The sequence below is a fragment of the Brevibacterium samyangense genome (genome assembly GCF_039529845.1).
Lineage (GTDB): Bacteria > Actinomycetota > Actinomycetes > Actinomycetales > Brevibacteriaceae > Brevibacterium > Brevibacterium samyangense.
In genome coordinates this window covers 94,597-152,267 of record NZ_BAAANO010000020.1, presented here as the reverse complement: position 1 = coordinate 152,267, position 57,671 = coordinate 94,597, and the positions used below count along the sequence as shown (strand labels likewise).

Sequence of the window (57,671 nt, the reverse complement as noted above, 5' to 3'; positions counted from 1 at the left end):
CAGTAGCAGGTGGTGGCAGCCGAGGTGATGGTGATGCCGCGTTCCTGCTCCTGCTCCATCCAGTCCATCGTCGAGGCGCCGTCGTGGGTCTCGCCGATCTTGTAGTTGACGCCGGTGTAGAACAGGATGCGTTCCGTCGTGGTGGTCTTGCCGGCATCGATGTGTGCCATGATGCCGATGTTCCGAACCTTCTTGAGGTCGGTAAGCACGTCGAGTGCCACGGTGTCTCTCTCTCGTCAGAATGACTCTTCGGATCGGGTGAGTGTGCCGAACCGGAGGATCCGGCACACCCACCCTATCGATCCGATTACCAGCGGTAGTGGGCGAAGGCCTTGTTGGACTCTGCCATCTTGTGGGTGTCCTCGCGGCGCTTCACTGCGGCACCGAGGCCGTTCGACGCATCGAGGATCTCGTTGAGGAGACGCTCGGTCATGGTCTTCTCACGACGCTGGCGGGCGAAGCCCACGAGCCACCGGAGAGCGAGGGTGTTCGCACGGTGCGGCTTGACGTCGACCGGGACCTGGTAGGTCGCACCGCCGACGCGGCGGGACCGGACCTCGAGCGAGGGACGGATGTTGTCGAGAGCCTTCTTGAGAAGGGCCACCGGATCCGAGTTCGTCTTCGTGCCGGCTGCCTCGAGGGCGCCGTAGACGATGCGCTCGGCGGTGGAACGCTTGCCGTCGAGCAGGATCTTGTTGATCAGCTGCGTGACGAGCGGGGAGTTGTAGACCGGGTCGATGACGACCGGGCGCTTGGGTGCAGGACCTTTACGTGGCATTACTTCTTCTCCTTCTTGGCACCGTACAGGCTGCGCGCCTGCTGACGGCCCTTGACTCCCTGGGTGTCGAGCGTGCCACGCACGATCTTGTAACGAACACCGGGGAGGTCCTTCACACGACCACCGCGCACGAGCACGATCGAGTGCTCCTGCAGGTTGTGGCCCTCGCCCGGGATGTAGGCGGAGACCTCGATCTGGGAGGACAGCTTCACACGGGCCACCTTGCGGAGGGCCGAGTTCGGCTTCTTCGGAGTGGTGGTGTACACACGGGTGCACACGCCACGACGCTGGGGGCTGCCCTTGAGGGCAGGGGTCGAGTTCTTCGCGACCTTCGGCTGCCGTCCCTTACGGACGAGCTGCTGGATAGTAGGCACTAAATATTCTCCATAGCTTCTCGCTGTATCTAATTCCGCAAGCCCCACTCGCGACGCCTACACGTCATTCACGGGTCCGTGCCTCACGGACATGTCCTCCTGCAATCGGGTGAAGCGACCTGCCCGATCCCAGTTATCACACGGCACTGCACACCCCGAGGTCGGGTGTGTCGCAATGCCGATGTTCCGGCAGTGCAGACACGATTCCGACGAGGGACGTGTCCTGCGTGTTGCCGTCATGCACACTCTCGGATCTCTCGCAGCACTCCCGCACGGTGGGGAGAACACGATCCGAAAACGCGCATACGGACATGCCTGATCAAAGATCAGTCGGGCTCAAGCGTAGACCGCCCGGTCCGCAATGGTCAAAACCCGACCCCACCTCCGGCCGCCGGTGCGGCGAGGGTCACACCGGCGCCGGATCCGCCCCGCGGATACACGGGTTCCCGCCGGCCGAGGCGCCGCTTCCGGCAGGCCGGTCGGGGCGCCTCGGGAGGCGCTTTCCGGAGACCGCCGAGGCGCCGGCTCCGATGCACGCCCACCCCCTGTGCATCCCTCCCGTCATCCGGACGCCACCGTCCCGACACGAAAAATTATCTTGATTGATTCAAGAAAATGGGTTTGGATGGAGCCATGTCCTCACAGACCACGGTCCGGTACACCCGCGACGATGCCGAACGCGCACTCCGTGCCGTGCATCTGCGGGTGACCCGTCCCCGGCTCACCGTGCTCTCGGTCGTCGCCCGGAATCCGCACGCGGATACCGCACGGATCATCGCCGGCGCCCGGGAGGATCTGCCGGAGGTCTCCCACCAGGCGGTCTACGACTCGCTGCGCGTCCTCACCGAGGCCGGACTGCTCCGCTGCATCCAGCCCTCCGGGACCGTGGCGCGGTACGAGGCCCGCGTGGGCGACAACCACCACCACCTCGTCTGTCGCGAGTGCAATCGCATCGTCGATGTCGACTGCGCGATCGGCGAGGCCAAGTGCCTGACCCCCTCCGACGGCCACGGTTTCGAGGTCGACGAGGCGGAGGTCATCTACTGGGGCCTGTGCCCCGACTGCTCCACCGCACACCCGCGTCCATGAAGAACCCATCACCCAATGGAAGGACCCTCCCATGACGGAGAATCCCTCGGCCGGCAAGTGCCCGGTCATGCACGACGGACCCGACACCGTCACCCCCGGTCGCGAGATCACCGACGGTGACACCCCGGGCTACCGCGTGCACCCCACCCAGGGTTCGCCGAACAGCGAATGGTGGCCCAAGAAGCTCAACCTCAAAATCCTCGCGAAGAACCCCGCCGTCGCGGATCCCATGGACGCGGATTTCGACTACGAGCAGGAGTTCCTCTCCCTCGACCTCGACGCCGTCAAGGCCGACATCGCGAACGTCCTCACCGACTCGCAGCCCTGGTGGCCGGCGGACTTCGACAACTACGGCCCGCTCATGATCCGCATGGCCTGGCACTCCGCCGGCACCTACCGCGTGTCCGACGGCCGTGGTGGTGCGCACGAGGGTCAGCAGCGCTTCGCCCCGCTCAACTCCTGGCCGGACAACGTGAGCCTCGACAAGGCCCGCCGCCTCCTGTGGCCGGTGAAGAAGAAGTACGGCAAGAAGATCTCCTGGGCCGACCTCATCATCCTCACCGGTAACGTCGCCCTCGAGCAGATGGGCTTCGAGACCTTCGGGTTCGCCGGCGGCCGCAAGGACGTCTGGGAGGCCGACAACGACGTGTACTGGGGCGCGGAGACCGAGTGGCTCGGCGACGACAAGCGCTTCACCGGCAACCGTGAGCTCGACGAGCGCCTCGGTGCGACCCACATGGGCCTCATCTACGTGAACCCCGAGGGCCCGGGCGGCGAACCCGACCCGGTCGCTGCCGCACACGACATCCGCACGACCTTCGCCCGCATGGCGATGAACGACGAGGAGACCGTCGCCCTCATCGCCGGTGGTCACACCTTCGGCAAGACCCACGGTGCCGCCCCCGACACGAACCTCGAGGGTGACCCGGAGACCGCCGGCCTCGAGCGCATGGGCCTGGGCTGGAAGAACAACCACGGCACCGGCCACGGTGACGACACCATCACCTCGGGCCTCGAGGTCACGTGGACCTACCACCCGACCCGCTGGGACAACGAGTTCTTCCACATCCTCTTCGCGTACGAGTGGGAGCTCATGAAGTCCGACGGCGGCGCCTGGCAGTGGCGCCCGAAGGACGGTGCGGGTGCGGACATGGTGCCGCTGGCCCACTCCGAGGGCTTCCGTGAGCCGCGCATGCTCACCACCGACCTCGCGCTCCGTATGGACCCCGAGTACGAGAAGATCTCGCGTCGTTTCAAGGACGACCAGAAGGCCTTCTCCGACGCGTTCGCACGTGCGTGGTTCAAGCTCACGCACCGCGACCTCGGTCCGAAGGACCTGTACCTCGGCAAGGAGGTCCCGTCCGAGGAGCTTCTGTGGCAGGATCCGGTCCCGGCCGGTACCCCGCTCACCGACGAGAAGGTCGCGGAGATCAAGGCCGCGGTCGCCGCGTCCGGTCTCACCGTCTCGCAGCTCGTGTCCACCGCCTGGGCCGGTGCCTCCTCGCACCGCACCTCCGACAAGCGCGGTGGCATCAACGGTGGTCGCCTCCGCCTCGAGCCTCAGCGGTCGTGGGAGGTCAACGAGCCCACGAAGATCGCCCCGGTCATCGCGAAGCTCGAGGAGATCGCCTCGCAGGCCGGTGCCACCTTCGCCGACGTCCTCGCGATCGCCGGCGCCGTGGGTGTCGAGCAGGGCGCGAAGGCTGCCGGATTCGACATCACCGTCCCGGTCTCGACCGGCCGCGGCGATGCCTCGCAGGAGCAGACCGACGTCGAGTCCTTCGGTTGGCTCGAGCCGCGCTTCGACGGCTTCCGCAACTACGTGAAGAAGTCGTTCGGCATCCCGGCCGAGTACCTCCTCGTCGACAAGGCGAACCTGCTCGGGCTCTCCGCTCCGGAGATGACCGTGCTCGTCGGTGGTCTGCGCGTCCTCGGTGCCAACTACGAGGACTCCGAGAAGGGCGTCTTCACCGAGACCCCGGGTGCGCTCACCAACGACTTCTTCGTCAACCTGCTCGACATGGGCGGCACCTGGAAGCCGCTCGACGGTGAGGGCTACGCCGCCACCGAGTACGAGTTCGTCGACGACGTCACCGGTGAGAAGAAGTGGACCGGCTCCCGCGTCGACCTCGTGTTCGGGGCGAACTCCGAGCTCCGCGCCCTCGCCGAGGTGTACGCCTCCGACGACGCGAAGGAGAAGTTCGTCACGGACTTCGTCGCCGCGTGGACGAAGGTCATCGAGGCCGACCGCTTCGACCTCCGCAACAAGTGAGGTGCGTGAGCTGAGCGCCCGAACCGGCGTTCGGCTCGACACGGAAGCGTCGTTCAGCGCTTGAGCGTCGTTCACTCGAACGTCGTTCAGCACGGAAGTGTCGTTCAGCACGGAAGCCTCCCGGAACCGGATCCTCTCGAGGGATCCCGGTTCCGGGAGGCTTCTGTCATTCATTGGCGCGGACGTGCGGTGAGCGGTCATTCAGCCGGTGATCGGCTGCTGTGTTTCCGTTCAGATCGCGATTCCCCGAGGTGGGCGCGTTGAGGTCACGATCGGCTGCGGTGTTTCCGCGAAATCGCGCAACCTATTGCGACTTCGGCCCCGCCGACCGAAGGGGCTCGAGGTCTCCGTAACGTCACGCCACCGCCGAGGCGCCACTCGCCTCGGCGCCGTCCGTAGCGGTGCCTTCCGTCACCGCTGAGTCGTCGGCTTCTCCGCCGCCGGGTGCCTGTGCACCGTCGGGAAGCTCTGTGCCGTCGGGCAGGGTACCGGTGCTCGCATCGCCCGAGGACGAGTCGTCCCCGGAGAACCCTCCGGACATACCACCTCCGGGCATACCACCTCCGGGCATCGAACCTCCCGGCATTCCGCCCCGGGAACCGTCGTCGTTCGATCCACCGGAGCCGGCGAACTGCGACTGGCTCGCCCCGTCACCGGTGTTCGCGAGTGCGGCACGTCCTGCGGCGCCGATCGCACCGCCGGCGAGACCGCCGATGACGAGGAGAGCTCCGCCTGCCGCGAGCGCGGGGACGAGCGGCACGGCCCGTCGCTTTTTCTTCGCGATCACCGACGGGGTGGCGGGCACCGGCGGAACCGCAGGCACCGGCGGCACGGTTTGCGCCGGAGGAACCACGGGCGCCGGCGGGACGGCAGACGTGGACGGGCCGTAACCCACCTCGCCGGCAGGTCCCCCGGCCGACGCCGCGGCAACTGCTGGATCCGGACCGCTCACCTGCGGGTTCACGCGCGTCGGCGCGTATTCGCCGGCCCCGTACCCGTCGTACCGGGGCTGCTCGTTGCGGGGAGAATCGTTCTGGCTCATCGTGGTGTCCTTCCTCCGGGGCGCTCCGGGACGCTCGCGAGGGCGGTCCCACACCTCGTCATGTTCCCGGTTTGCGCTCGTTCTTCTCGATGCCTCCACTGTCGGCAGCAGGACTGTCCCTGCACCGAACCTTGCCTTTGCCGCGCCTGTGAGCGTTCCTGGTTCGCCCCACCGTCCTGCGAAATCTTCGTGACACGCCGAACCGAGGGCGGACACGACGTGCTCGTCACCGCCGCACACGCGTACCCTGGAAGCACGCACAACGACGTGCGAACCGACCGACCGAGGACCGCCCATGACGAACCCGCAGATCCCGCAGCGTCCCCACGACACCGCACGTGCTCGCCGAGCCGCGATCACGGTCCTCGGTGTGTCCGCAGCGCTCGGAATCGCGGTCTGGGCAGGCCCCGTCGGACCGGCGCAGGCCGTGACGGGACTCGCCGTCGAGTCGTCGCATTCCCGGACCTTCCACTCTTCCTCGGTCCGAACGGATCCCACCGTGCATGTCCTCGCGCTCGGCAGTACCGATCCGTCCGGCACGTCCGGAGTGACATCGGACCCTTTCGACCCCGACCCGGTCCCGCAGTCCCCGGACGCCCCTGACGCCGAGGCGCCGCGCACCACCTCCCCCGCCTCACCTGCTCCGTCCGCACCGTCGGAGGACCCCGCCGGAACCCGCGACGCCTTTGTCGACGCGTCCTACTCGGACGGTGTCCTGCGCGTGACCGGGTCCGGGTTCGCACCCGGTGCGACGGTGTCCGTCACCGTCCGCGACGCCGCGGGCACGCGTGTCGCACGCGCCACCGCGCAGGCGAGCGAGGACGGGACATGGAACGCCTCGCCTGCGCTGTCGCGCGAGGCCGATGACGAGGCCGGTGCCGACGACGCGGACACGAGCCCTCTCACCGTCCGAGCGACCGCGGAGTCGGCCGACGGTACGGGGAGCGACACTGCCTCGACGACGGTGACCCTCGGCGGCACTGCGACCGGTGACGACGGTGGGACAGGTACGGACCGGGCCGACGCGGACGGCGAAGGGGTGGGCGCCGGTCCCTCGCGGATCGGTTCGACCGACGACGCCCCCGGTGACAACAGCGACTCGGCGAGCTCGGACACCGAGGGCCCTGGTGTCGGTACGCTCGCCGCGGCCTCGGGCGGCCCGGCGAACGATGACGGCTCGACGAACGATGCCGATGCCTCGGGCAACGACAACGCGGGCGCCGACGACAGCACGGGCGACACCCGTAACACGGACGGGGCCGATGCCGCCGGGGCCGCCGGAGGGGTGACGGACGCAGGCGGGGCAGGGGGCGCCTCGGGTGCGGACGGCGGAGGGAGTGCCGGCGGTCCGGTCGACAGCGCGGCCGGCGATGTCCCTGTCGATGACGGGCAGCGGGTGCCCGGGCCTTCGCTCCGGACGGGCGACGAGGCGATCGCCGGGGGTGTCACCTCGGTCCGCCTGCCGACGACGGGCGAGGACTTCGCCTCGATCGGCGCTGCGTTCGTGCTCCTCGCGGTCGGGGCCGTGACGGTCCTGCTCACCCGCCGCCGCTGACAGTCCAGCCGTCGCTGCCGGCCCCGTCGTCACTGATAGCCCGGGCTGCACTTCCGCGTCGGTGTCACCGGCTGGCGCTCTCGACGCACACCCACAGCAGCAACACTGCAACGCGATCTCCACCTGCAACTCTTTGTGCTGCATTCACGGGAGTCTGCGGCACAAAGAGTCGCACCGGGGGAAAACGTCGAGGCACGGCCGGACGGGCCAGCCGGCTCAGTTGCTCGTGGCGAGTGGCAGAGTGAGCGTGAATGTCGTGCCGTGGGAGCCGCGTTCCCCAGTTCCCGGGATCGTCGGGGACTCGACCGTGATCCGGCCGCCCATGTGTTCCATGAGTGCCCGCGCGATCGACAGGCCGAGGCCGGAACTACCGCCGGCTGTCTGCTCCTCGCTCGATCGTGAGCGCCCCTCCCCCGCCGTGACGAAGCGTTCGAAGACGGAGTCGCGGATCGATTCGGGGATGCCGGGGCCGTCGTCGGCGATCGTGAGAACTGCGAGGCCGGAGCCGGGTTCCGTCCCGCCGCTTGCCGCCGGCGCACTCGAATCCGCCGAAGCAACCGGCCCTGAGGAAGCACCCCGCCCTGCCGAGGCGCCGTCCCCCATCGACGTCTCCGATCCCGAAGACCCCGCCGGACCAGCGGACTCGGCGAGCTGCCCACGACCGGATCCGGCGACCGCCAGCCCACCGGATGCGTCCACCGGCGCACCGGCTCCTCCGGCAGCCCGCAGCGCCACATGCACATGCGTTCCCGCGAGCGTATGGACGCGGGCGTTCGTGAGGACGTTGCCGATCACCTGCCGCAGGCGCCCCTCGATCGCGAAGGCGGTGACGGGTTCCTCCGGCACGTCGAGGGTGAAACGGTGGTCGGGGCTCGTGACGTGGGCGTCCTCGACGAGTTCGACGGCGAGCGCCGAGACGTCGACGGGCCCGATCTCGCGCGGCTCCCGCCCTGCATCGAGGCGCGCGAGCAACAGCAGGTCGTCGACGAGCCCGCTCATCCGCACCGCCCCGGTCTCGATCCTCTCGAGCGAGGTCGCCACCTGTGCGGGCAGGCTCCCGCGCACCGATCGGGTGAGGTCGGCGTACCCGCGGATCGTCGTGAGCGGGGTGCGGAGTTCGTGGCTCGCATCCGCGACGAACCGACGCATCCGCTGTTCGGAGGCGTAACGGGCCTGCAGCGCAGTGTCCACATTGTCGAGCATGAGGTTCATCGCCGCCCCGACCTCGCCGACCTCCGAACCCGGCGTCGAGAGATCCGCGGGCAACCGGGTGTCGAGCACGGACTCGCCGGTGTCGAGGTCGAGTGCGGACACCTCGGTCGCGGTCCGGGCCACCTGCCGCAACGGCTTCAACTGCCGCGAGATGAGGGCACTCGCGACGAGCGCCGCCGCGAGCACACCGAGCGCGACGACCGCGACCGTCGTCCACCCCGTGCGGGCGAGCGCGCGGTCGATGTCGGTCTGCGGGATGCCGTAGACGATCGTGCGATCGGCCGCCGTTCCGCTCCCCGCGTTCGCCCCGCCGCCCCCACCGACGTCGGCACCGCCCCCACCAGCGGGAACGGTGACGGCGACGAGGCGGTACGCGCCGATCTCCGGCAGGTCCCGGGTGCTGGGGGCCGCGCCGAGCGGGGTGCCGAGGACCGCCTCGGTCGTGGTGGTGGGCAGGTCCTCCGGGACGCCCTGGGAGGCCCGGGCGATCATGCCGATCGCGGTGCGCCCGTCCGTGACGACCGCGATCGCGCCGTCGCCCTGGCCGGGCTGGAAGAGGAACCGCAGCCCCTCGTCCACCGCCGAGGCGCCACTCGCCTGCCCACCGGCGTCACCGGGTCCGGTGCTTCCGAATCCGTTCCCGCCGAGTCCGCCGGCCCCGACGCCCCCGTCGCCGGTCGTGCCCGCTTGTGGCACCCCGCTCGCGCGGCTCGCCATCGACAGGAGGTCCTGGTCGAGGCTGTGCATGAGGGCGGACCGGACCGCGACGACGGCACCGGTGCCGATCCCGGTGCCGATGACGACGAGGATGACGACCGTCATGACGATGAGGCGGGACCGGAGGGTGCGGAACGACCACCAGCGCGCGCCCGCCGGGCGGGCGGAACCGCGATGGTGCGCGGAGCCGGCCGCCTGCGCCGGGAGGTGGGGCGGTGTCGGTGAGCCGTGGGGCGTCTCGGGGGTGGGAGGGGTCGTCATCCGGCCACTGCCTCAGTCGTCCGCGCGGAGGACGTAGCCGGCGCCGCGTTTCGTGTGGAACAGCGGCGGCGAGTCCGGGAAGGGCGCGTCGATCTTCTTGCGCAGATAGGAAATGTAGAGCTCGACGATGTTGCCGTTGCCGCCGAAGTCGTAGTCCCACACGCGGTCGAGGATCTGTGCCTTCGAGAGGACGACCCGCGGATTGCGCATGAAGAGGAGGAGCACCTCGAACTCGCGGGCGGTGAGGTCGATCGGGATGCCGGCGCGACTCACGTCGTGGCTCTGCTCGTCGAGGACGAGGTCACCGACCCGCAGGACCGACCCCGAACCCGAGGCCGGAACCCCCGACCGGCGCAGGCGGGCGGCGACCCGGGCGACGACCTCGTCGAGGTTGAAGGGTTTCGTCACGTAGTCGTCCCCGCCGAGGCGCAGGCCGGTGAGCCGGTCGTCGACGGCGTCGCGGGCGGAGAGGAACACGACGGGGGTGTCGTTGTTCTCCGCGCGGAGCTTCTCGATCACCTCGAACCCGGTGATGTCCGGGAGCATGACGTCGAGGACGATCGCATCGAAGTGTTCGGTGCGGGCCAGCCGGACCGCGTCCCGCCCGGTGCCGGTGGACACGGCCTGCCACCCCTGGAGCGTGCACGCCATCGTGAGGAGTTCGGCGAGGTTCGCCTCGTCGTCGACCACGAGGACGCACATGGGTGAGCCGTCGGGGTGCGTGAGTGACTGGTCCATGGGTTCATTATCCAGGGCGAGTGCGGTCATGAGAGGTCCTCTGCAGACGCGGCCGTGCCGGTGAGGTCGTAGACGGTGGTGCCGTCGACGTCGATCGCGGTGAAGGTCGACTCGACCCACGCGGTGATCTCCGAGGCGGTCGAGGACTCCTGACCCATGCCGGCACCTCCCATGCCTCCACCGGGGCCGCCGCCGGACCCGATGAAGTAGTGGATCTGGCCGGAGGCGACGTACTGCTGGAACTCCGCGAGGGTCGGCGAGGGATCCGTCCCGTTGAAGCCACCGATCGCCATGACGGGTTCCTCCGTCGAGAGCTGGTAGCCGGCGGCGTTGTTCGCGCCGATCGCCGCGGCGACCCAGGTGAAGTCCTCGGCATCCGCGAGGAGGAGGTCCTGCATCTCCTCGCTCGCCTCCGAGGAGCCGAGCAGACCGCCCATGCCGCCGCCACCGCCGGGGCGGGAGGCAGTCGCGGAATCGGAGCCGTCCGTGGAGCCGTCGCCCGAGGCGCCACCGGGGACCGTGCCGTCGGGTGCCGCGGGCACACCATCGGTGCCGTCACCCAACGTCGTGCCGCCGGGACCGGCAGTGCCCCCGAGCATGCCGCCCGGGCCGCCGCCCGTGCCTCCGCCGGGCATGCCGCCGCCGGGACCGCCCTGGCTGCTGCCGGCGATCGTGACGATCGATCCCTGGGTCGACTGTGCGATCGTGCGTACGGTGAGCTGCGCCGGGATCGCGAGCGCCGTGAAACCGAGGAGCGCGAGAAGCACGCTCGCAGTGCCGATGCGGAGTCCTCGGGCACCGGATGCACCGGTTCCGGTATCGCCGACCGGCTTGTGGTCAGCGGTCTCCGTCTCAGTCTCCGGGGTGTTCGTCGCGTCCTCACGCGGACCGAACGCGGAGACGACGACCACGAGCGACGCAAGGACACCCGCGACGAGCACCGTGATCCGCAGCCACGTCGGCACACCACTCGTGTCACCGACGAGCACGTACTGCCACGCGCCGGTGAGGGCGGGCACGACCGCGAGGACGACACGCACCCACAGTTCCCGGCGGTGCCACAGGACGACGAACGGTACGACCACGAGGAACGCAAGCGCCGGGGTGAGAGCGACCGTGTAGTACTCGTGGACGATCCCCGACATGAACGACAGCGTCAGCCACGTGACGAGCAGCCACCCGCCCCAGAGCACGAGTGCAGCCGGCAGCGAGGTGCCCGGAACGACTGGGGTACCGGGAGCGGCGGAGGCGCCCGTGGCCGAGGTGCCGCGGGTGACCGAGGTGGCCGGGGTGCCGGCGGCAACGGGCACGCCGGAGATGCAGGGCGCCTCGGCGTTGGTGTGCGGGAGCCGAGCCGCTGCACCGGCGACGATCCCACGTGCGGTGCGGACGCGGCGCACCGCGTCGACGACGAGCACCGCGGTGACGAGGCCGAGGAGGGCGAGCGCGGTCGGCAGGAGCCAGCCGGCCTGGGTGCCGAAACTGCCGGTGAAGAGGCGGGTGATGCCGGTCTCGCCCCAGCCTCCGCCACCGTTGCCCCCGCCACCGCCGACGGATCCCGTCTCGTTGCCGGTGAGACGGCCGAGGCCGTTGTATCCGAAGGTGAGCTCGAGGAAGGAATCCGTCTGCGAACCACCGATGTACGGCCGTATCGAGGCCGGCACGAGTTCGACGAGTGCGATCCACCAGCCCGCGCTCACGAGGAGTGCGCCGACGGGGACGAGCGCGAGCAGGATCCGGCGCAGCCAGGACACCGGAGCCGTTGCAGTACCGCGCGAGAACAGGAGCCACGCGAGCAGGAGGCCGGGAGTGATGAGGAGGACCTGGAACTGCTTCGTGAGGAACCCGAGGCCGAGCGCGACGCCTGCGAGGACGAGCCACAGCACGGTGGTACGAACCGGACGAGTGGTGCGTGTCGAGGTGACGCGGCCCGGCGCCTCTGCGGTGTCCGCTTCGGAAGCACCGCCCCGCCGGTTGATCGCGGTGAGCGCGTGCTGGGTGGAGACGACCGCGAGCGCCATGAGGGCAACGAGCAGTGCATCGGGATTGTTGAACCGGAACATAAGGGCCGCGACCGGGCTGAGCGCGAACACGAGCCCGACGGCGAGCGCAGTTCCCTTCTCCACGGTCTCCGAGATACGCGGCGACAGGTCCCGCAGCGCGAGGCGCGTCGAGTGCACGAGGAGCAGCACGGTGACGCCGGCGAGGAGCACCTGCGGCAGAAGCATCGCGAACGAGGAGAAGCCGAACACCCGGGTACTGAGGGCCATGAGCCACAGAGACGCCGGCGGCTTGTCGACCGTGATCGCATTCGCTGCATCGAACGAACCGTAGAGGAACGCCTCCCAGTTCTCGGTACCGGCCTGGACGGCCGCGGCGTAGAAACTGTTCGCCCAGCCGTTCGCCGTGAGATTCACGAGGTAGGCGCCGATCGTCCCGAGGACGAGCAGGCACAGCAGGAGCGGGTGGACCCAGCGGCGGGAGTGCCCGGATCGGCCGTCCTGGGGAGGGCGGTGCCGGGGTGGGATCTGCCGGGTGGCGCGAGGCGCCTCGGCGGCCCCGGTCGGTGAGGCCGGTGGAACCGGCGATGAAGTGCGAACGCTCGTGGTGGGGGCGGTGGTGTCAGACATGGCGGTGCTTCCTGAGAGTCGAGTCGGCGAAGACCCATGTGCGGTGGAGGGCGAAGCGGAGGACCGTCGCGAGGACGTTGGCCGCAGTGACGGCGGAGAGGACCTCGAGCGGGGCCCAGGTGCCGGTGAGTCCGGCGGTGAGCGTGATCGCACTCGAGGTGAGAAGCCAGCAGAGCCCGAACACTGCGAGCCCCTTGAGGTGGTGGCGGACGATGCCCTCGGGATTGCGGATGCCGAACGAGTAGCGGCGGTTGAGCGCGGTGTTCACGAGAGTGCTGAGCAGCAACGCGAGAACATTGGCGATCTGCGTGGGCACGAGGGCCGTGAGAAGGAGGAACAGCAGCGAGTAGGCGAGCGTGCACAGGATGCCGACGTCGACGAAGTGGAGGATCTGAGTGCCGGTGTTGGGGCGGGCGGGGCTGCGGCCGACCCGGCGGGCGATCTCCGCGAGTGGGTAGTCCCCGCGGGCGAGGGTGCGACGCATGCGGAGCATGCCACGCAGGTCGTCGAGTGCGGTGGAGGTGACGTCGACGCTCGAATCGGGATCGTCGGTCCAGTCGGCCGCGAACTCGTGGACGCGCAGACCCGACCAGCGGGCGAGCGTGAGGAGTTCGGTGTCGAAGAACCACCCGGTGTCGGTGATGTGCGGGAGGAGCGCTTCGGCGGCCCGCCGGTTGACGACCTTGAAGCCGCACTGCGCGTCCGAGTAGTCGACGTCCATCGTCGCGCGCAGGAGGCGGTTGTAGCAGCGAGAGATGATCTCGCGCTTGACGCCGCGCTCCACCCGGGAGTCGGTGAGGAGGCGGCTCGCGATCGCGATATCGGCAACCGGGAGGGTGTCGGTGGGCAGGTTGCCGGTGGGGCGGTTGTCGGGTTCGGGTTCGTTCGGGGCGCTCGGCGAGGTGGGTGCGCCTCCGTGTGCCGGCGCAGCTGCGCTTTCGCCGGCGGGGCGCCTCGGGGCGACAGCGGAGACCATGGGGTCGAGGAGGTGGATGTCGGTCGCGAGGTCGACGTCGGTGTAGGCGAGGACATCGGCGTACGAGCGCGACCAGATGTGTCGGAGTGCGCGGCCGCGCCCCTTGTGCTCCAGGCGGACGTACCGGACCCGCGGATACTCGTGCGCGAGGCCCGAGCCGATGAGCGGTGTCGCATCCGTCGAGGCGTTGTCGGCGACGACGATCGTCACGTCGTGCGGTGAGCCGGCGGTGAACGCGAGGAGTTTCTCGACCGAGTCGCGCAGCTGCTGTTCCTCGTTGTACACGGGCACGAGGAGGTCGACGGTGGTGCGGGCGCGAACGGGGGTGGTGGGGGCGGGTGCGGTGAGCGCGCCGGGTGCCGGGTGGGTGTCCGTCGAGTCGGCCGGAGCCGAATCGGTGTATATCGGGCCGGTGTACGACGGTTCGGTGTATCCAGGGTGCGTGTACGACGGGTCCGAGTACGTCCGATCCGGGGCTGTCGGCGTGGCGGTGGGCGGCGTGTTCTCCTTCATGCCGTCCACGATCCGCTCAGCGGCTATGGAGCTTTCCGGGCATGGCTGTGCGGTCGCTGTGGGAAGCGAGTGGGCTGCGCCACGGCTGCGTCGGCGGTCCCGGGCGTTCGGACAGGAGTGTGCGGAAACCGCGTCGCCCGAGGCACACGAAATTCCTGGAACCGCACCTCCCGGGAGCTGTGGATCCAGGAACTCTGTGTGTCTGGCGTCGGGCCGGCTCCGGTCGCGGCTCGGGTCACCCGAGGTGCACGGCGGCGAGTGCGAGCGCGGCGATGAACGCCCAGGACACGAGGGCGACGAGAAGCGCGCGCCACCCCGTCCGCACGAGCTCGCCGAGGCGCACCGCGGCTCCCAACCCGAACAGCGCCACCGCGAGGAGTACGGTCCGGAGGAGGTCGGCTGCGGTGAGGAACGCCTCGGGCAGGGGGACGAGGGTGCGGAGGAGCACTGCGAGAAGGAACCCGGCGACGAACCACGGGAGGATCGGCGGGAGTGCGGGTCGGGCCGAGCTGGCCGGTGTCGCGGGACCGATCGCGATGGTGTCTCCGGAGGCGCCGTCGGTGGGCGCCGACGCCTCGGCCGCTCCGGGGGCGTGCTGCCGCTGCCGCTCCTGCCGCCGCACGAGCCACGCGCCGACCCCGACCATCGGCGCGAGCATGAGCACGCGGGTGAGCTTGACGACGACGGCGAGAGCGAGCGCCCCACTCCCTGCGATCTGCGCGGTCGCGACGACCTGGCCGACGTCGTGGACGCTCGCTCCCACCCAGTGACCGAACTGAAGATCGGTGAGCCCGAGCGGGTGCCACAGCACCGGGAGCACGACGATCGCAAGCGTGCCGCACAGGGTGACGAGGGCGATCGGGGTGGCGGCCTCCTTCTCGTCCGAGCGCGTCACCCGGCTCATCGCCCCGATCGCCGAGGCACCGCAGATCGAGAACCCCGCGGCCACGAGGAGCGGCTGCTGACCGGGCAGACGCATCGCACGCCCGAAGAGATACGTGAGCGCGAACGTGCACACGAGCACGGCGATCACCCCGAGTCCGGTCACCCACCCGAGCCCTGCGACGTCGACGAGGCTGAGCTCGAGGCCGAGCAACACGATCCCGAGGCGCATGCACGTCCGCGAGGCCACCTGCAGTCCCGCGGCGAGGACCGAGTGGGGTGCCGAGTCGGGGCGCGAGAACCCAGGCAGATTCGCGAAGAGGATCCCGAGCGCCACGGCCACCGTGAGGAGCGGCAGTGCAGGGAACACGACGTGCACAACCCATGCGAGGAGCGCCGCACCGGAGGCGAGTGCAAGACCGGGACCGGCGGAGCGCGCGGCAGCGACCGCGGGCGCCACGCGCGGACGACGAAGAACGAAGGAACTCACCTGCTCCACTCTGAGCACACGACCGCGTCCCCGGTAGAACCCGAAACCTTGTCGAGCCACAAGCAATGCTTGTAGCCTGTCTCCCATGCTCGGACCGCACGTCCCCTCCCTCGCCGACCTCGACATGCTCGTGGCGATCGGCGAACTCGGGAGCCTCGGCCGGGTGGCGCAGCGCCTCGGCGTCTCCCAGCAGGCGGTGTCGCTCCGTGTGCGGGCGATGGAACGCCAGGTGGGAGCACCTCTCGTCGAACGCAGCGCTCGCGGTTCCCGGCTCACGCAGACCGGGCGGATCGTCGCCGGATGGGCCGCCGAGGTGCTCGCTGCCGCTGCCCGCCTCGACGCCGGGATCGCGTCCCTCCGCTCGGAGACCGCCCGGCACCTCGACGTCGCCGCGAGCCTCACGATCGCCGAGTACCTCCTCCCCCGCTGGCTCATCGCCCTCCGCGAGTCCCAGGAGGCGCCCGGCCGGGTGACGACGGACGTCGGCCTCTCCGCGGTGAACAGCGAGGCGGTCCTCGCGCTCGTCCGGGCCGGCACCGTGCCGCTCGGGTTCATCGAGACCCCCGAGGTGCCCACCGACCTCCGCACCCTCGCCATCGGCCACGACACCCTCCGGGTCGCCGTCGCGCCGGCGCATCCCTGGGCGCGCCTCGGCCGGCCGGTCACCGCCGCCGAACTCGCGGCGACGCCGCTCATCACCCGCGAGGAGGGGTCCGGAACCCGCCGGGCCCTCGAGTTCTTCCTCGCCGAGGCGTCCCGCACCTCCGGCCGGCCCCTCACCCTGGCACCGCCGCGCCTCGAGCTCTCGAGCACGGCCTCGGTCCGCACCGCGATCGTCACGGGTGTGGCGCCCGGGGTGCTCAGTTCGCTCGCGCTCGCCGACGACCTCGCGCTGGGCCGGCTCGTCACGGTCGAGGTCACCGGGATCGACCTCACCCGGACGCTCCACGCGGTGTGGAGGACGGGCGACACTCCCCCGCCCGGCCCCGCCCGGGACCTCGTGGCGATCGCGGCGAAGGGGTAGGGGCGGGTTCCGCGCGTCACTCCTCCGGTGCTTCGCCAACGGATTCGAGGAAAGGGATTCAAGGAGGGAAACCGATTCGCTTTCCCTTCCACGGGACGGCAATCGAATCGATCGACCTGGGCGAATCCCTTGGCGATTCGGCTTCAGCAGCCGTCAGAGGCGCTCAGCCGGGCTGCAGTTCCGCGGCGAGGTAGGGGGCCGTGACGCTGGTGCTCCCGTCCGCGGCGCCACCCGTGCCGGCGCTCTGATTCCAGGCCGCGGATGCCGCGACCTCCTCCGGAGTCCCGGTCACCACGACCGTGCCTCCCTCGGCGCCCGCTCCGGGTCCGAGGTCGATGACGTGGTCGGCCGCTGCGACCACCCGCATGTCGTGCTCGGCGAGGAGCACCGTATTTCCCCCGTCCACGAGGTGCTGGAGGTGCGCCACGAGCCGATCCGTGTCCGCCGGATGGAGCCCTGACGACGGTTCGTCGAGCAGGTAGAGGGTGTCCCCCTTGCGCGGCCGGTGGAGTTCGGACGCGAGCTTGACCCGCTGCGCCTCGCCGCCGGAGAGTTCCGGTGCCGGCTGCCCCATTGCGACGTATCCGAGACCGACGTCGACGAGGGCCCGGAGGTGCCGCGCGGCCTCCTCGTCGGGCGCTTCGGTCGTGAAGAAGTCGAGCGCTGCGGTCACGGACATCGCGAGGACGTCCGCGATCGACCGGCCCTCGAGCGTGACCTCGAGGGTCTCCGGTGCGTACCGCGTGCCGTGGCAGTCGCTGCACGGCGCGTGGACGGTCGGGAGGAAGAGGAGTTCGACCTCCATCTCGCCCTCGCCCTTGCACGTCGGGCAGCGCCCGGCCGGCTTGTTGAAGCTGAACCGGCCCGCGCCGTAACGCCGCTTCCGCGCCTCCGGGGTCGCGGCGAAGAGCGTGCGGATCCGGTCGAACACGCCGGTGTACGTCGCGACGTTCGACCGAGGCGTCCGCCCGATCGGCTTCTGGTCGATCCGCACGACGCGCCGCACCCGTTCCCGCGGCGCCACCGCACTCCCGCGCGTCGGTGCGACGGCCGGGGCGAGCAACGAGGGAGCGCCGTCCTGCCCGGTGGTCTCGGGGTCGGCAGGTCCGTCCGCGTCGGCATTCCCGCCGGCCCCAGCCGAGGCGCCCTCCGCCGGCGCATCAGCCGTCGCGGTTCCGAGTCCCCGGCGCAGCAGCTCCGGGATCGCCTCGTTCACGAGTGTCGACTTCCCGGATCCGGACACACCGGTGACGGCAGTGAACGTCCCGAGCGGCACATCGAGGTCGATACCTCGCAGGTTGTGCCGGGCGACGCCGCGGAGTTCGAGGATGCCCTCGCCCGTGCGCCGGTCGGCGGCGGTGCGGTGGAGTGCAGGCGCCTGGGAGGTAGATGCCGCCGCTGCCCCGGTGGACGTGGTGCCGGATGGGAGGTGCGCCTCGGCGGTGTCCGGGAAGAGATACCGGCGGGTGGAGGACTCCGTGACCGCGGCGAGGCCCGCGGGTTCGCCCGAGTAGAGCACCGTGCCACCGTGGGTGCCGGCGGCCGGGCCGATGTCGACGATCCAGTCGGCCCGGCGCACGATGTCGAGGGCGTGTTCGACGACGAAGACGCTGTTGCCGGTGTCGCGGAGGGTGTGGAGGATCCGCAGGAGCGCCTCCATATCGGCCGGGTGGAGGCCGGCGGACGGCTCGTCGAGGACGAAGACGACACCGAAGAGCTGCGAGAGCACCTGGGTGGCGAGGCGCATGCGTTGGAGTTCGCCGGTCGAGAGGGTCGGTACCGTGCGATCGAGCGAAAGGTGGCCGAGGCCGAGGTCGACGAGCGGGCGCAGACGATCGAGCATCTCGTGGACGAGGCTGCGGGTGGCCTTCACCTTCTCGGGTGGGAGGACGGATCGGCCGGAGCCGGCCCGCCGCGAAGGCGCGCTACTGCCGGTCGGCGCCGGCGCCTCGGCGGTGGATCCCATTTCCTCGACGGAGGCGAGGTGCTCGGTGAGGAGGCCGACGAGGGCATCGAGCGGCAGGGCGGAGAACTCGGTGATGTCGAGGCCCGCGACGGTGACGGCGAGGGCGGCCGGTTTGAGGCGGCGGCCACCGCACGCAGGGCAGTCGACGCTCGTCATGAAACTCGCGGCGCGCTCGCGGTTCTTCGCGCTCTGCGAGTTCGCGAAGGTGTCGAGGACGTACTTCCTCGCGCCGACGAAGGTGGCCATGTACGAGGGCTTCTCCCCCGCTGCGAGCGCGCGGCGGGCCTCCTCCGGCGGGCGTTTCGCGTAGACGGGGACCTGCGGGGTCTCACCGGAGTGAAGGATCCAGTCGCGGTGCTCGGCAGGGAGGTCGCGCCACGGGACGTCGATGTCGTAACCGAGGCTCACGAGGCTGTCGCGCATCTGGGTGCGGTGCCAGGCCCCCGGCCACGAGGCGATCGCACCCTCGCGGATGGTGAGCGAGTCGTCGGGGACCATGCGCTCGTCGGGCACCTCGTACACGCGGCCGAGGCCGTGGCACGTAGGGCACGCGCCGTGGACGGTGTTCGTCGAGAAGTCCTCGGCGAGGAGGAGTTCGGCACCCTCGGGGTAGGTGCCGACGCGGGAGTAGAACATGCGGACGACGTTCGAGAGGGTCGTCGCACTGCCGACGGTCGAGCGTGCCGATCCCCCGGTGCGCTGCTGTTGGAGGGCGACGGCGGGCGGGAGGCCCTCGATCGAGTCGACCTCGGGCACGCCCACCTGGTCGATGAGGCGGCGGGCATAGGGCGCGACGGACTCGAAATAGCGGCGCTGGGACTCCGCGTAGAGGGTGCCGAAGGCCAGCGAGCTCTTGCCGGAGCCGGAGACGCCGGTGAACGCGACGAGCGCACCACGCGGGATGTCGACGTCGACGTCCCGGAGGTTGTTCTCCCGCGCGCCCCGGACGCGGACGGAGCCGTGGGCGGGACCTGTACCGAGGCTCCGGACGGCGCCGTGGGCGGGGCTGGGTCGGCCGGCTTCGTGCTGCACCGAAGGTCCTCCTGCGGGTCGTGGATGTCTCGAGGCGTGCACTCCCGACCATATCGGTCCTGCGTTACAGCCGCTCGGGTCGTTCCGCGGGTCAGTGTCACGACCGCTCCGTCCGGGGCGTGGATCAACTGTGCGATCTGGCACGAAATCCCCGCGTTCTTTCGTGCCAGATCGCACAGCTGATCCGCTGATCGCGCCAGATCGCTCAGCTGATCGGTGCGACTCGTGCCGGCGCCGGTTCCGAGTCACCGCTCGATCGCTCTGCATGCCATTCCGCGTCGTTCTCGGAGGTGACGGTCAAGATCGTCGAGCCACCGGGGCATCTGCGTTCCTTTCGTGACCGTGAGAACGAGCCAGCCTGCTGCACTGAGGGCAGCGTACGCCGCGCGTCATAGGCACGCTGCTCCTGGTCCCAGTGTCCCGAGCCGTCGTACTCGATCGCGATCATCGCGTCCTCGTCACTGAGATCGGGGTGGATGGGGTCGGGGTGGCCGGGAAGGTGTACAGGCGCGGCGACTCGTGGTTCCGGCAATCCGCTTGCGACGATCCGCAGCCGGAGGTGGGATTCCTGCGGCGAGGCCACCCGTTCTCTCACGCGCGGGATCGCAGACCGGAGGGTGCTCTTCCCCTTGTACGCTCCCGCCGCCTCGAGTACCGCGGCGAGTTCGGTTGTGCTCATGAGCGGAGGATGGCGGAATGGCCCGACGATGCTCTCCATGAGGACGATCGCCATGTGCGTGGTGAGCCGTGGTGCGAGGTGCGGCGCACCCGCCGGGGGCCCGAGGGCCCGTCGGCGGGCAGGTCGTGCGAACGGGGTGTCATCGTGGGGCCACCCCGTACGTGAGGTGCTCACCGTCGGCGGAGACGCCGAGGCGCACCGAGTACTCGGCGTTCGCGAGGGAGTAGGCGGCACCGGGTTCGGCCTCACCGGTCTCCTCGTCGATGCCGGTCCGTCCGATCACCTGGAAACCCGCCTCCTCGAGGGAGGCGAGCGCGGCGTCGAGGTCGGAAGCGGGCGCCCCCGTCTCGAAGGCCCAGCCGTCCCCGAGGTCGGACTCGGACACGACCTCGGTGCTCTGCAACGGCACCTCCTCGGGGAAATCGGAGGGCACCCGCGGTCCACCGCAGGCGCTCAGGAGGAGTGCCATGCCAATGAACAGGAACCCGATGAGGAGGGCCATGAGACCGCGGATGCCGGCGAACGGTGAGTCGGCGGCGGTGCCGAGGGGCGCCTCGGCGGTGGTGCGCAGCTGCGCGGCGTGGACCGTCGTGCGGTTGCGGGGGACGTAGGTCTCGACCTGTCGGTTCTGCCGGCCGGAACGGATGGTCGAAAGGGTGTCGGTGCTCACGGGGAGCGCTCCTTCGCGCTGTCTCTCGGCACTCGCCGCTTCCGCCACAGCACGTGCCCACGGCCCTCGCGCGGACCGCCGCATTCAAGTTCCTCCGCGATATCCCCGACCGTGATCGCGTACCGCCCTGTGTGGTCGCCGCCGGTCGCATGGTGGACGGATCGCCGGATCCGAATCGTCGGGGTGGGGAAGGCGGTGCGGACGGGAGCGGCCCGGGGGATTCACGGAGGCGAGCGCGCCGCCTAGAGTGGGGAACATGAGTGATTCGACAGGTACCAGCGGAACTTCGGGGGAGTCCCCGGAACCGCACGAGGGAGCAGCGCGCGAGGAAGCGTCGCACGAGGCGGCGCCCGCACGGCGACGGCTGCGCGCCTCGGACGCGGACCGCGACGCCGTCCTCGAGGTGATCGCACAGGCCCACGCGAACGGACGCCTCGATCCCGAGGAGGTCGACGAACGCCAGTCCCAGGCGCTCGGCACGAAGATCCTCGAGGATCTCCCCGAGGTCATCGACGACCTCCCCGAGGGGCAGGACCTCGTCCGGCGCATCCGCGCGATCACCGACCCCGAGGCGCCCGCCGGCTCCCGCGGTGCGTCCGGTCCCGGCGGTGCGCCCGGTGCCGGGAACGGCTGGGGCTCGCCGCGACCGGGCGGAGTGATCGAACGGCTGCCCGGTGGTGGTTCCGGTGCGGGTGGTCATGGCACCGGGCACGAGATCGCGCACATGTTCTCCGGCGACGGGAACACCTCGATGGCGATCCTCTCCGGCAAGGACTACGCGCTCGAACCGGGCACCTCGCAGGCGAGTACCGTCGCGATCCTCGGCGGGGACAACGTCGACCTCACCGAGGTCATGGGGCCCGGCGTCGAGATGACGATGAATGTCGTCACGCTCCTCGGCGGCGACAACCTCTACGTGCCGCCGGGAGTTCGCATCGTGGACAAGTCGATGAACATCCTCGGCGGGCACGGGGTGAAGAAGGACGCACGCGGGGACGGATCGAACGGCACCCTCGTCCTCACCGGGCTCAACGTCCTCGGTGGCAGCGAGGTCAAGCTCCACAAGAAGTACAAGCAGAAGTGACCGGGGACGGCGGCGGGAACCGGCCCGACGGCGCCGGGCCGCTCGTCCCGCGGATGCGGGCCTCGGACGCCGATCGGAACGAGGTCCTCGATGTCCTCGCCGAGGCGCACGCCCACGGCCGACTCGCGCCCGACGAGGTCGACGAACGGCAGGGCACCGTCCTCGCGGCCCGCTATCTGGACGAGCTCCCCGCCGTCCTCGTCGACCTACCCGAGGGGCGTGAAGTCGTCGCAGCTCTCTACGCGGAGCTCGCGGGATTCGGCGAGGCGGGAGGCGGGATACAGCGGTACGACGACGGGAGCGGCGCGTCCGGGAGCGGGGGTGGTGCCGGGAGGGGCGTGGCGCCTCGGCGGTCCACTCCCCCGGCCGTGAGGCCGTCGGCACCCGTGCCCGCGGTTCCCGGGACCGGGGAACCCGAGTTCGCGCTCGTCGTGTTCTCCGGGAAGCACGTCGTGCCCGAGGCAGGCACGCCGGGCGAGCGGAGCATCGCGCTCATGGGCGGAACGGAGACGGACCTGCGCGACGTCATGGGCCCGGGCGTCGAGTTCACCGCCGACCTCTACGCGATGTGGGGCGGGCACGAGATCCGGGTACCGCGCGGGGTGAGGATCGTCGACCGGACGTTCAACGTCATGGGCGGCGTGAGCATGGACGAGGGAGTGCGCGGCGACGGGTCGATGGGAACGCTCGTGCTGCACGGATTCCACCTCATGGGCGGGACGACCGTGACGCTCGTGGGCGGGGACGACGACGGCCTCGACCGGTGAGGGTGTGCCGGGACGGTCGAGGCGCCTCGGGACCGGGCCGATGACGACGCGGTGGCTGCTCGACCTGGGTGAGTGCGCTCACACCGCATAAGGTGGGATCGTCAGTGGTCGATCCCCTCGATTCCGGCTTCCAGGAGCAGCGCATGAACATCGGTATCCTCACCTCCGGCGGTGACGCCCCCGGCCTCAACGCCGTCATCCGCGGCGCCGTCCGCAAGGGCATCCGCGAGCACGGCTTCATCTTCACCGGCATCCGCGACGGCTGGCGGGGCCTCCTCGAGGACGACATGTACCCGCTCAACGAGGTCGACGTGCGCGGCCTCTCCGGGCGTGGCGGTACGATCCTCGGCACCTCCCGGACGCACCCGTACTCCGACGGCGGGCCCGAGCAGATGAAGAAGGTCATGGCCGAACGCGGACTCGATGCGATCATCGCGATCGGTGGCGAGGGGACGCTGTCCGGTGCGGCGCGCCTCGCGAACGACGAGGGAATGCCCGTCGTCGGCGTGCCGAAGACCATCGACAACGACCTCGACAACACCGACTACACCTTCGGATTCGACACCGCGGCCGCGATCGCGACCGAATCCATCGACCGCATCCGCACGACCGCCGACTCCCACCACCGGTGCATGGTCATCGAGGTCATGGGGCGCAACGTCGGGTGGATCGCGCTCCACGCCGGCATGGCCGCCGGTGCACACGCGGTCCTCCTGCCCGAATTCCCCGTGAGCTACGACCAGATCACCGCCTGGGTGACCTCCGCGTGGGACCGCGGCCGCGCTCCGATCGTCGTCGTCGCCGAGGGATTCGTCCCCGCCGGGCTCGACGAGGCGGTCTCGGACAAAGGGCTCGACAAGCACGGGCGAGTGCGCCTCGGCGGGATCGGTGAGCACCTCGCGCCGATCATCGACGAACGCACCGGCATCGAGACCCGCAGCGTCGTCCTCGGCCATCTCCAGCGCGGCGGCGAACCCACCGCGTACGACCGCGTGCTCGCGACGCGACTGGGCATGGCGTCGATCGACATCATCGCGCAGCAGAAGTGGGGTTGGATGGCCGCGCTCTCCGGTACTTCCATCACCCACGTCGAGATGTCCGACGCCGTCGACCGCCTCAATACCGTCCCGCAGGAGCGCTGGGAGGAGATCCAGATCCTGCTGGGGTGAGGGCGGCGCCGGTTCCGTGAGGCCGTGCCGGGGCGGTGCGGGCGCGAGTGCTGGAGACGGTGCTGCTGTCGCGATTCCCACGGTTCTGCTGAGGGCAACCGATTCCGTTTCCGATCCGCGGAACGGCAACCGTTTCGGTTTGCCTCAGCGAATCCGTTGGCACATGCGATCACCCCCGGCCGGCCAGCGCATCACAGCTCGATCTCGGCCTGGAACGCCGGGAAATCCCCGGACTACAGTGAAGACGTATCAGCACTCACTGATGCGAAGCGTCTCACGAGGAGTGATCCACATGAAGGCCGTCGTCTTCGAGAAGTTCCAGACGTTCCCCTCGCTCACCGACATCGAGAAGCCCACCCCCGGCCCCGGCGAGGTCCTGCTCAAGGTCGCCGGCTCCGGTGCCTGCCACTCCGACGTCGCTCTCTACAAGGAATTCGCGGAGGGCGACCCGGGTGCCTCCGCTCCCCCGTTCGTCCTCGGCCACGAGATCTCCGGTTGGATCGAGGAGGTCGGCCCGAGCGTCGACGGTTTCACGAAGGGCGACGCGTACCTCGTGTACGGCCCGATCGGCTGTGGCCACTGCAAGGCGTGCTCACGCGGGCAGGACACCTACTGCGAGAACCAGGCCTCGATGCCGTACCTGGCCAGTGGGATCGGCAAGAACGGCGGCATGGCCGAGTACGTCGTCGTCCCCGCCCGCAACCTCGTGCCCCTCGGTGACGCCGACCCGATCGAGGCCGCACCGCTCTCCGACGCAGGCCTCACCCCGTACCACGCGATCAAGCTGTCCCTGCCGAACCTCGCCGGTGGCGGGAAGTACGCGCTCGTCATCGGACTGGGCGGGCTCGGGCTCGTCGCCGTGCAGATCCTCAAGGCGCTCACCGGCGCGACGATCATCGCGACCGACATGAAGGAAGATGCGATGAAGGCCGCCGAGGAGCTCGGCGCCGTCACCGTTCCCGGTGGCGCCGACCAGGTCGAGCGCATCCGCGAGATCGCCGGCGGCCGCGGAGCAGACGCCGTCTTCGACTTCGTCGGCGCGACCCCCACCATCTCGACCGCGCACGCGTCGGTCGCCGTGCAGGGCCGGATCACGATCGTCGGGATCGCCGGTGGCACGCTCGAGGGCTGGAACTTCTTCACCAACCCCTACGAGGCGACCATCACGAACACCTACTGGGGCACCATCGAGGACCTCCACGAGGTCGCCGCGATGTACCGCGCCGGGCAGATCAAGCCGCAGATCGAGAAGTACACGCTCGACAACGCACTCGAGGCCTACGAGAAGCTCGAGGCCGGGAAGATCAACGGCCGCGCCGTCATCGTCCCCCACGCGGAGATCTGAGCCGGGGCTTTCGCCCGCCGCCACGAGGCAAGGGTTTTCGCCACAACGACACTTTGTGCTGCAGTACCGCCCGCCTGCGTCACATACTGTCGCACGTGGCGATCGCCTTGCACGGAGGCAGTGCTCGGGCTCTCTCTCGCCGAGGCGCCACGGAGTCGCGAACTCCGTGGCGCCTCGGCGTGTGTATGGGGCCGCAGCCGGGTGCGGGTGGAGCCGCGGCGAGTTCCCGCCGAAATGGCGAGTTGCCAGCACCGTCGCGTAACAGTGAATGGAACTCGGGACGGTGATGGGAATCCGGGAGGCTCAACGGATCCACCCCTGAACCCCGAAAACGTCCGGGACTTCTGGGTACAGAACCACCGTTGCCGACAAGCGACAGCATGAAAAAGGTGTGGCCCCCGTTCCGAGTGGAACGGGGGCCACACCTCATTCAGGAGTCACCACCGGACGATGGTCACAACCTCAGCTGAACGCTGTCACGACCTCAGCTGAAGGCTGTCACGACCTCAGCTGAAGGCTCCGAAGTCGTAGTCCTCGAGCGGGATCGTCGTGCCCTCACCGGAGAACGCGAGGTTGAAGTCCGAGTAGGAGTTGTTGAACATCTCCGCCTTGGCCTCCTCCGTCGGCTCCACGATCTGGTCGCGGAACTTGTGCATTCCGGTACCGGCCGGGATGAGCTTACCGAGGATGACGTTCTCCTTGAGACCGAGCAGCGGGTCGGACTTGCCTTCCATCGCCGCTTCGGTGAGCACTCGGGTGGTCTCCTGGAAGGAGGCCGCCGAGAGCCAGGACTCGGTCGCGAGCGACGCCTTGGTGATACCCATGAGCTCGTCACGAGCGGAGGCCGGCTGGCCACCCTCGGCGACGACGGCCTGGTTGGCCTCACGGTAGCGACCGCGGTCCACGAGCTCGCCCGGGAGCAGCGTCGTATCGCCCGGCTCGATCACGGTGACGCGACGGAGCATCTGGCGCACGATGACCTCGATGTGCTTGTCGTGGATGCCCACACCCTGGGAGCGGTACACCTTCTGGACCTCGTCCACGAGGAAGCGCTCGGCCTCACGGCGACCGCGGATGCGGAGCACCTGCTTCGGGTCGATCGCACCCTCGACGAGGCGGTCGCCGGCCTTGACCGACTGGCCCTCCTCGACGAGCAGCTTGGCGCGCGAGCTGACTGCGTGCTCGACCTCTTCGCCGCCGTCGTCCGGGATGACGATGACGTACTTGGTCTTGCGCGAGTCGTCGATCTTCACGCGGCCGCTGGCCTCGGCGATCGGACCGAAGCCCTTCGGGGTACGAGCCTCGAAGAGCTCGGTGACACGGGGCAGACCCTGGGTGATGTCGCCACCACCGCCGGCCGCCACACCACCGGTGTGGAAGGTACGCATGGTGAGCTGCGTACCGGGCTCACCGATCGACTGTGCGGCGACGGTACCGATGGCCTCACCGATGTCGACGAGCTTGCCGGTCGCCATCGAGTTGCCGTAGTGCTCCGCGGAGATCTGGACGTCCGAGTCCGCGGTGAGCACCGAGTGCACCTTGAGGGTCGTGACACCGGCCGCGACGAGAGTGTCGATGACGTTGCGGTCGACCTCGGTCTTCGCCGGGACGAGGACGTTGCCCTCGGAATCGAGGACATCCTGCACCGTGAGGCGACCGTAGACGCTCGTCTCCACGAACTCGTGCGGCACGAGCTCGCCGGAGGCGTTCTCCTGCGCGACCGGCAGGGTGATGCCGGCCTTGGAGTCGGTTCCCTCCGCCCGCACGATGACGTCCTGGGAGACGTCGACGAGACGACGGGTGAGGTAACCGGAGTCCGCGGTACGCAGAGCGGTGTCGGCAAGACCCTTACGCGCACCGTGCGAGGCGATGAAGTACTCGAGGACGGAGAGGCCCTCGCGGTAGTTCGACTTGATCGGACGCGGGATGATCTCACCCTTCGGGTTCGTCACGAGACCGCGCATACCGGCCAGCTGACGGACCTGCGTCCAGTTACCCGACGCACCGGACTCGACGAGGCGGAGCACCGAGTTGCCCTCGGGGAAGTTCTCCTGCATCGCGGTCGCGACCTTGTCGGTGGTCTCCGACCAGATCTTCACGAGCTCAGAGCGGCGCTCCTCGTCGGTGAGCATACCGAAGTCGAACTGCTCCTGGACCTTGGCCGAAGCGGCCTCGGCCTCGTCGAGAAGGCCCTCCTTCGCCGCCGGCGAGACGACGTCGGTCATGGCGACGGAGAGACCCGAACGGGTCGCCCAGTAGAAGCCCATGGACTTGAAGTTGTCGAGCGTGGCGGCCGTGACGACCGTCGGGAAGTGACCCGCGAGGCGGTTCACGATGTTCGACAGGTTCTTCTTGTCGACCGTGCGGTTGATGAACGGGTAGTCCTCCGGCAGCGACTCGTTGAAGAGTGCACGGCCGAGGGTGGTCTCCACGATCGCGGTGCGCGGTTCGGTGGAACCGTCCTCGAAGGTGATGTCCCCACCGGGAACGACGTTGTCGATCCGGATGGTGACCTTCGCACCGAGGTCGATCTCGCCACGGTCGAACGCCATCTGCGCCTCGGCGACCGAGGAGAAGGCACGGCCGATGCCGGGCACGTCGGTGCGCTCAGAGGTGAGGTGGTAGATACCGATGATCATGTCCTGCGAGGGCATGGTCACGGGCTTGCCGTCCGAGGGCTTGAGGATGTTGTTCGCCGAGAGCATGAGGACACGGGCCTCGGCCTGTGCCTCCACCGACAGCGGGAGGTGGACGGCCATCTGGTCACCGTCGAAGTCCGCGTTGAAGGCGGAGCAGACGAGCGGGTGGATCTGGATGGCCTTGCCCTCGATGAGCTGCGGCTCGAACGCCTGGATGCCCAGACGGTGCAGGGTGGGTGCACGGTTGAGCAGCACCGGGTGCTCGGTGATGACCTCTTCGAGAACGTCCCACACCTGGCCGTGCTGACGCTCGACCATGCGCTTGGCGGACTTGATGTTCTGCGCGTGGTTAAGGTCCACGAGGCGCTTCATGACGAAGGGCTTGAAGAGCTCGAGAGCCATCGTCTTCGGCAGACCGCACTGGTGCAGCTGGAGGGTCGGGCCGACGACGATGACCGAACGGCCCGAGTAGTCGACGCGCTTACCGAGGAGGTTCTGACGGAAGCGTCCCTGCTTGCCCTTGAGCATGTCGGAGAGCGACTTGAGCGGGCGGTTGCCCGGACCGGTCACGGGGCGACCACGGCGGCCGTTGTCGAACAGCGAGTCCACGGCCTCCTGGAGCATCCGCTTCTCGTTGTTGACGATGATCTCCGGGGCACCGAGGTCGAGCAGACGCTTGAGTCGGTTGTTACGGTTGATCACACGACGGTAGAGGTCGTTGAGGTCCGAGGTCGCGAAGCGGCCACCGTCGAGCTGCACCATCGGGCGGAGCTCCGGCGGGATCACCGGGATCGCGTCGAGGACCATGCCCTCGGGCTTGTTGTCGGTGGTGAGGAAGGCGTTGACGACCTTGAGGCGCTTGAGCGCACGGGTCTTCCGCTGTCCCTTACCGGTCTTGATGAGTTCGCGCAGGTTGTCGGACTCGGTCTGGAGATCGAAGTCCTGGAGGCGCTTCTGGAGAGCCTCCGCACCCATGGCGCCCTGGAAGTACATTCCGAAGCGCGCGACCATCTCGCGGTACAGGACCTCGTCGCCCTCGAGGTCGGAGACCTTGAGCGACTTGAAGCGGTCCCACACCTGACGGAGGCGCTCCTGGTCACGATCCATGCGGCGACGGAGAGCCTTGATCTCCTTCTCCGCCTGGGTCTTGAGCTTGTCCAGCGCGGCCTGGGTACCACCGTCGGCCTCGAGAGCCGCGAGGTCCTCCTCGAGCTTCACCTGGCGACGGTTGATGTCTGCGAGGGTGCGGTCCTCGATCTGCTTGAGCTCGATGTCGACCTGGGCCTGCAGCGACGGCATGTCACGGTGACGGGACTCCTCGTCCACGTCGGTGATCATGTACGCCGCGAAGTAGATGACCTTCTCGAGGTCCTTCGGGGCGAGGTCGAGTAGGTAACCGAGGCGCGACGGCACACCCTTGAAGTACCAGATGTGGGTGACCGGAGCGGCGAGCTCGATGTGGCCCATGCGTTCACGGCGCACCTTGGCACGCGTGACCTCGACACCACAGCGTTCGCAGATGATGCCCTTGAAGCGGACGCGCTTGTACTTGCCGCACGCGCACTCCCAGTCACGGGTGGGTCCGAAGATCCGCTCGCAGAACAGGCCGTCCTTCTCGGGCTTCAGGGTGCGGTAGTTGATGGTCTCGGGCTTCTTGACCTCACCGTGGGACCAGCGTCGGATGTCCTCAGCAGTGGCCAGGCCGATGCGCAGTTCGTCGAAGAAATTGACGTCAGGCACGTAAATCCTCTTTCTCAAGACGGTCGGTCAGGACCGTCGAATACACGTTCGTTGGCTGGATGTCTTCAGACTTCTTCGACGGTGTTCGCCTCGTGGCGGGACAGGTTGATACCGAGTTCCTCGGCCGCGCGGAACACCTCGTCGTCCGAGTCGCGCATCTCAACCTCCATCCCGTCCGAAGAGAGCACTTCGATGTCCAGGCAGAGCGACTGCATTTCCTTGATGAGGACCTTGAAGGACTCCGGGATACCGGGATCCGGAAGGTTCTCGCCCTTGACGATGGCCTCGTAGACCTTGACACGGCCGGCGACGTCGTCCGACTTGATGGTGAGGATCTCCTGGAGCGTGTAGGCAGCGCCGTACGCCTCGAGAGCCCAGACCTCCATCTCGCCGAACCGCTGGCCACCGAACTGCGCCTTACCACCGAGCGGCTGCTGGGTGATCATCGAGTACGGACCGGTCGAACGTGCGTGGATCTTGTCGTCCACCAGGTGGTGGAGCTTGAGCATGTACATGTAGCCCACCGAGATGGGGTACGGGAACGGCTCACCGGAACGGCCGTCGAACAGCCGTGCCTTACCGGAGGAGTCGATGAGGCGGACTCCGTCGCGGTTCGGGATGGTGGAGTCGAGGAGGCCGCGGAGCTCCTCCTCGTGCGCACCGTCGAACACCGGCGTGGCGACGCGGGAGTTGGGGGGCACCTCGCGCTCGAAGTGAGCACGGAGGTCCTTCGCCCACTCGGGGTTGCCCTCGATCTTCCAGCCCTGCTTCGCGATCCACCCGAGGTGGACCTCGAACACCTGACCGATGTTCATACGACGCGGGATGCCGTGCGGGTTGAGGATGACGTCGATCGGGGTGCCGTCCTCCATGAACGGCATGTCCTCGAGCGGCAGGATTCGGGAGATGACGCCCTTGTTGCCGTGGCGGCCGGCCATCTTGTCACCGATCTTGATCTTGCGTCGCTGGGCGACGTAGACGCGGACCATCTGGTTGACACCGGGAGCGAGCTCGTCGTCGTTGTCGCGGTCGAAGACCTTGACGCCGATGACGGTGCCCTCCTCGCCGTGCGGCACCTTGAGCGAGGTGTCGCGGACCTCTCGGGACTTCTCACCGAAGATCGCGCGGAGGAGGCGCTCCTCCGGGGTCAGCTCGGTCTCGCCCTTCGGGGTGACCTTGCCGACGAGGATGTCGCCGTCGGAGACCTCGGCGCCGATGCGGATGATGCCGCGGTCGTCGAGATCGGCGAGGGCGTCCGGGGAGATGTTCGGGATGTCCCGGGTGATCTCCTCGGCACCGAGCTTGGTGTCGCGGGCGTCGACCTCGTGCTCCTCGATGTGGATCGAGGAGAGGACGTCGTCCTGCACCATGCGCTGCGAGAGGATGATCGCGTCCTCGTAGTTGTAGCCCTCCCACGACATGATCGCGACGAGGAGGTTCTTGCCGAGCGCCATCTCGCCGCCCTCGGTGGCCGGGCCGTCGGCGAGCACGGCGCCCACCTCGACACGGTCGCCCTCGTTCACGATGACGCGCTGGTTGTACGAGGTGCCGTGGTTCGAACGGACGAACTTCTGGGCACGGTAGGTGCTCATGGTGCCGTCGTCGTTCTGCGTCGTGACGTGATCGGCGGACACGTCGGTGACGACACCGGCGCGTTCCGCCACGACGACGTCACCGGCGTCGACGGCGGCACGGAACTCCATGCCGGTACCGACGAACGGTGCCTCGCTCATGACGAGCGGCACGGCCTGACGCTGCATGTTCGCACCCATGAGGGCGCGGTTCGCGTCGTCGTGCTCGAGGAACGGGATGAGCGCGGTCGCGACCGACACCATCTGGCGAGCGGAGACGTCCATGAACTGGATCTCGGAGACCGGGATGAGCTCGGCCTCGCCACCACCGCCGGCGGGACGTGCGAGGACGTGGTCCTCCTCGAACCGGTTGTCCTCGGTGAGCGGTGCGTTCGCCTGCGCGATGTTGTACGCGAGCTCGTCGTCCGCGGTGAGGTACTCGGTCTCGTCAGTGACGACACCGTCGACGACCTTGCGGTACGGGGTCTCGATGAAGCCGAACGGGTTGATGCGCGCGTAGGACGCGAGCGAACCGATGAGGCCGATGTTCGGGCCTTCCGGCGTCTCGATCGGGCACATCCGGCCGTAGTGCGAGGGGTGGACGTCACGGACTTCCATGCCCGCACGGTCTCGGGACAGACCGCCCGGACCGAGCGCGGAGAGACGACGCTTGTGCGTGAGTCCCGCGAGCGGGTTGTTCTGGTCCATGAACTGCGAGAGCTGGGAGGTTCCGAAGAACTCCTTGATCGCAGCGACGACCGGGCGGATGTTGATGAGCGTCTGCGGCGTGATCGCCTCGACGTCCTGCGTGGTCATCCGCTCACGGACGACGCGCTCCATGCGGGACAGGCCCGTGCGGACCTGGTTCTCGATGAGCTCGCCGACGGCGCGGATACGACGGTTGCCGAAGTGGTCGATGTCGTCGAGGGCGACGCGGATCTCGCCCTCCTCACCGTTCACGAGGCCCTTCATCGTGTCCTTGCCGGCGTGCAGCGAGACGATGAAGCGGATGGTGGCGACGATGTCGTCGACCGAGAGCACGGAGTCGGAGAGCGGTGCCTCGAGTCCGAGCTTGCGGTTGACCTTGTAACGGCCGACCTTCGCGAGGTCGTAACGCTTGGGATTGAAGTAGAGGTTCTTCAGCAGGTTCTCTGCCGCCTCCACCGTCGCGGGCTCGGCCGGACGGAGCTTCTTGTAGATGTCGAGGAGCGCGTCCTCGCGGGTGTCGACGGTGTCCTTCGCGAGGGTCTCGCGGATGGACTCGAAGTCACCGAACTCGGAGAGGATCTGGGACTCGGTCCAGCCGAGGGCCTTGAGGAGCACCGTGACCGACTGCTTGCGCTTGCGGTCGAGACGGACGCCGACCTGGTCGCGCTTGTCGATCTCGAACTCGAGCCATGCACCGCGCGAGGGGATGATCTTCGCGGTGTAGATGTCGCGGTCGGTGGTCTTGTCCGCGGCGGACTCGAAGTACACACCGGGCGAACGGACGAGCTGCGAGACGACGACACGCTCGGTGCCGTTGATGACGAAGGTGCCCTTCTCGGTCATGAGCGGGAAGTCGCCCATGAAGACCGTCTGGGACTTGATCTCACCGGTGTTGTTGTTCATGAACTCCGCGGTGACGAACAGCGGAGCCGAGTACGTGATGTCCCGTTCCTTGCACTCGTCGATCGAGTACTTCGGGGGCTCGAAACGGTGCTCACGGAAGGACAGCGACATCGCGCCGGAGAAGTCCTCGATCGGGGAGATCTCCTCGAAGATGTCCTCGAGACCCGAGGTGGTCGCGACCGAGTCGTCGCCACGCTCCGTGGCATCGATGACGCGGTCCTGCCACTTCTCGTTGCCGATGAGCCAGTCGAAGCTGTCGGTCTGCAGACCGAGCAGGTTCGGCACCTCGAGCGGTTCGTGGATCTTCGCGAAAGAAATACGCTTGGGCGGGTTAGCGGTCCTGGTGTGTTCGTTGGCGGCGGCCAATGGAATCCTTCCGAAGGGTTCACCTGTCATCCGGCTTCACCTGCTCCCACCGTCCGGAACGAGACGCACCCGGAACGACACGCCGGAGGACTTCCGTCCACCCGACAGCCCCGTTCCCGGTCCGGTACCGTGTAGGCACGAAATGCGGTCCGGAGTGTCCCGTTCGAGGTGATCCACGACGTGATCATCCGATGTTCCACTCAGGCCCGTTCCGTGCGGTCCACTCGCCCCGACTGCACAGGAGCTCCGGTGGGCCCACCGCTATATGAAGGCACCACGAAGGCAAAGCAACGCAAATATCCAGAGTAGTCCTTCGTTCTCCGGTCCGCAAGCCGCGTGTGGTAGGCTCTCGTCTTTCCTCTCCGCGAGGCACGAAACCCCTTGTCAAGAGGGGTGCGTTCCGTTGTTCCGCTCCCCCGTGTTCTTCTCCCACTGCCCCTCGACGAGCACCGGGACGAACCCGACCGCGTTGTTGATCGCGAGCATCGGCGAGTTCTCCGCAGCGTTCCACGTGTAGACCCGGGTGACGTGCGGCGCGTGCGCGGCGAGGTTTCGCGCGTTGAGGAGCTTGAGCGCCTTCGCCAGTCCCCTCCCGCGGTACTCCGGACGCGTGACCGTCGCGCCCTGGAACCCGTGCTCGTCCCCCTCGCTCACCCCGAAGGCGGTGAGCCCCACGAGGATCCCTCCGCTACCGGGCTCGCCGGCCGCCGGGTCGAGGAGCGCGGTGCCGTAGGCGGTCACGCCCTTCGCCCTGCGCACCTCCTGGTGCTCGAGGACGCGTTCGACCGTGAAGACGGCGGGCTCGAAACTCGCATCGCCCTTCGGTACGTCCCGTTCGAACACCGTGTTGATGTCCGCGATCCGCTGCAGGTGCTCCGCCGGGGCGTCGCCGACCCACGTGATCGGGACGAGCCCCGCCGGCACCTCGGCGTCCGGGAGGCCCGCGCCGGGGCGCAGCACCGAGCACCTCTCGATCTGTGTGAGCCGGAATCCGTGGCGCTGCATCCGCACGAGCGCCGGGTCGTCCGCGAACAGGGAACCGCGGTCCGGCCCGAGCGCCACGACCGGCCGGCCCTCCGCCGGGACGAAGATCGCCGAGGCGCCACGCACCTCGGCGCCGGCCGTCACCGAGCCGCGGGCCGGGTCCGTGAACCCCTCCGTCGGCACGCACAAGTGTTCGGTGAACATGAACGCCTTCGTGCGCCCGAGCTCCGTCATGCACGCGACGACGAGCGAGAAGAGCAGATCGAATACGGGCTCAGCCCGCGGGCCGGATTTCTCGCGCAGGCCGGGTTCCCCGCGCGGGCCGGGACCCGGGAACACTTCGGCGTCGATCGCGTCGAGGTTCTCGAGGAGCGGGGCGCCGACAGCGGCGGCCCCGAGCGGCGAACCGGTCTCCGTGACGAGCAGGAAGTACTCGCGGGTGTGCGTGGTGTCGGTCGTCCACTCGCCTCGGCGTTCGCGGGCGCTCGTTGCGAGGTCGGTGCTCCCCGTGGACCGAAGAATCGCATCGCGTTCGAGGGCGGCGAGGACGTCGAGGAACTCGTCGAAGAGGTCGATCGCGGGTGTTCCGGCCGTCGCCTTACTCACGACGCTCGCACGGAGGACCCTGACGGGTCCGGGGAAGGCCTCGGGTTCCGAGAGGGTAGTCGGGCCTGGGTGGGCACTGGGATCAGGGCGGGCACCGCTTTCAGGGCGGGTACCGCGTTCAGAGTGGGCACCGCGTTCCGGAAGTGCAGAGGCCGCCGTCGACACTGTGTCCGGTGTGGAATTCCGGGGGAAAGACTCGGAGAGGGCGAGAAGATCGGCGCTGATCGTCATGCGGTCATCCTCCCCCGTGCCGGTCGGCATCACCAAACTCCGGCACGTGCCGACTTCACTGTCGCGAATCGTGCGGATTCGAGGCCAACAACCGCACGATCGGCGACACCGCGCACCCGGAATCGAGCACTCACGCCGCAACCCTGCGAACCTTCGCGTTCGCACGGATCCACCGGAGCATCCGCAACACGGAAGAATTCGATGAGCACGCCTCGCGCGAACCGTCCCCATGGGAATCTCCCGTGTCGGGCCCCAGCACGCACCGCACGGAATCGCGCACTCGGGTGGACCCGTTCGACGTCAGCCGTAGAGGTGGCCGGAGCGCACGGCGATACCGACGGTCTCGCCCTCGATCGGTCGATCGCCGCGATGCCGGAGGTGGAACACCTCGCCGCCGCACTCGACCTCGACCGTCCACGCCTCGCTCCCGAACAACACCGCCTCCACCGTTCCGGTGAACGCCGCCGAGGCGCCCGCCGGCACCAGCTCGAGGTCACCCGGCCCGAGTGCCAGCTTCGCCGTCGTTCCGCCTCCCGCGGGACGAGCCGAATCGCTCCCGTCGTGTGCACTGTCGCCGGCAGTCGTACCCTCGACGATCGACCTCGTCGGCATGCTGGAGCCGGCATCCGCCCGGCCCGCGTGCCGGGTGAACCGCTCGAGCGGCACGCGGACCTCGGGAACGGCGTCCCCGCCCGCGGCGTCGCCGACATCCGAGAAGGCACCGACTCCCGAGGCGCCACCGCCACCCAGCCGAACCCGCACCTCGGCCCCGTCGACCCGGGCGTCGAAGACCCGCGCGTCCTGGAGGAACTGCGCGACGAACGGGGACGCCGGAGCGTCGAGGAGCTCGCGCGGAGTCCCGATCTGTGCGATGCGACCGTGGTCGAGGACCGCGACCCGGTCGGCGATCGCGAGTGCCTCGGCGCGGTCGTGGGTGACGTGGAGCGCCGTGAGCCCGTCGCGGACGGTGAGCGCGCGCAGTTCGGAGCGGAGTCTGGCGCGGAGCGGTTCGTCGAGCGAGGACAGCGCCTCGTCGAGGAGGAGCGCGCGGGGACCGGCGACGAGCGCCCGCGCGAGCGCGACACGCTGCCGCTGACCACCCGACAACGAGGCCGGCCTCCGCCCGGCGAACCCGGGCAGACCGACCGTGTCGAGGACAGCCTCGACCCGCGCACGGCGTTCGGCGGCAGGAACCTTCGCGAGGCGCAGCGGATGCTCGATGTTCCGCCCGACGCTCATGTGCGGCCACACCGCATGGTCCTGGAACACCATCCCGAGACCGCGACCCTCCGGCGGCACGAACCCCGCCGGTCCGGCAACCGCGCGGCCACCGATCGTGACCGTGCCCTCCTGCGGCACGATGAACCCGGCGACGGTGCGCAGGAGCGTCGTCTTGCCCGATCCCGACGGGCCGACGATCGCGAGGAACTCCCCGTCCTCGACCTGCAGGTCGATCGCGAAGAGCCCGGCCCCGGAACCACTCGCAGCACCGGTGTGTCCGCGACCTCCACCACGCGCACCACCGCCCCGCGGACCACCACCAGCTCCACGCGCTTCCGGGCCACGTCCGCCGCGTCGGCCACCCGAAGCCGCCGAGGCGCCCCCACCGGGGTACCGCACCGTCACCTCGTCGAGAGCGATCGCGGGCGAGCCGGTGTGCGCGCCCGCAGGACGGACCTGTGCGGCCGGGGACTGTGGGATGGTCATCGAACGGTTTCCTCACGTGGGTCGGACGGACTCGGATGAGCGGGGAAGGCTGCGAGCCCGTGACAGGTCGCGGGCCCATCACGGACACGACGCGCCTCGTCGAACCGCGCCCGTGCCGCTCTTGCCTCACCGGCACGTGGAGGCCGGGTCGGGGTCGGCCCTACCGGTGCACTGCAGAACCGAACGGCACTCATCGCACGCCGTCTGCGGATCCCGCTCGGGAATCCGCCAGGGGCACGCGATCGTCGGACATCGCCACAGCGTCCGGGAGTCGGGTCGATGCCGGTGACGACGCCGGTATCGACCGCGATTCAGACCGCCGCACGCCGAACCGCCTCACCCCAACGGACTGCACACCGTAAGCCAGCGCAAGCCCCGCGATCCCGAGGACCGCCACGAGCACCGCGAGCGCGGACGCCGAGTTGAAGTCGCCGGCCTGCTGGAGGTTGAAGATCGTGACACCGAGGGTCCGGGTGCCGGGAGCGACGAGGAGGATCGAGATCGTGAGTTCGCGGACCGCGGTGAGCGCGACGACGACACCGGCGAGCACCGCGGTCGGCAGCACCATCCGCACCGTGGTCCCGAGCAGCGCGCGTGCCGGTCCCGCGCCACCCATCCGCGCGGCTTCCTCGAGCGACGCGGAGGCCGAGGCGAGCGGCGCCCGCACCATCTGCACGACGAGTGCCGTGAACGCCATGACGTAGGCGGCGAGGATCGACCACAGGGTGTCGAAGATCCCGAGGAACGGCGACACGAGCAACCACGCGACCGCGACGACGAGGCCCGGCAGCGCCTGCGGCAACAGGCCGAGCAGATCGAGCGGCCCGTTGTCCCAGGACCGCGTGCGCGTCACGAGCACCGCCACGAGCAGCCCGAGGACCGTGCACCCGATCCCCGCCCCGACCGCGAGCACGAGCGAGTTCCACGCCCCGTCGATCGTCGCGGGATTCGCGAGCGCCCGGGAGTAGTTCTCGAGCGTGACGGTCTCCGCCGTGAGCGGCACACCGGGCGCGGGCAACACCGACTGCACGGTGAGCGCGACAAGCGGCAGCACGGTCGCCGCGAGTGCGAACACCCACAGCGCCACCGCGAGCCCGAGGCGCAGACCGTCGACCCCCACACCGGCTCCCCGCGTACCCGCGGCCCGCACTCCGGCGACGCGCGTACCCGCGGCCCCCACACCGGCGACGCGCGCACCCGCCGACGGTGCACCGACCGACTGCCCACCGGAGGCCACAGCACTGCCGGCGGACGCCTCGGCGGCTCCTGCGGTCCGCGCCTGCACCCACACTGCGAGGGCCGCGAGCGTGAGGAGGGCGACGCCGATCGCCGAGGCGGCCGGCAGCGGATTCACCACCGTCGCCGAGGCGAGGAAGCGGTACACGAGCGTCGTGAGCGTCGTGTATCCCTCGGGCAGCCCGAGCAGTGCCGGGATACCGAAGTCCGAGAGGTTCGAGGCGAACCCGAGGACGAGCGCGGCGACGAGCGCCGGGCGCAGGAGAGGCAGCGTGACGTGGAAGAACGTCCCCACGGGCCCCGAGCCGCCCACGCGCGCCGCCTCCTCGAGACTGCGCGGGATCCGCGCGAGCGCCGCCCCGATGAGCAGGTACGCGGTCGGGTACGTGTGCACCGCCATGAGGAGGACCACCCCCACCGGCCCGTACACGTCGAGTACCGGCGCATCCGGGAACACCGCCCGGACCGCCGAGTTCACCATCCCGTTCGGTGTGAACAGCGCGATCCACGACATTGCGCCGATGAACGGCGGCACGAGGAACGGCAGAAGCAGCACCCACCGCAGCGCCGCCCCTCCAGGGACCCGGATGCGGTCGAGGACGACCGCGAGCACGAGGGCGACGAACGTCGCCACCACCGCCGAGGCGCCCGCCACCACGACCGAGTTCACGGCCGCTTCCGGCACGGCCGGGTCGCGCAACGCGGCCAGGCCGGCCGTGCTCAGCCCGGTGCTCAGCACCGTGAGCAACGGCAGTGCGATGAGGACGAGCGCCCCGATCCAGGTGAGCGCGCGCAGCCACGGGACGCGGATGCGCAGACGCGGGTCCCGGACCCGTGCGGGAGCCCAGGCGCGTGATGCCCCGGTGGCGGGACGCGCGGCGGGTCGGGACGCCTCGGGTGCGGCGACGGGCGCGGTGCTGCCGCGGGTGGGAGGGAGCGAGGAGGTGCGGCTCAAGCGGATCAGGTGAAGAGCTCGGCGAAGGTCGCGACGGCGGCGTCCTGCTCGGCGGTGATCTTCTCGTAGTCGGGGGTCACGAGGGCGAGGTCCTCGAGGGCCGGCGCGCCGTCGGGCGTGCCCACGTCGCCGCGGACGGGGACGTAGTTCTGCTCGACCGCGAGTTCCTGACCCTCCGGGGAGACGAGGAACTCGACGAAGGCGGCGGCCGCCTCCGGGTTGTCGGAGTCCTCGAAGATGCCGGCCGGCTGGTTGACGTAGGGCACGCCGTCGGTCGGGTAGGAGACCGCGATCGGGCTGCCCTCGGCCGCGAGGTCACGCACGAGGTAGTCGACGACGACGCCGATCGGCTGGGTCGCGTTCGCGACGTTCTGCGAGACGGGTCCGTTCGACTCGACGATGGTGGGATTGTTCGCGGCGAGCTCCGTCATCCACTGCTCCCCGAGCTCGGGCTGGGACAGCCACACCGCGGCGTTGAAGGCTGCCGCGCCGGACACCTCGGGGTTCGGCATGACGAGCCGGTCCTTGTACTGCGGGTCCGCGAGTTCGGCCCAGGTCGTCGGAGCCTCGGTGACCTCGTTCGTGTTGTACGCGATGACGGTCGGGATGATGCGGGTGCCGACGTACATGTTCTCCGCGTCGATCTGCTCCTCCTCGACGCCCTCGAGGTCGACGCCGTCGAGGGCCGCGAGGTCGCCCTCGGCGGCGTAGGTCTCGAAGGTGGGGACGTCGGCGGCGAGGAGGACGTCGGCACCGATCGAGCCCGACTGCTTCTCCGTCGCGATGCGGGTCTTGAGCTCACCGGTGCCGGCGCGGAACACCTCGACGTCGACGTCCGGGTACTGCTCGTTGAAGGCGGTGATGATCTCCTGGATCTTGGCCTCGGGCTCGGAGGTGTAGAGGTTGACCTCACCCGACACCGCACCGGAGTCCGCGTCTGCGGCGTCGGATGCGCCCTCGGTCTCCGCGGTCGAGGCGGCACCGCTCACATCGCAGGCCGAGAGCAGGACGAGTGCGGACGCGGCCGCGGTGACGGCGAGCGGAGTGCGGCGGATGCGCGCGGATGCGGTGGGGTGGCCGGAGCGGAATGCGGTCCACAGGGACATGGCAACCTCTTTCGGGGGGAACGGGGCGGAACGACGGTGCGGCATCGGTGGTGAGGAACCTCCGGTGCAGGGCCGTCGGTGCGGAATCGACCCCGGGAGTCTCGCAGGCGGGTGGAACGGAAAGGCGGCGCACAGGTGGACGCGAGGTGAACGCGGCAGCGGCGTGGCGGGCGGTGTCTGTGCCGTGCGTGCGCTCCGGCTCGTGGGCTCTCGGACTCGCGGGCCTCCCGGCGCGTCGGCCCACGGGCGCGCGAACCTAGAGTGGACCGCATGACTGCCGTGTACGTCTTCACCTCGGACCCCGTCGCGCTCAACTCGTACCTCGTCGTCGGCTCCGAGCGGGCTCTCGTCGTCGACACCGGCGCCGGTCCCACGCAGGCCGCGCGGATCCTCGCGGCGTTCCGCTCCGTCACCGCCCTCCCGTTCGTCGTCGTGAACACGCACGACCACTGGGACCACTTCTTCGGCAATGCCACGTTCCGGGACGCCGGGGCCGAGGAGTTCCTCGGCTCTCCCGCGTTCGTCCGCGATCAGGCGGGCTCCGCGTGGGTGCAGCTCCACGAGGTACCCCTCGAGCACGAGCCCGGGCTGCCGTCCGATCCGAGCGCGCTCGCGGTCGAGGTGCGGCAGCTCGCCGACGGGGACACGGTGTCGCTCGGGCGGGGCGCCTCGGCGGGTGGGGACGACGCCATTGGTGGTGCCGCTACGGGAAGCGGCGCCGGAACCGTCTCCGGATCTGGAAGCGGAACCGACATCGGAGCTGACACAGGGACCGCTGCCGGTGATGCGGAGGTCCTCCTCGAGGCGCGCCTCCTGCCCGGGCACACGGAGACGGACCTCGTCCTCGTCCACGAGGATCTTGCATTCGTCGGGGACCTCCTCGAGGAGGGCGCTCCACCGCAGTTCGACACCGCGGAGCCCGGTGCGTGGGCACAGAGTCTGCGGACCCTGCTCGCCGAGGAGTGCCTCGGGCTGTTCCTGCCCGGACACGGGCTGCCGGTCGACCGGGAGTTCGCACAGGCGCAGGCCCACGACGTGGCGGCCGTCGCGGCCGACGACTCCGCCGATGTGCCCGCACGTTCCGCCGCCGCGTTCCCCTGGCTGTCCGAGCAGGAGTTCCCCGGAGGAACCCTCCGCCGGATGCGGTGAGGGGCCACCTGACCGCCCCGACCCGTCCGACCCGCGCGGCCCGCCCGACCCGGCTGAACAGCACGCCTTGAGCTCCGTACACCACTTCGTACCGCACCACCGAGCGCACACCGGTGCTTTCGCGCGCACCCCACGCGCGGACCGCACGCGCCGGCCACCACGGCCCACCACCCCGAACACCCAGCTGAATGCCGAAAGACCCCGGCCACACCGAAGTGTGGACCGGGGCCCTTCGTCAAGAGAGGCGGTGCGCTCAGCCGTGGATCACGGCCGAGTGTGCACCACGGATCACTTGAGGGTGACGGTTGCGCCGGCGCCCTCGAGCTGCTCCTTGGCCTTCTCGGCAACGTCCTTGGCGACGCCCTCGAGGACGGCCTTGGGTGCACCGTCGACGAGCTCCTTGGCCTCCTTGAGACCGAGGGAGGTGAGGGCGCGCACCTCCTTGATGACCGGAACCTTCTTCTCGCCTGCCGACTCGAGAACGACGTCGAACTCGTCCTTCTCAGCAGCGGCCTCGGCGCCACCGGCAGCCGGAGCACCGGCAGCGGCAACGGCGACCGGAGCGGCAGCCTCGACCTCGAAGGTCTCTTCGAAGAGCTTCACGAAGTCGGAGAGCTCGATGAGGGAAAGTTCCTTGAAAGCTTCAATGAGCTCTTCGGGGGTGAGCTTGGCCATGATGGCAAAGTCCTTCCATTGGGTGGCGGGCCCGGATCGGCACGCCGAAGTTTTTGACTAAAGGGGTGAAGCTCAGGCTGCCTCGGCGCCGGCGTTCTTCTCGCGAAGAGCGTCTGCGGTCCGGACAAACTTGACCAGCGGTGCCTGGAAGACGGCAGCGGCCTTGGCCATGCCGCCCTTCATCGCACCAGCAGCCTTCGCGAGGAGGACCTCGCGGGACTCGAGGTCGGCGAGCTTCGCAATCTCAGCTGCATCGAGGGCCTTGCCTTCGAGAAGGCCTCCCTTGATGACGAGCTTGTCGTTCGCCTTGGCAAAGTCACGCAGAGCCTTGGCCGCCTCGGAGGGTTCACCGGAAACGAATGCGACGGCGGTCGGGCCGTTGAGCTGACCGTCGAACGCATCGATGCCGAGTTCCTTGGCAGCGAGGTTCGTGAGCGTGTTCTTTACCACGGCGTAGGTGGCGTTCTCACCGAGAGCACGGCGCAGATCTTTCATCTGCGCAACGGTGAGACCGCGGTACTCGGTCAGCACTGCGGCGGAAGAGTTCTCAAGGAGTTCCTTGATCTCCGCAATCGCGGCTGCCTTGTCAGGCCTCGCCATGGTATTCCTTTCGTACGAAGCCGGTACTCCGGACACGAAAAAAGCGTTCCGCGCAGTGAGCACGGAACGCTTGCGTTCTCCGTTCGCGGAATCCTTCGCACTCGCGTGCTGCGGTTCCCGCTCGTGGAGCAGTCGTTCTGATGTCACCTGCGCGGGCCACTCTTGCGAGTCTTCGTCCTCCGGCCACCTCCGATCACGTACCGTCCGAATGAACCGGACCGTTCGTGGAACCGAGGTTGCCCGAGGAGACCGACGGTCTTGGGCACCCACAACTGTAGAGCAGGCCGAGGCGGCCACACAACTCGGAACCCGGGTTCCGGGACCGTTCGAGACGGACGTCACGTCGCCGAGGCGCCGCGCGCCTCGATCGCCAGCTCGGGGCCACGGTCCTCCAGCACGGACTCGGACCTGCGGGTTGCGCTCTTCGGGGTGATCGGAGCGGTCGTCGGCACGGCGGGTTCGATCGTGGTGGTGAATACCGTCCCACAGGCTCCCATCGCCATCGGGGTCGGCGACGAGCGGACCCGCGCTCCCGAGTACGATCCGACCCGCCTATCCGAGGGTCGGTCCGTACGCGACCGCGAGCAGGCTCAGGCCCGCGCCGATCGGCGTCAGGTGAACGAACGCATCCGGCGGTGTGGCGCCTCGGTCCTCCGCGTCCCTGCGCAGGGCGCCGAGAACGCGCTGTGCGAACGGCGCCTCGGGATACCCGTCCCCGATGTCGAACAGGATCTCCGGCCCGATCATGACGGTGACCCGCAGGTCCGTGCGGGCGAGGGAGGCGCGCATGAGCGCGTCGAATTCGGGACCGACGCCGGCGGTGAAGTCGCTGGTGACGAACAGATCGTCGGTGGCGAAGGCGGGCGCGAGGAGTGTCGTGTGAGCTGCAACAGCGGCGTCCATGCGCTATGCGGTTCTCTCTGCCGGGGACGGGCTCATGTCGTCTCTCGTTCCGAAGGCACCGGAAGAGTCTACCGAGAATCGGACAAGTCCCCTTTCAGGAAACGGCCCGGGCGCAACGACACGGGCCCGGTACAACCCCTTCGGAAAGGAGTTGTACCGGGCCCGTGTGGATCAGGCGATCAGCAGATCACGCGCGGAGCGACGCGACCTCGAGCGGAACGCCGGGGCCGTTCGTCGTGGTGACGGTGGCCTTCGAAATGTAGCGACCCTTCGCCGAGGACGGCTTGAGGCGGATGATCTCGTCCATCGCGGCGGTGAAGTTCTCCTGGAGCTTTTCAGCACCGAAGGAGACCTTGCCGATGATGAAGTGGAGGTTCGCGTGCTTGTCGACGCGGAACTCGATCTTGCCACCCTTGATCTCGGTGACGGCCTTGGCGACGTCCATGGTGACGGTGCCGGTCTTCGGGTTCGGCATGAGGCCACGGGGACCGAGCACCTTACCGAGGCGACCGACCTTGCCCATCATGTCCGGGGTGGCAACGGCGGCGTCGAAGTCGGTGAAGCCACCGGCCACCTTCTCGAGCAGGTCATCGGAACCGACGAAGTCGGCACCTGCTTCGCGTGCTGCCTCTGCACGGTCGCCGGCGGCGAACACCAGGACCCGGGCGGTCTTGCCGGTGCCGTGCGGGAGGTTGACGGTGCCGCGCACCATCTGGTCTGCCTTGCGGGGGTCGACCGAGAGGCGAAGAGCAACCTCGACGGTTGCGTCGAACTTCGCGACGGAGGTCTCTGCGGCGAGAGCGATGCCCTCGGCCGGCTCGTAGTGCATGTCTGCCGCGATCTTCTCGGCGGCGGCCCGGTAGGCCTTCGAGCGCTTAGCCATCTGCTTTTCTCCTTGCAGTTGTGGTGTGGGCCGCGCCGGCCCTCCCACGAATGTGTGGTGGTGATCCGAAAGGATCGTGGCTCCCCGGGACGGGGAACCGGTCACATCTCGACGTCGGTGGTGATACCCATCGAACGTGCGGTGCCCGCGATGATCTTCGAGGCGGCCTCGATGTCATTGGCGTTGAGGTCGGGCATCTTGGTCTGGGCGATCTCGCGCACCTGGTCGACCGTGAGGTGACCCACCTTGACGGTGTGCGGGGTGGCGGAACCCGACTTGAGGCCGGCAGCCTTCTTGATGAGCTCTGCAGCCGGCGGGGTCTTGAGGATGAAGGTGAACGAACGGTCCTCGTAAACGGTGATCTCCACCGGAACGACGTTGCCGCGCTGGGATTCCGTCGCAGCGTTGTACGCCTTGCAGAATTCCATGATGTTGACACCGTGCTGACCGAGCGCCGGGCCGATCGGCGGTGCCGGGTTAGCGGCGCCAGCCTGGATCTGGAGCTTGATCAGGCCGGAAACCTTCTTCTTGGGAGGCATTGTGCGGTCCTTAATCTGTTGCGTACTCTCGCAGCGGATGCCGCAAGAGGTCCGAGCACCCGGATTCCGATGAGTTTCCGGGCAATCAAACCAGACCATTATTCCACAGCCCGAGGGCCCGACGGAACCGCGGGCGACGTTGCCCCCGTCACACGGGACTGCCGGATCGCACTCATGTCGCGGGGCAGAACCCACTGCCGCGAGGCTCAGCAACGACGAGGACGACGGCAACACGGGAAAGTTCCACGATGGCGGTTCGCGCGAGCCGCCATCATGAACTTTCCCCGTGTCGCCGCCCGTCGATACGACGACCTCACGATCGACATCGCAGCGACGCCCGTTGAGATCGCACTTCAGCTTCCACCTGTTGACATCCCGATTCCGTGCGGACGCCCGATCGAGATCCCGATCGAATGTCGTGATTCGCGTTTTCCCAGCACAGAATCGCAACTTGAGCAGCCGCACCCGAAGACAATCGTCCTCTCAACAGAACGTCGGTCCGGGGGCGTGTGGCGCATCACGGGAAAGTTCTCGAGTGGACGCCTTCAGAAGCCCTGTCCCGGAGATTCTCCCGTGTCTCGAGGCGTCCCCGCACGCAAAACGCCCCGTCACGGATGTCCGTGACGGGGCGCTGTGCGGATGTGTACGACGTGCGTCAGATCTTGGCGACCTGGTCGAAGCCGAGTTCCACCGGGACATCGCGCTCGAAGATCGAGAGGAGCACCGTGAGCTTCTGCGTGGTCGGGTTGATCTCCTGGACGGTGGCGGGGTGACCCTCGAAGGAGCCCTCCTTCACCATGACGGACTCGCCGACCTCGAACTCGACGACGACCGGGCGACCGGCCGCACGGCGGCTGGCCTCGGCCTCGTCGGTGGCCCGGAGCGCCTCCGCCTGCTTCTCCTCGAAGACCGGAGCGAGCATCGAGAAGACCTCGTCGATCGTGAGCGGAACCGGGTCGTAGGCGTTACCGACGAAGCCGGTGATACCCGGGGTGTTGCGGACGACGCCCCACGACTCGTCGGTGAGGTCCATGCGGACGAGCACGTAACCGGGGATGCGCACACGGCGCACCGTCTTGCGCTGACCGTTCTTGATCTCGACGACGTCCTCCATGGGGACCTGCACCTCGAAGATGTAGTCCTCCATGTCGAGCGACACGGCGCGGTTCTCGAGGTTGGTCTTCACGCGGTTCTCGTAGCCGGCGTAGGAGTGGATGACGTACCAGTCACCGACCTGCGAGCGGAGTTCGGACTTGAACTCCTCGACGGCCGGGTCGACCGCGTCCTCATCGGCATCCGCGTCGTCGGCAGCCTCGACGGCCTCACCCTCGACCTCCGCAGCCTCGTCGGCCACGACCTCGGACTCGGCGACGGGCGCCTCGGCCGACGCGTCATCGGCGGCACCGTCCACGGCCGGGACCTGGTCCTCGGCGACCGGCTGCCCCTCGAGGGTCTCGGCCTCGGTCGTCTCGGCAGAGAGAACCTCGGTCTCTTCGACGTTCTCGTTTTCCGGAGTGTTCTCGGACACCAGTTCTCCTTGTGTGCGTTGTGCTCGGTGCGTCGCCGTGCTCAGTGGTTCGGTTCTCTACCGGATGGCTCCGGGCCCGATCTCTCGGACCCGGGTGGATCGGGACGGTCTCGGTGGAGGGCCGTCCCGGGGCGCTCCGCGTGGGAGCGAGGGGTCACCAGAGCGGCCAGAGGGACTCGCCGGCGAACACCGTGGCGGCCAGCTTGCCGAAGACGAAGTCGAGTGCGGTCACGAGGAGCATCATCACGATGACGAACGCCAGCACGACGAGCACGAAATTGATGAGCTCCTTGCGGGTCGGGGTGACGACCTTCTTGAGCTCGGACACCACTTCGCGGAAGAACTGCAGGATGGTGCCGAAGAAGCCACGCTTCTTCGCATCGCGGTGCGGCTGCCCAGCCTTTGCCGTGGATTCCACGCGCCCTCACTCCGGTCGATGTTCCTGTGGACGAAATCGCCGGTCGGCCCGGGGCGACCCGGAGCCGACCGGCGATCCTTGAGCAGGGGCGACAGGACTCGAACCTGCAACCTACGGTTTTGGAGACCGTTGCGCTACCAATTGCGCCACACCCCTACGGCGGCTCACGTGGCACTCTATCCGATCGGCCGGAACTGTTCCGAGGAACCGTCCCGACACTGCGTCCGGAAGAACACCGTTCTGCCGGAAAGAACACCGAAGCGTGGACACGGAGACCGGGCCTGCCGTGGTGCCGCCGGTAGACGAGCATACAGGCATGTCAGGCGGGTTGGCGAATCGACCCGGGGTCTGTGAGCGCGGCCACGTACCCGGCCTCCGGAACCGGTTCCCACGGCCCGATCGTCACCTGCGTGTCCATCCCGACGACGATCTCCTGGACGTCGATCGCTCGCCCGGTCGAGGTGTCGAACCGCACCACCGTGAGCCCGGCGTCCATCTTGAGCGGGCCGGGGGTGAGCGCGTTCGCGAGTGCTCCGCCGGTCGTGGGGTTCACGTACCGGATCCCCGCCCCGACGTTCACCGGACCGTCCTTCCGATGCCGGTGACCGCCGAGCGACAGGGGTGCGCAGCCGGTACCGAGTGCCGCCTCGGAGTGCGCGGGGTCGTGGATGAGGAGCACGTCCGGGCGGACCCGGCACGCCTCCGCGGCCATGCGTTCGCCGAACTCCTGCTGGGTCTCGAGGACTCCGGCCGCGTTCGCCTCGGGCACCGAACCGGTAGGGAACTCCGTCCGCCGCGGATCACCGTCTCCGAGGAACGTGAGCCCCGCGACGTCCACCTCACGGCCACGCAGCACCGTCCACCCGAGGCCCTCCGCATGCCGGGCGGTCTCCTGCGAGTCGTGGTTCCCCTTGACGAACACGCGCGGTACGCCGTTCGCGACCGCGGTGTCGATCGCGTCCACGCAGAGGTTCTCCGCCGGGGTTCCCGTCATCGTCGCGTCGCCCGCATCGACGAAGAGGTCCGCGTCGGTGTAGCGCACGACGTCACCGATCACCCCGGCCATCCCGACGTTGCAGTGCACGTCCGAGCTCAGCACCATCGTCGTCACACCCTCCGCGGGAGCGGCCCGCCGCAGCACGCCTCCTTCGAGCGGCCCCGCGGGCGCCGGCGGCACGAACCCGAGCTCGGACGAGTACCGTGCGGTCCGCGACCGCTGGGGCCATGCCTCGGCGAGGTTCGCGCGGGCTGCGCTGTAGAACGCGTCGTTGTCCGCCGTGAAGTCGGTGACGTACCCGGCGGCCTCGTCCACCACCGGCCCGAGGCGCCCCGTCACCTGGGCCCCGGCCAGCGGCGTTCCCTCGAGCGCAGGGGTGGGCACGAGCGGCTCCCCCGTCCCCCGTGGCACCGCGGCGATCTCCGCGACGAGCACGCACACCGCGCCGGCAGCGAGCGCGGTCCGGCCGCGACGTACCGTCCGGGGATCTGCCGAGGCGCGGGCGAGAACCACCACCGTTCCGGCTGCCGCCGCCAGGGCGGTGCCGCCGGCGGCGGCCCTCAGGAGGGTGTCGCGGAGGAGACCCTTCGTCACGGTGGTAACGGTCGCCTCGGGCGCGGAGAAGAACGTCGCGTAGGACGCGACGTCGGTGCCGAGAGCGTCGAGGGTGTCCGCGCCGGCTCCGGAGCCCGTGGGGATCTCCGCGACGCGGACCTGCACGCCGAGGCCGAGCGGGAGCATGTCCTCTGCGGGAATGCGCAACCGCCCGAGTGGGCCCAGGTCGACCGTCGCGAGGCCGTCGTGGGTGAGCGTGTACTCGGCCATGTGGGGACCGAAGGGCGCCTCGGTCCGGGCGGAGAACAGTGCCCACGGGACGACGAGGAGCGCACACGCGAGCCAGACGAGAAGTCCCGTCAGCAGGCGGACGGGGAGGCTGCGCCGGTGCCTCGGCCCGGCCGCGGGCACCTCCCGGCGTGCCGCGCGGGGATCCTCCGTGAGCAGTTGGGGTGCTGTCGGCATGCCTCCATGCAAACACACCTACACTCTCCCCATGGTGACCCGTGACGCGCTCCGTGCCCTGCCGAAGGCCCATCTGCACCTGCACTTCACCGGTTCCCTCACGGATGCGACCCTGCGCGAACTCGCGGCCGAGGCCGGTGTCCGGCTCCCCCGCGGGATCGTCGGCGGGCGGCCGCGGGATCTCACCCCGGATGCCCGGGGGTGGTTCCGTTTCCAGCACCTCTACGAGGCCGCCCGGCACGTCGTCCGCGGGGAGGACGTCATGAGGCGGGTCGTCCGGGAAGCGGCCGCGCTCGACCGCGCCGAGGGGTCGAGGTGGCTCGAGATCCAGGTCGACCCGACTTCGTACGCCCCCGACGTCGGAGGCATCACCCCCGCGCTCGAGATCGTGCTCGACGAGGCGCGGGCGAACTCCGACGAGGACTTCGGGGTCGCGGTGATCGTCGCGGCCTCCCGGACCCGGCACCCGCTCGACGCCCGGACGCTCGCGCGACTCGCCGCGCAGTACGTCGGGGACGACGTGGGGACGGTCGTCGGCTTCGGGCTGTCGAACGACGAACGCGCCGGGCACACGGAGGCGTTCGCACCGGCGTTCCGGATCGCTCGCCGGGCCGGGCTCGCCTCGGTCCCGCACGGCGGGGAGCTCCTGGGCCCCGCCCATATCCGGGAGGTGGTGGAGCACCTGCGGCCGGACCGCCTCGGCCATGGGATTCGGGCCGTGGAGGACCCGGTCCTGCTCGCCGAGATCATCGATGGCGGGATCGGGTTCGAGGTGTGCCCGGGGTCCAACGTCGAACTCGGGGTGTACGCGGAACCCGACGAGGTGCCGCTGCCGATGCTGTTCGACCGGGGTGCGCAGATCGCCCTCGGTGCCGACGACCCGCTCATCTTCGACTCCCGACTCGTCGATCAGTACGCGACCGCACAGGACCTCGGATTCTCCCCGCACCAGCTCGCGGAGCTCGCGCGGTCGTCCGTGCGGATCTCCCGGATGTCCGCGCACCGCGTGTCCCGGGTCCTCGCCGACATCGACGAGTGGGAACGCGCGGTGCGCGGTACGCGGTGACGGCTGTCGCGGGCTGCGGTCGCGCGATGCGGCCGTCGCGGGCTGCAGCCCGGCCGATCACACGGAGAAATTCCATGAACAAGGTTCGCGCGGACCGCCATCGTGGAACTTTCCCGTGTCGCCGTCTGTTGCTCGCCCCGGAGTGACCCGACTACAGGCTCACGCCGATGAAATCGGGCTCGGGCACGAGTGTGATCCCGAACGCCGAACGCACGCCGTCGCGGATGTGCCGGGCGAGTTCGAGGACGTCCTCGCAGTTCGCCGAGCCCCGGTTCGTGAGGGCGAGCGTGTGTTTCGTCGAGAGCGTCGCCCGCTTCGCGCCGACGCCGAACCCCTTGTCGAATCCCGCGTGATCGATGAGCCACGCGGCCGAGGTCTTCTGCACACCCCCGTCACGGGCACCCGTGATCGCGTCGTGCACCGGGTACGTCGGGGCACCCTCGGGCAGGACGAAGTCCTTCGGGAGGATCGGGTTCGTGAAGAACGACCCGGCCGACCACGTGTCGTGATCGTCCTCGTCGAGGACCATGCCCTTCGAGGCCCGCAGTGCGAGGACCTCACGGCGGACCCGGGAGAGCGGGACGCGGGCCCCGAGGTCGACGTCGAGGGCCTGCGCGAGCTGCGCGTACCGGACGGGCGTGGACAGTTCCGAACGCCGCAGTCGGAACCGCACCGCGATCACGACGAACCGGACGGTGCCGAACTCGTGCGCGGTCCGCTTGAGCCGTGAGGTGCGGTACGCGAACTCGAGTTCCCGGGCACCGAGCACGAGCTCGTCCCCGGAGAACCGGTCGTGGACGAGCACGGATTCGATGGTCTCTGCGACCTCGGTGCCGTACGCACCGACGTTCTGCACCGGGGTCGACCCCACGGTGCCGGGAATACCCGACAGGGGCTCGAGGCCCGCGAGGCCCTCGGCCACGCACGAGGCGACGAACTCGTCCCAGTTCTCCCCCGCCTCGGCGGTCACGAGCACCTCGCCACCGGCGAGGTCCCGGGTCTCGATGCCGCGGGTGCGCACGGCGCAGACGCTGCCGGCGAAACCGGCATCGGAGACGAGGAGGTTCGAACCCCCGCCGACGAAGAGCACCGCGTGCGCCGAGTGCGCGGACGCGCCCTCGTGGCCGATGTGCAGGGGGTGGGCACGACAGAAGTCGAGGAGTTCCTCCCGGGTGGTCGCCTCCGTGAGGTCCGCGGCGGGGCCGCCCACCCGGAAGGTCGTGAACTCCGCGAGGGTGCGGGTCTCGCTCATGCGCCGAGGCGGACGACGGCCTGGGTGCGTCCGAGCACCTTCTCCCCGTCGACGGTGACCTCGACGGCGAGGGTCGCGGTTCCGGCCTCGGCGTCGATCTTCTGCACCGTCGCCATGAGGTCGAGGAACGCAGTGGGCTGGTCCGGGGCGCCGGACTCCGAGTCCGGGACGACGACGGGGGCGGTGAACCGGGTGCGGAGGTCGACGACGGACCCCGGGTCACCCGTCCAGTCCGTGATCCGCCCGGCGACGCTGCCCATCGTGAGCATGCCGTGGGCGATGACGTTCGGCAGTCCCACTTCCTTCGCGAAGCGCTCGTTCCAGTGGATGTGGTTGAAGTCGCCCGAAGCACCCGCGTACTTCACGAGGGACGCGCGGGACACGGGGACCTGCTCGGTGAGGACGACCTGTCCGACCTCGAGGGACGAGAGCGTGGGGCGGGGCGCCTCGGCGGGTGCGGGCGTGGAGCCGGGAGCGGGGGTGGTCATGCTGCATCTCCTCGCACGACGATGGTGGACACGACGGACACGACGGGATCGCCCGACGCGGCATCGGAGAGTTCGGTCCGAGTGGTGATCATGGCGTGGCCGCCCGCCTCACGCAGGCCGTCGACGTGGCACGTCGCGGCGAGGACGTCACCGGCGACGATCGGACGCGTGTACGTGAACTGCTCGGAGCCGTGGACGACCCGGGAGAAGTCGATGCCGGCGTCCGGGCGGGAGATGTAGAGACCCTCGGTGCGCTGGGCGGGGACGACGGCGAAGGTCGCGGGAGCGACGACATCCGTGTACCCGAGCGCCTTCGCGGCCTCCACGTCGACGTGTGCGGGGTGCGTGGCTCCGGTGGCGCGGGCGAAGGCGGCGATGGCCTCCCGGCTCACCTCGAACGGGGTCTCCAGCGTGTAGCTGGTGCCCGCGAGTTCCGTGTTCACACTCACGGCGGTCCCTCTCTTCTCTGTTGTCGGTGGGATGCGGTTCCTCCGGCCATGTCCCGGTGACGGAACGGCCCCGGGTGGCGGGGCGCCTCGGCGGGGCGGGGTGGCCGGGTGGTGCTGCGGGTCAGCGGTCCTCGGTGCCGGCCGTCATGAGGGCGACAGCGTAGTCGGCGAGGTCCTTCGCCGCTTGTTCGGGACTCACCGTACCGGTCGGGTCGTACCACTGCGCGAGGGAGGTGCACATGTTCGCGACGACGCGGGAGGCGAAGCGGGCGTCCTTCGTGCGGAACACGCCGTCCTCCACCGCGCGGCGGGCCTCCTCGTCGAGCAGGTACTGCACGGACCGGCGGAGATCCGCGATCCGGGTGCGGTGCGGTTCCTCGAGGCTGCGCATCTCGCTGGCGCCGATGAACGCGTTCTTCTGCGAGGTCGCGTGGTAGTAGGCGAGCCCCTCGACGAGGGCGTGGAAGCGCTCGGCCGGCGGCAGGTCCTGCACCTTCGCGCGGACGCCGGACATGCCCTCGATGAGTTCCTTCATCGTGACGTCGAGGATCGCGACGAGCATCTGCTGCTTGCTCGGGTAGTAGTGGTAGACACCGGCGACGCTCACGTTCCCGGCGTGTGCGATCTGACGCATGGACGTACCGTGATAGCCCCACTTCACGAAGCAGTCGATCGCGGCCTCGAGGACCTTGGGGTGGGTGTCGTCCGTGCCCGCGGCGTCGGGGTCCGGGACGCCGGCACCGCTCAGCAGTGACTCGACGTCCATCCCGAAGACCTCCGCGATGAGGCCGAGGCGTTCCGGGGTCACCGACACCTTGTCGCGTTCGATGAGGGAGAGGGTCGCCGGGCTCACGCCGATCCGGCGGCTCACGTGCTCGAGGGTGAGGCCCGCGGCATTGCGCGCGGTACGCACGCGCAGTCCGGTGCTCAGATCCGCTGTATTGGTCCCGTCCTGCGTGCTCACCATGAGAAGCAGCCTACCGATTGTTCGGCGCTGTTAAAACAAGGAAACCGGGCGTGGACGCGTGAGGCCCATCGCATTCCTGCCGGGAATTCCTACCGCGAAGTCCTGGCCGCGCGGTCAGGCAGTGCCCCGCCGGCTCTCCAGCCACTGCTCATGCAGCGCGCGGCGACGTTCGTATTCGCGCTTGAGCTGCACGCGGGGGTCCCGGTTGCCGTTGCTCGTGGACGGACCCATGACGTGCACGAGGATGTACTGGATCCAGAAGCCCAGCTTGTACCCCGGCCCGAAGCCGTCCCGACCACGTGGCTTGTCCACCGACGTCTCCATTCACGCGCGCGATGATGTCGCGTCACCACGATATCCGATCGTCGACTCCGACTTCGCACGGCACCCTCGGGCTGTACGCACGTTTCGGCGCCCCGAACGACCCTCGGGCGGATGAATGAAGGAAGCCTCCACCCGGAGGTGGAGGCTTCATCCGTAGCGGGAGGGGGGCTCGATCCCCCGACCTCACGATTATGAGTCGTGCGCTCTAACCAGCTGAGCTATCCCGCCCCAGCACAAGCGACTGCTCGCACAGAGCCCCAAAAGGGAATCGAACCCTTGACCTTTTCCTTACCATGGAAACGCTCTGCCGTCTGAGCTATTGGGGCAACGCTTGAATACTCTAGACGGTCCTCGCGTGGTTCGCATAATCCTTCGGCTGCGATCTCGGTCACGGAACCGCGGAGCGACGGAGCCTCGGAGTCATGGAACGATCGAACCTCGAAGTCGTGGAGCAACGCGATCATCCGCTGCGACACTTTCTGCCGCGATCGGGCGCCGATGCATCACAATGTGCTTCCGCGGGAGATCTCCTTGCAGGCGCCCGCGGGCCGCGCCCTCCCGACAGGAACGAACGAAGCCGATGCCCACCTTCCGGTGACCATCGGCTTCCTCACGTAGCGGGAGCGGGGCTCGATCCCGCGACCTCACGATTATGAGTCGTGCGCTCTAACCAGCTGAGCTATCCCGCCCCTGCGCGAGATCGCTCTCGCGCGAGAGCCCCAAAAGGGAATCGAACCCTTGACCTTTTCCTTACCATGGAAACGCTCTGCCGTCTGAGCTATTGGGGCAACGAGTGAATACTCTACAGGCAGATCCGAGGACTCTCAAAATCCGGATGGACCGCCCACGATCCGCAGGAATCCGCGGAAGTGGGGACTGCTCGCCACCGACCTCACGGATGGATTCGCCGTGATCTCCGTCACTCGACGCTCGTCACCTGTCCACCGGTGAGTCGCACGAGTTCGTCGAAGGTCATCGACACCATCGTCGAGACCGTGCCACCCCCGGCCCACAACACCGGGAACCCCGCCAGCGTCTCGTCGACGATCGTCTCGAGCGGCGCAGGATGACCGGCCGGCGCCACGCCCCCGACCCTCTGCCCGGTCGACTCGAGGACGAACTCCGGGGACGCGCGTGTGATCCGCGACTTCCCGAGGCGCTCCGCCAGCGCCTTCGTATTCACCCGATGCGCCCCGCTCGTCATCACGAGCAGCGGCGCGCCACCGCACTCGAACACGAGGCTGTTGGCGATCGCACCGACCCCGACGCCGAGCACCTCCGCCGCGTGAGCGGCGGTCGGCACCCCGTCGGGAAGGACGACGACGTCGGTGGCGATCCCCGCCTCGGCGAGGGCTGCGGAGAGCTTCCGGCTCTCCTCGGGCAGGTCAGCGATCGGGAGGTGCTCGGCGGTCATGAGAACTCCTGTTCAGTCGTACTTCGCGGCGAGGTAGCCCTGGAGCCGGCCGGGGTGGTTCGTGATGATCCCGTGGATGCCGGACCCGAGGAGACGCTCCCAGTCCTGGGGGTCGTCGACGGTCCAGATGAACATGCCGTACCCGGCATTCATGATGTCCTCGGCGACGGACCGGCGGGTGAGGAAACCGCGGTGCGAGGGGTTGTAGGCGACGGCGTCGAGGTCCTCGAGGAGGCGTGCGTCGTCCGGCCGCGGCACCATGCGCAGGAGGGCCCGCGGCACCATCGGAATGACGTCCCGGCACGCGGTGAGCGTCGGCACGGAGAAGCTCTGGATGAGCACGCGATCCGCCATGCGCGTCTCCGTGATGTCGCGGGAGACCCGGGCGATCGCAGCCGGGGACCAGTCGTCCTTGAACTCGAGGAGGATCGTGCCACCCCGGTCCTCGACGTCCTCGAGCAGGCGCCGGAGCGCGGGGATCCGCTGGCCCGCGAAACCGTCGCCGAGCCAGGCACCCGCGTCCGCGAGCGAGAGCTGCTCGTCGCTGAGGAGCGAGACCTGGCCGCGGAGGTTCGTCGTGCGGTCGATCGACTGGTCGTGGATGACCATCGGCGTGCCGTCCCCGGAGAGACCGAGGTCGATCTCGATGAGATCGACCCCGATCGCACGCGCGGCGTCGACAGCCGCGAGCGTGTTCTCCGGCGCCGCCGCGGAGTACCCGCGGTGCGCGATGACCCAGGGCTTCTGGTCACCTCCGGGGCGCCGTCCCTCGTGATGGGAGGCCAGATACTGGGTGAAGTTCATGATTCCGAGCCTATCCGGGAGGCCAGGGAATTCACTTTCCATACCGGAAAGTAGTTGCTAGCGTGAAAAGCGCCCGTTGCTCCTGTCGTCATTCCTCACTCACCTTGGAGTCCTCATGAACGCACCCGACATCCCGGCGGACCGCCCCACCCCGCGCGGCCGGCCTGCCGGAGTGACGCCGCCTTCGCCGTCACCGGCCGGGGCGGCGCTTTCCCCGGCCGAGGCCGCCCGCCTCATCGACACCGCGCACACCGCCCGCGCCGTCACCCGCGCCGAGAACCGGTGGGTCTTCCCCCTCGCCTACATCTGCGGAGCGGCGACCTATGCGGGATCGCTCACCTCGGCACTGTGGATCGACCGCGCGGAGTACCCCTTCGCATTCGTCGCGAACACCGTCATCCACGTGTCCTTCGTCCTCGTCATGGCGTACTTCCTCGCACGGTTCGCGCGTTCGGCACCGCGCGGCGCCGGCCGCCGCTACGGCGTTGTCTTCGCCGGCATGACCGTTGCCTACACCCTCGGCATCGCCGGCGGGGCGTTCTTCATGGACTCGACTGGGCCCGTCATCGCCTCCGTCGGCGCCCTGATCGTCATGGTGCTCGCCGTGGTGGGAGCGACGCGGGAGTTCCGCCCCGCATGACCCCGTTACCGCAGGGGCCTTCACCGCCGCCCTCGTCGCCCGTGCCCTCGTCGCCGCAGAGCCCGTCCTCGCAGGCCGCGTCACCGGATCCCGCGCCGCGCACCGCCGGTTCCGCGGCCGGGGAATTCGGCGCACGGGGAACCACCGCCGGGGAATTCGACACCGGCGCTGCCGCCGCGATCGCGCTCCTCTCCCCCGTGCTCGCCAATCCGGCGCGCCTCGCGCTCGTTGCGGGGCTCCGTGATTCGCAGAGGCGACACTTCGCCTCCGTCCGTGATTCCCTCGGCGTCTCCGATTCGGTGCTCTCGAAACACGCGTCGACGCTCGAGAAGGAGGGACTCATCGAGGTGAGCAAGAGCTTCGTGGGCCGGCGCCCCGCCACGTGGTACCGCATCACCCCCGAGGGAATCCGCGTCCTCGAGTCACACCTCGAGGGGCTGCGCCTCATCGCGGGCGGCCGCTTCCCCGCGGAGTGAGGACCCGGTCCCTCAGGAACGACGGAAGCCCCGGCTCTGCGGGATCTCGGGGATCCTGCAGGGCCGGGGCTTCCGCGAGCGGTGGCAGGTAGAGGATTCGAACCTCTGAAGGCAATGCCGTCTGATTTACAGTCAGATTCCTTTGGCCGCTCGGACAACCTGCCGAACCGTTTCCACGACTTCCGCCGTGAACACTCGAACCAGCGTACTCGGTCGTTTCTGCGATCTCCAAATCGCACAGCAGTGCCCCTCGTCACACCTCCGGCCCACCGCCGAGGCGCCGCGCACCACACCCGCCGCACGGCCCCCAGGCACCCGGGGCCACGGCATACCACCGGCACCGCACCCGGTCGGCCGTGAGTCGCGCACTAGACTGTGGGGCGATCACCGACCGTGCCCCCGCCCGCCGTACCCGTCCGGGCCACCGGCCGCCGCGCGCGGGGCGCACGCCCACCGACCAGCAGGAACGGAGACACCCATGGCAAGCGATTCCTCCTTCGACATCGTGAGCAAGGTCGATCGGCAGGAGGCCGACAACGCGCTCAACCAGGCCGCCAAGGAGATCGGGTCCCGCTACGACTTCCGCGGCTCGGGCGCGAGCATCGAGTGGTCGGGCGAGACCCACGTGATGATGAAGGCCGACTCCGAGCAGCACGTCAAGGCCATCCTCGACGTCTTCCAGTCCAAGCTCGTCAAGCGCGGCATCTCCCTCAAGTCCTTCGAATCCGGTGAGCCCTACGCGTCCGGCAAGGAGTACCGCCTCGAGGGCGACCTCAAGGAGGGCATCGACAAGGACAACGCGAAGAAGGTCTCGAAGATCATCCGCGACGAGGGCCCCAAGGGCGTCAAGGCCCAGATCCAGGGCGACGAACTCCGCGTCACCTCGAAGTCCCGGGACGACCTCCAGGCGGTCATCGCCCTCCTCAAGGGCAAGGACCTCGACGTCGACCTCCAGTTCGTGAACTACCGCTGACGCACCGCCGAGGCGCCGTCCGGGCGACCCTCTGCTGTGCGCCGGCCTCGTGCCCCCGGCCGCACAACGAAGCGGGCCGCGCAGGAACT

Annotated in this window: 46 protein-coding genes and 6 tRNA genes (1 of these 52 running past the window's edge); 13 read left to right on the top strand and 39 right to left on the bottom strand. The window is 69.1% G+C overall.

Annotation, left to right across the window (positions count from 1 at the left end; genetic code table 11):
• From fusA to rpsL, 3 genes are all read right to left on the bottom strand, one after another.
• A protein-coding gene (fusA, locus tag ABD172_RS11315) for an elongation factor G (protein WP_344309706.1) crosses the window boundary here: on the bottom strand, positions 1 to 221 show its 5' end (the start). Its footprint begins 1,885 nt before the window's first position; 221 of the gene's 2,106 nt are visible here — the first part of the coding sequence; the start codon lies at positions 219 to 221; its stop codon lies off the left edge, out of view.
• Between the two features lie 86 nt (positions 222 to 307).
• A complete protein-coding gene (gene rpsG / locus ABD172_RS11310; protein WP_344309705.1) occupies positions 308 to 778 on the bottom strand; it encodes a 30S ribosomal protein S7 in 471 nt (156 codons plus the stop codon).
• A complete protein-coding gene (gene rpsL / locus ABD172_RS11305; protein ID WP_344309703.1) occupies positions 778 to 1,152 on the bottom strand; it encodes a 30S ribosomal protein S12 in 375 nt (124 codons plus the stop codon). Before rpsL ends, rpsG begins: the two co-directional genes overlap by 1 nt.
• Before the next feature lie 633 nt (positions 1,153 to 1,785).
• On the opposite strand from rpsL, the gene ABD172_RS11300 reads away from it, so the two are divergent.
• Both ABD172_RS11300 and katG read left to right on the top strand, forming a co-directional pair.
• Positions 1,786 to 2,241 (top strand): Fur family transcriptional regulator, encoded by a 456-nt coding sequence (locus tag ABD172_RS11300; protein ID WP_344309700.1) that lies wholly within the window; start codon positions 1,786 to 1,788, stop codon positions 2,239 to 2,241.
• Between the two features lie 31 nt (positions 2,242 to 2,272).
• Positions 2,273 to 4,513, top strand: a complete 2,241-nt coding sequence (gene katG / locus ABD172_RS11295) for a catalase/peroxidase HPI (RefSeq protein WP_344309698.1) — start codon at positions 2,273 to 2,275, stop codon at positions 4,511 to 4,513.
• A 355-nt stretch (positions 4,514 to 4,868) separates the two neighbouring features.
• Here the strand turns inward: katG and ABD172_RS11290 are convergent, their stop codons facing one another.
• Positions 4,869 to 5,555, bottom strand: a complete 687-nt coding sequence (locus tag ABD172_RS11290) for a hypothetical protein (protein WP_344309695.1) — start codon at positions 5,553 to 5,555, stop codon at positions 4,869 to 4,871.
• 295 nt (positions 5,556 to 5,850) lie between these two features.
• Between ABD172_RS11290 and ABD172_RS11285 the strand changes: the two genes are divergently transcribed.
• Positions 5,851 to 7,110, top strand: a complete 1,260-nt coding sequence (locus ABD172_RS11285; protein WP_344309693.1) for a hypothetical protein — start codon at positions 5,851 to 5,853, stop codon at positions 7,108 to 7,110.
• Positions 7,111 to 7,326: 216 nt separating this feature from the next.
• Here ABD172_RS11285 and ABD172_RS11280 read toward each other — a convergent pair whose 3' ends face one another.
• The 5 genes from ABD172_RS11280 to ABD172_RS11260 form a co-directional block, all read right to left on the bottom strand.
• The gene (locus ABD172_RS11280; RefSeq protein WP_344309692.1) at positions 7,327 to 9,300 is read right to left on the bottom strand and encodes a sensor histidine kinase; all 1,974 of its coding nucleotides are present in this window, start codon (positions 9,298 to 9,300) and stop codon (positions 7,327 to 7,329) included.
• Positions 9,301 to 9,312: 12 nt separating this feature from the next.
• A complete protein-coding gene (locus tag ABD172_RS11275; RefSeq protein ID WP_344309689.1) occupies positions 9,313 to 10,068 on the bottom strand; it encodes a response regulator transcription factor in 756 nt (251 codons plus the stop codon).
• Positions 10,065 to 12,668 carry an ArnT family glycosyltransferase gene (locus ABD172_RS11270; RefSeq protein ID WP_344309687.1) on the bottom strand — a complete coding sequence of 868 codons (2,604 nt, stop codon included), beginning with the start codon at positions 12,666 to 12,668 and terminating at the stop codon, positions 10,065 to 10,067. The genes ABD172_RS11275 and ABD172_RS11270 overlap by 4 nt, the downstream gene beginning before the upstream one ends.
• A complete protein-coding gene (locus ABD172_RS11265; protein WP_344309685.1) occupies positions 12,661 to 14,157 on the bottom strand; it encodes a glycosyltransferase in 1,497 nt (498 codons plus the stop codon). The genes ABD172_RS11270 and ABD172_RS11265 overlap by 8 nt, the downstream gene beginning before the upstream one ends.
• A gap of 235 nt (positions 14,158 to 14,392) precedes the next feature.
• Complete coding sequence (locus ABD172_RS11260; RefSeq protein WP_425546680.1) at positions 14,393 to 15,529, bottom strand: YeiH family protein; 1,137 nt, start codon at positions 15,527 to 15,529, stop codon at positions 14,393 to 14,395.
• A gap of 85 nt (positions 15,530 to 15,614) precedes the next feature.
• Here ABD172_RS11260 and ABD172_RS11255 point away from each other — a divergent pair, with 85 nt between their 5' ends.
• Positions 15,615 to 16,553 carry a LysR family transcriptional regulator gene (locus ABD172_RS11255; protein WP_344309683.1) on the top strand — a complete coding sequence of 313 codons (939 nt, stop codon included), beginning with the start codon at positions 15,615 to 15,617 and terminating at the stop codon, positions 16,551 to 16,553.
• 163 nt (positions 16,554 to 16,716) lie between these two features.
• On the opposite strand, the gene ABD172_RS11250 is transcribed toward ABD172_RS11255, so the two are convergent.
• From ABD172_RS11250 to ABD172_RS11240, 3 genes are all read right to left on the bottom strand, one after another.
• On the bottom strand, positions 16,717 to 19,551 hold the full coding sequence (locus tag ABD172_RS11250; RefSeq protein ID WP_425546679.1) for an excinuclease ABC subunit UvrA: 2,835 nt from the start codon (positions 19,549 to 19,551) through the stop codon (positions 16,717 to 16,719).
• Between the two features lie 205 nt (positions 19,552 to 19,756).
• Positions 19,757 to 20,230 (bottom strand): hypothetical protein, encoded by a 474-nt coding sequence (locus ABD172_RS11245; RefSeq protein WP_344309681.1) that lies wholly within the window; start codon positions 20,228 to 20,230, stop codon positions 19,757 to 19,759.
• Positions 20,231 to 20,369: 139 nt separating this feature from the next.
• The gene (locus tag ABD172_RS11240) at positions 20,370 to 20,900 is read right to left on the bottom strand and encodes a hypothetical protein (protein ID WP_344309678.1); all 531 of its coding nucleotides are present in this window, start codon (positions 20,898 to 20,900) and stop codon (positions 20,370 to 20,372) included.
• 256 nt (positions 20,901 to 21,156) lie between these two features.
• Here ABD172_RS11240 and ABD172_RS11235 point away from each other — a divergent pair, with 256 nt between their 5' ends.
• The 4 genes from ABD172_RS11235 (at position 21,157) to ABD172_RS11220 (ending at position 25,265) form a co-directional block, all read left to right on the top strand.
• The gene (locus ABD172_RS11235; RefSeq protein ID WP_344309676.1) at positions 21,157 to 21,984 is read left to right on the top strand and encodes a DUF1707 SHOCT-like domain-containing protein; all 828 of its coding nucleotides are present in this window, start codon (positions 21,157 to 21,159) and stop codon (positions 21,982 to 21,984) included.
• The gene (locus tag ABD172_RS11230) at positions 21,981 to 22,751 is read left to right on the top strand and encodes a DUF1707 SHOCT-like domain-containing protein (RefSeq protein WP_344309674.1); all 771 of its coding nucleotides are present in this window, start codon (positions 21,981 to 21,983) and stop codon (positions 22,749 to 22,751) included. The genes ABD172_RS11235 and ABD172_RS11230 overlap by 4 nt, the downstream gene beginning before the upstream one ends.
• Positions 22,752 to 22,894: 143 nt before the next feature.
• A complete protein-coding gene (locus ABD172_RS11225; RefSeq protein ID WP_344309873.1) occupies positions 22,895 to 23,920 on the top strand; it encodes an ATP-dependent 6-phosphofructokinase in 1,026 nt (341 codons plus the stop codon).
• A gap of 292 nt (positions 23,921 to 24,212) precedes the next feature.
• Positions 24,213 to 25,265: an NAD(P)-dependent alcohol dehydrogenase gene (locus tag ABD172_RS11220; protein ID WP_344309672.1), complete on the top strand. Its 1,053-nt coding sequence runs from the start codon at positions 24,213 to 24,215 to the stop codon at positions 25,263 to 25,265.
• A gap of 506 nt (positions 25,266 to 25,771) precedes the next feature.
• Here the strand turns inward: ABD172_RS11220 and ABD172_RS11215 are convergent.
• The 6 genes from ABD172_RS11215 to ABD172_RS11190 form a co-directional block, all read right to left on the bottom strand.
• Positions 25,772 to 29,644: a DNA-directed RNA polymerase subunit beta' gene (locus tag ABD172_RS11215; protein WP_344309670.1), complete on the bottom strand. Its 3,873-nt coding sequence runs from the start codon at positions 29,642 to 29,644 to the stop codon at positions 25,772 to 25,774.
• Positions 29,645 to 29,709: 65 nt separating this feature from the next.
• Positions 29,710 to 33,192, bottom strand: coding sequence for a DNA-directed RNA polymerase subunit beta (rpoB, locus tag ABD172_RS11210; RefSeq protein WP_344309668.1), 3,483 nt, complete (start codon positions 33,190 to 33,192; stop codon positions 29,710 to 29,712).
• Positions 33,193 to 33,576: 384 nt separating this feature from the next.
• The gene (locus ABD172_RS11205; RefSeq protein WP_344309666.1) at positions 33,577 to 34,782 is read right to left on the bottom strand and encodes a GNAT family N-acetyltransferase; all 1,206 of its coding nucleotides are present in this window, start codon (positions 34,780 to 34,782) and stop codon (positions 33,577 to 33,579) included.
• A gap of 531 nt (positions 34,783 to 35,313) precedes the next feature.
• Positions 35,314 to 36,720: an ABC transporter ATP-binding protein gene (locus tag ABD172_RS11200; protein WP_344309664.1), complete on the bottom strand. Its 1,407-nt coding sequence runs from the start codon at positions 36,718 to 36,720 to the stop codon at positions 35,314 to 35,316.
• Between the two features lie 190 nt (positions 36,721 to 36,910).
• Positions 36,911 to 38,911, bottom strand: a complete 2,001-nt coding sequence (locus tag ABD172_RS11195; RefSeq protein WP_344309661.1) for an ABC transporter permease — start codon at positions 38,909 to 38,911, stop codon at positions 36,911 to 36,913.
• A gap of 5 nt (positions 38,912 to 38,916) precedes the next feature.
• The gene (locus ABD172_RS11190; RefSeq protein WP_344309659.1) at positions 38,917 to 40,017 is read right to left on the bottom strand and encodes an ABC transporter substrate-binding protein; all 1,101 of its coding nucleotides are present in this window, start codon (positions 40,015 to 40,017) and stop codon (positions 38,917 to 38,919) included.
• A 270-nt stretch (positions 40,018 to 40,287) separates the two neighbouring features.
• Between ABD172_RS11190 and ABD172_RS11185 the strand changes: the two genes are divergently transcribed.
• Positions 40,288 to 41,166 carry an MBL fold metallo-hydrolase gene (locus ABD172_RS11185; RefSeq protein WP_344309657.1) on the top strand — a complete coding sequence of 293 codons (879 nt, stop codon included), beginning with the start codon at positions 40,288 to 40,290 and terminating at the stop codon, positions 41,164 to 41,166.
• A gap of 288 nt (positions 41,167 to 41,454) precedes the next feature.
• On the opposite strand, the gene rplL is transcribed toward ABD172_RS11185, so the two are convergent.
• The 9 genes from rplL to ABD172_RS11140 all read right to left on the bottom strand — a co-directional run bounded on the left by rplL (position 41,455) and on the right by ABD172_RS11140 (position 48,729).
• Complete coding sequence (gene rplL, locus ABD172_RS11180) at positions 41,455 to 41,841, bottom strand: 50S ribosomal protein L7/L12 (RefSeq protein ID WP_344309655.1); 387 nt, start codon at positions 41,839 to 41,841, stop codon at positions 41,455 to 41,457.
• Positions 41,842 to 41,913: 72 nt separating this feature from the next.
• Complete coding sequence (gene rplJ / locus ABD172_RS11175) at positions 41,914 to 42,441, bottom strand: 50S ribosomal protein L10 (protein WP_344309652.1); 528 nt, start codon at positions 42,439 to 42,441, stop codon at positions 41,914 to 41,916.
• 552 nt (positions 42,442 to 42,993) lie between these two features.
• Entirely contained in the window at positions 42,994 to 43,344 is a 351-nt protein-coding gene (locus ABD172_RS11170) for a hypothetical protein (RefSeq protein WP_344309651.1), read from the bottom strand.
• 187 nt (positions 43,345 to 43,531) lie between these two features.
• Positions 43,532 to 44,227, bottom strand: a complete 696-nt coding sequence (gene rplA / locus ABD172_RS11165; RefSeq protein WP_344309649.1) for a 50S ribosomal protein L1 — start codon at positions 44,225 to 44,227, stop codon at positions 43,532 to 43,534.
• A 101-nt stretch (positions 44,228 to 44,328) separates the two neighbouring features.
• Complete coding sequence (gene rplK, locus ABD172_RS11160) at positions 44,329 to 44,766, bottom strand: 50S ribosomal protein L11 (RefSeq protein ID WP_344309647.1); 438 nt, start codon at positions 44,764 to 44,766, stop codon at positions 44,329 to 44,331.
• A 655-nt stretch (positions 44,767 to 45,421) separates the two neighbouring features.
• Positions 45,422 to 46,294, bottom strand: coding sequence for a transcription termination/antitermination protein NusG (gene nusG, locus ABD172_RS11155; RefSeq protein ID WP_344309645.1), 873 nt, complete (start codon positions 46,292 to 46,294; stop codon positions 45,422 to 45,424).
• Positions 46,295 to 46,448: 154 nt separating this feature from the next.
• Positions 46,449 to 46,712, bottom strand: coding sequence for a preprotein translocase subunit SecE (secE, locus tag ABD172_RS11150; RefSeq protein ID WP_344309643.1), 264 nt, complete (start codon positions 46,710 to 46,712; stop codon positions 46,449 to 46,451).
• Positions 46,713 to 46,795: 83 nt separating this feature from the next.
• Positions 46,796 to 46,868 (bottom strand) — tRNA-Trp (locus tag ABD172_RS11145).
• Between the two features lie 163 nt (positions 46,869 to 47,031).
• Entirely contained in the window at positions 47,032 to 48,729 is a 1,698-nt protein-coding gene (locus ABD172_RS11140) for a metallophosphoesterase family protein (RefSeq protein ID WP_344309641.1), read from the bottom strand.
• Positions 48,730 to 48,760: 31 nt separating this feature from the next.
• Here ABD172_RS11140 and ABD172_RS11135 point away from each other — a divergent pair, with 31 nt between their 5' ends.
• A complete protein-coding gene (locus ABD172_RS11135) occupies positions 48,761 to 49,795 on the top strand; it encodes an adenosine deaminase (protein ID WP_344309640.1) in 1,035 nt (344 codons plus the stop codon).
• A 151-nt stretch (positions 49,796 to 49,946) separates the two neighbouring features.
• Here ABD172_RS11135 and ABD172_RS11130 read toward each other — a convergent pair whose 3' ends face one another.
• From ABD172_RS11130 to ABD172_RS11080, 11 genes are all read right to left on the bottom strand, one after another.
• Entirely contained in the window at positions 49,947 to 51,047 is a 1,101-nt protein-coding gene (locus ABD172_RS11130; RefSeq protein WP_344309638.1) for a UDP-N-acetylmuramate dehydrogenase, read from the bottom strand.
• Positions 51,044 to 51,535 (bottom strand): MaoC/PaaZ C-terminal domain-containing protein, encoded by a 492-nt coding sequence (locus tag ABD172_RS11125; protein ID WP_344309636.1) that lies wholly within the window; start codon positions 51,533 to 51,535, stop codon positions 51,044 to 51,046. The genes ABD172_RS11130 and ABD172_RS11125 overlap by 4 nt, the downstream gene beginning before the upstream one ends.
• Positions 51,532 to 51,984: an FAS1-like dehydratase domain-containing protein gene (locus ABD172_RS11120; RefSeq protein WP_344309633.1), complete on the bottom strand. Its 453-nt coding sequence runs from the start codon at positions 51,982 to 51,984 to the stop codon at positions 51,532 to 51,534. Before ABD172_RS11120 ends, ABD172_RS11125 begins: the two co-directional genes overlap by 4 nt.
• Before the next feature lie 121 nt (positions 51,985 to 52,105).
• Positions 52,106 to 52,951, bottom strand: a complete 846-nt coding sequence (locus ABD172_RS11115; protein WP_344309631.1) for a TetR-type transcription factor C-terminal domain-containing protein — start codon at positions 52,949 to 52,951, stop codon at positions 52,106 to 52,108.
• A gap of 114 nt (positions 52,952 to 53,065) precedes the next feature.
• Positions 53,066 to 53,263: a hypothetical protein gene (locus tag ABD172_RS11110; protein WP_344309628.1), complete on the bottom strand. Its 198-nt coding sequence runs from the start codon at positions 53,261 to 53,263 to the stop codon at positions 53,066 to 53,068.
• A gap of 166 nt (positions 53,264 to 53,429) precedes the next feature.
• Positions 53,430 to 53,503: transfer RNA gene (locus ABD172_RS11105), tRNA-Met, on the bottom strand.
• A gap of 25 nt (positions 53,504 to 53,528) precedes the next feature.
• Positions 53,529 to 53,601 (bottom strand) — tRNA-Thr (locus ABD172_RS11100).
• Positions 53,602 to 53,890: 289 nt separating this feature from the next.
• Positions 53,891 to 53,964: transfer RNA gene (locus ABD172_RS11095), tRNA-Met, on the bottom strand.
• Positions 53,965 to 53,990: 26 nt separating this feature from the next.
• A tRNA-Thr gene (locus tag ABD172_RS11090) sits at positions 53,991 to 54,063 on the bottom strand.
• 131 nt (positions 54,064 to 54,194) lie between these two features.
• Positions 54,195 to 54,689: a YbaK/EbsC family protein gene (locus ABD172_RS11085; protein ID WP_344309627.1), complete on the bottom strand. Its 495-nt coding sequence runs from the start codon at positions 54,687 to 54,689 to the stop codon at positions 54,195 to 54,197.
• A gap of 12 nt (positions 54,690 to 54,701) precedes the next feature.
• Positions 54,702 to 55,493, bottom strand: coding sequence for a glycerophosphodiester phosphodiesterase (locus ABD172_RS11080; protein ID WP_344309625.1), 792 nt, complete (start codon positions 55,491 to 55,493; stop codon positions 54,702 to 54,704).
• Between the two features lie 115 nt (positions 55,494 to 55,608).
• Here ABD172_RS11080 and ABD172_RS11075 point away from each other — a divergent pair, with 115 nt between their 5' ends.
• Positions 55,609 to 56,133 carry a hypothetical protein gene (locus ABD172_RS11075; RefSeq protein WP_344309622.1) on the top strand — a complete coding sequence of 175 codons (525 nt, stop codon included), beginning with the start codon at positions 55,609 to 55,611 and terminating at the stop codon, positions 56,131 to 56,133.
• Complete coding sequence (locus ABD172_RS11070; protein ID WP_344309620.1) at positions 56,130 to 56,609, top strand: transcriptional regulator; 480 nt, start codon at positions 56,130 to 56,132, stop codon at positions 56,607 to 56,609. The genes ABD172_RS11075 and ABD172_RS11070 overlap by 4 nt, the downstream gene beginning before the upstream one ends.
• 82 nt (positions 56,610 to 56,691) lie before the next feature.
• Here the strand turns inward: ABD172_RS11070 and ABD172_RS11065 are convergent.
• Positions 56,692 to 56,773 (bottom strand) — tRNA-Tyr (locus ABD172_RS11065).
• A 314-nt stretch (positions 56,774 to 57,087) separates the two neighbouring features.
• On the opposite strand from ABD172_RS11065, the gene ABD172_RS11060 reads away from it, so the two are divergent.
• Positions 57,088 to 57,582, top strand: coding sequence for a YajQ family cyclic di-GMP-binding protein (locus tag ABD172_RS11060; RefSeq protein ID WP_344309618.1), 495 nt, complete (start codon positions 57,088 to 57,090; stop codon positions 57,580 to 57,582).
• Positions 57,583 to 57,671 lie beyond the last annotated feature (89 nt).

Excerpts from the sequence above, each read along its gene's own strand:
- rpsG (WP_344309705.1), bottom strand. The coding sequence starts at position 778 with ATGCCACGTAAAGGTCCTGCACCCAAGCGCCCGGTCGTCATCGACCCG.
- ABD172_RS11300 (WP_344309700.1), top strand. The coding sequence starts at position 1,786 with ATGTCCTCACAGACCACGGTCCGGTACACCCGCGACGATGCCGAACGC.
- katG (WP_344309698.1), top strand. The coding sequence starts at position 2,273 with ATGACGGAGAATCCCTCGGCCGGCAAGTGCCCGGTCATGCACGACGGA.
- ABD172_RS11290 (WP_344309695.1), bottom strand. The coding sequence starts at position 5,555 with ATGAGCCAGAACGATTCTCCCCGCAACGAGCAGCCCCGGTACGACGGG.
- ABD172_RS11285 (WP_344309693.1), top strand. The coding sequence starts at position 5,851 with ATGACGAACCCGCAGATCCCGCAGCGTCCCCACGACACCGCACGTGCT.
- ABD172_RS11280 (WP_344309692.1), bottom strand. The coding sequence starts at position 9,300 with ATGACGACCCCTCCCACCCCCGAGACGCCCCACGGCTCACCGACACCG.
- ABD172_RS11275 (WP_344309689.1), bottom strand. The coding sequence starts at position 10,068 with ATGACCGCACTCGCCCTGGATAATGAACCCATGGACCAGTCACTCACG.
- ABD172_RS11270 (WP_344309687.1), bottom strand. The coding sequence starts at position 12,668 with ATGTCTGACACCACCGCCCCCACCACGAGCGTTCGCACTTCATCGCCG.
- ABD172_RS11265 (WP_344309685.1), bottom strand. The coding sequence starts at position 14,157 with ATGAAGGAGAACACGCCGCCCACCGCCACGCCGACAGCCCCGGATCGG.
- ABD172_RS11255 (WP_344309683.1), top strand. The coding sequence starts at position 15,615 with ATGCTCGGACCGCACGTCCCCTCCCTCGCCGACCTCGACATGCTCGTG.
- ABD172_RS11245 (WP_344309681.1), bottom strand. The coding sequence starts at position 20,230 with ATGAGCACAACCGAACTCGCCGCGGTACTCGAGGCGGCGGGAGCGTAC.
- ABD172_RS11235 (WP_344309676.1), top strand. The coding sequence starts at position 21,157 with ATGAGTGATTCGACAGGTACCAGCGGAACTTCGGGGGAGTCCCCGGAA.
- ABD172_RS11225 (WP_344309873.1), top strand. The coding sequence starts at position 22,895 with ATGAACATCGGTATCCTCACCTCCGGCGGTGACGCCCCCGGCCTCAAC.
- ABD172_RS11220 (WP_344309672.1), top strand. The coding sequence starts at position 24,213 with ATGAAGGCCGTCGTCTTCGAGAAGTTCCAGACGTTCCCCTCGCTCACC.
- ABD172_RS11200 (WP_344309664.1), bottom strand. The coding sequence starts at position 36,720 with ATGACCATCCCACAGTCCCCGGCCGCACAGGTCCGTCCTGCGGGCGCG.
- ABD172_RS11190 (WP_344309659.1), bottom strand. The coding sequence starts at position 40,017 with ATGTCCCTGTGGACCGCATTCCGCTCCGGCCACCCCACCGCATCCGCG.
- ABD172_RS11185 (WP_344309657.1), top strand. The coding sequence starts at position 40,288 with ATGACTGCCGTGTACGTCTTCACCTCGGACCCCGTCGCGCTCAACTCG.
- rplL (WP_344309655.1), bottom strand. The coding sequence starts at position 41,841 with ATGGCCAAGCTCACCCCCGAAGAGCTCATTGAAGCTTTCAAGGAACTT.
- rplJ (WP_344309652.1), bottom strand. The coding sequence starts at position 42,441 with ATGGCGAGGCCTGACAAGGCAGCCGCGATTGCGGAGATCAAGGAACTC.
- ABD172_RS11170 (WP_344309651.1), bottom strand. The coding sequence starts at position 43,344 with ATGGACGCCGCTGTTGCAGCTCACACGACACTCCTCGCGCCCGCCTTC.
- rplA (WP_344309649.1), bottom strand. The coding sequence starts at position 44,227 with ATGGCTAAGCGCTCGAAGGCCTACCGGGCCGCCGCCGAGAAGATCGCG.
- rplK (WP_344309647.1), bottom strand. The coding sequence starts at position 44,766 with ATGCCTCCCAAGAAGAAGGTTTCCGGCCTGATCAAGCTCCAGATCCAG.
- ABD172_RS11140 (WP_344309641.1), bottom strand. The coding sequence starts at position 48,729 with ATGCCGACAGCACCCCAACTGCTCACGGAGGATCCCCGCGCGGCACGC.
- ABD172_RS11135 (WP_344309640.1), top strand. The coding sequence starts at position 48,761 with ATGGTGACCCGTGACGCGCTCCGTGCCCTGCCGAAGGCCCATCTGCAC.
- ABD172_RS11130 (WP_344309638.1), bottom strand. The coding sequence starts at position 51,047 with ATGAGCGAGACCCGCACCCTCGCGGAGTTCACGACCTTCCGGGTGGGC.
- ABD172_RS11125 (WP_344309636.1), bottom strand. The coding sequence starts at position 51,535 with ATGACCACCCCCGCTCCCGGCTCCACGCCCGCACCCGCCGAGGCGCCC.
- ABD172_RS11115 (WP_344309631.1), bottom strand. The coding sequence starts at position 52,951 with ATGGTGAGCACGCAGGACGGGACCAATACAGCGGATCTGAGCACCGGA.
- ABD172_RS11085 (WP_344309627.1), bottom strand. The coding sequence starts at position 54,689 with ATGACCGCCGAGCACCTCCCGATCGCTGACCTGCCCGAGGAGAGCCGG.
- ABD172_RS11080 (WP_344309625.1), bottom strand. The coding sequence starts at position 55,493 with ATGAACTTCACCCAGTATCTGGCCTCCCATCACGAGGGACGGCGCCCC.
- ABD172_RS11075 (WP_344309622.1), top strand. The coding sequence starts at position 55,609 with ATGAACGCACCCGACATCCCGGCGGACCGCCCCACCCCGCGCGGCCGG.
- ABD172_RS11070 (WP_344309620.1), top strand. The coding sequence starts at position 56,130 with ATGACCCCGTTACCGCAGGGGCCTTCACCGCCGCCCTCGTCGCCCGTG.
- ABD172_RS11060 (WP_344309618.1), top strand. The coding sequence starts at position 57,088 with ATGGCAAGCGATTCCTCCTTCGACATCGTGAGCAAGGTCGATCGGCAG.